Origin of the sequence: Streptococcus sp. HMSC076H09, from assembly GCF_001811765.1 — a bacterium.
Taxonomy (GTDB): Bacteria; Bacillota; Bacilli; order Lactobacillales; family Streptococcaceae; genus Streptococcus; species Streptococcus agalactiae.
Map to the genome: position 1 here is coordinate 1 of NZ_KV806604.1, position 57,671 is coordinate 57,671.

At 34.9% G+C, this 57,671-nt stretch carries 53 protein-coding genes and 2 pseudogenes (1 of these 55 running past the window's edge); 40 read left to right on the plus strand and 15 right to left on the minus strand.

Going from position 1 to position 57,671, the window contains the following annotated elements:
* The first annotated feature begins 454 nt into the window (after nt 1-454).
* The 6 genes from HMPREF2818_RS05135 (at nt 455) to cydC (ending at nt 8,584) form a co-directional block, all read left to right on the plus strand.
* On the plus strand, nt 455-1,354 hold the full coding sequence (locus HMPREF2818_RS05135; protein WP_000174549.1) for a prenyltransferase: 900 nt from the start codon (nt 455-457) through the stop codon (nt 1,352-1,354).
* 12 nt (nt 1,355-1,366) lie between these two features.
* Entirely contained in the window at nt 1,367-2,575 is a 1,209-nt protein-coding gene (locus tag HMPREF2818_RS05140; RefSeq protein ID WP_000659000.1) for an NAD(P)/FAD-dependent oxidoreductase, read from the plus strand.
* A 102-nt stretch (nt 2,576-2,677) separates the two neighbouring features.
* Nucleotides 2,678-4,105 (plus strand): cytochrome ubiquinol oxidase subunit I, encoded by a 1,428-nt coding sequence (locus HMPREF2818_RS05145; protein WP_000151500.1) that lies wholly within the window; start codon nt 2,678-2,680, stop codon nt 4,103-4,105.
* Entirely contained in the window at nt 4,106-5,125 is a 1,020-nt protein-coding gene (gene cydB / locus HMPREF2818_RS05150) for a cytochrome d ubiquinol oxidase subunit II (RefSeq protein WP_001275291.1), read from the plus strand. It begins immediately after the preceding gene.
* Nucleotides 5,125-6,843: a thiol reductant ABC exporter subunit CydD gene (cydD, locus tag HMPREF2818_RS05155; protein ID WP_000884535.1), complete on the plus strand. Its 1,719-nt coding sequence runs from the start codon at nt 5,125-5,127 to the stop codon at nt 6,841-6,843. The genes cydB and cydD overlap by 1 nt, the downstream gene beginning before the upstream one ends.
* Nucleotides 6,836-8,584, plus strand: coding sequence for a thiol reductant ABC exporter subunit CydC (gene cydC, locus HMPREF2818_RS05160; RefSeq protein ID WP_000472835.1), 1,749 nt, complete (start codon nt 6,836-6,838; stop codon nt 8,582-8,584). Before cydD ends, cydC begins: the two co-directional genes overlap by 8 nt.
* An 84-nt stretch (nt 8,585-8,668) precedes the next feature.
* On the opposite strand, the gene HMPREF2818_RS05165 is transcribed toward cydC, so the two are convergent.
* From HMPREF2818_RS05165 to HMPREF2818_RS05180, 4 genes are read right to left on the minus strand one after another with little or no spacing between them, the layout of a single operon-like run.
* Nucleotides 8,669-9,649, minus strand: coding sequence for a polyprenyl synthetase family protein (locus tag HMPREF2818_RS05165; RefSeq protein ID WP_000100668.1), 981 nt, complete (start codon nt 9,647-9,649; stop codon nt 8,669-8,671).
* Nucleotides 9,650-9,694: 45 nt separating this feature from the next.
* Complete coding sequence (locus tag HMPREF2818_RS05170; RefSeq protein ID WP_000771943.1) at nt 9,695-10,054, minus strand: hypothetical protein; 360 nt, start codon at nt 10,052-10,054, stop codon at nt 9,695-9,697.
* 3 nt (nt 10,055-10,057) lie between these two features.
* Nucleotides 10,058-12,343 (minus strand): Xaa-Pro dipeptidyl-peptidase, encoded by a 2,286-nt coding sequence (locus HMPREF2818_RS05175; RefSeq protein ID WP_001270177.1) that lies wholly within the window; start codon nt 12,341-12,343, stop codon nt 10,058-10,060.
* Nucleotides 12,344-12,366: 23 nt separating this feature from the next.
* Nucleotides 12,367-13,026 carry a Crp/Fnr family transcriptional regulator gene (locus HMPREF2818_RS05180; protein WP_001016380.1) on the minus strand — a complete coding sequence of 220 codons (660 nt, stop codon included), beginning with the start codon at nt 13,024-13,026 and terminating at the stop codon, nt 12,367-12,369.
* 155 nt (nt 13,027-13,181) lie between these two features.
* Between HMPREF2818_RS05180 and HMPREF2818_RS05185 the strand changes: the two genes are divergently transcribed.
* The 3 genes from HMPREF2818_RS05185 (at nt 13,182) to gla (ending at nt 15,871) form a co-directional block, all read left to right on the plus strand.
* Nucleotides 13,182-14,384, plus strand: coding sequence for an MFS transporter (locus HMPREF2818_RS05185; protein ID WP_000389617.1), 1,203 nt, complete (start codon nt 13,182-13,184; stop codon nt 14,382-14,384).
* Between the two features lie 17 nt (nt 14,385-14,401).
* On the plus strand, nt 14,402-14,854 hold the full coding sequence (locus HMPREF2818_RS05190; protein ID WP_000192462.1) for a universal stress protein: 453 nt from the start codon (nt 14,402-14,404) through the stop codon (nt 14,852-14,854).
* Nucleotides 14,855-15,022: 168 nt separating this feature from the next.
* Entirely contained in the window at nt 15,023-15,871 is an 849-nt protein-coding gene (gla, locus tag HMPREF2818_RS05195) for an aquaglyceroporin Gla (RefSeq protein ID WP_000570241.1), read from the plus strand.
* A gap of 78 nt (nt 15,872-15,949) precedes the next feature.
* Here gla and HMPREF2818_RS05200 read toward each other — a convergent pair whose 3' ends face one another.
* Nucleotides 15,950-16,846 carry a sulfite exporter TauE/SafE family protein gene (locus HMPREF2818_RS05200; RefSeq protein ID WP_001006192.1) on the minus strand — a complete coding sequence of 299 codons (897 nt, stop codon included), beginning with the start codon at nt 16,844-16,846 and terminating at the stop codon, nt 15,950-15,952.
* A gap of 124 nt (nt 16,847-16,970) precedes the next feature.
* Between HMPREF2818_RS05200 and HMPREF2818_RS05205 the strand changes: the two genes are divergently transcribed.
* The gene (locus HMPREF2818_RS05205) at nt 16,971-17,726 is read left to right on the plus strand and encodes a CppA family protein (RefSeq protein WP_000171847.1); all 756 of its coding nucleotides are present in this window, start codon (nt 16,971-16,973) and stop codon (nt 17,724-17,726) included.
* A complete protein-coding gene (locus HMPREF2818_RS05210; RefSeq protein ID WP_000598176.1) occupies nt 17,723-18,652 on the plus strand; it encodes a serine hydrolase domain-containing protein in 930 nt (309 codons plus the stop codon). The genes HMPREF2818_RS05205 and HMPREF2818_RS05210 overlap by 4 nt, the downstream gene beginning before the upstream one ends.
* A gap of 34 nt (nt 18,653-18,686) precedes the next feature.
* Here the strand turns inward: HMPREF2818_RS05210 and HMPREF2818_RS05215 are convergent, their stop codons facing one another.
* Entirely contained in the window at nt 18,687-19,061 is a 375-nt protein-coding gene (locus HMPREF2818_RS05215; protein ID WP_000931880.1) for a pyridoxamine 5'-phosphate oxidase family protein, read from the minus strand.
* 100 nt (nt 19,062-19,161) lie between these two features.
* On the minus strand, nt 19,162-21,474 hold the full coding sequence (pflB, locus tag HMPREF2818_RS05220; RefSeq protein ID WP_000246712.1) for a formate C-acetyltransferase: 2,313 nt from the start codon (nt 21,472-21,474) through the stop codon (nt 19,162-19,164).
* A gap of 184 nt (nt 21,475-21,658) precedes the next feature.
* Between pflB and dinB the strand changes: the two genes are divergently transcribed.
* Nucleotides 21,659-22,753, plus strand: coding sequence for a DNA polymerase IV (gene dinB / locus HMPREF2818_RS05225; RefSeq protein ID WP_000904560.1), 1,095 nt, complete (start codon nt 21,659-21,661; stop codon nt 22,751-22,753).
* Nucleotides 22,754-22,823: 70 nt separating this feature from the next.
* Here dinB and HMPREF2818_RS05230 read toward each other — a convergent pair whose 3' ends face one another.
* The 4 genes and pseudogenes from HMPREF2818_RS05230 to rnhC form a co-directional block, all read right to left on the minus strand.
* Complete coding sequence (locus HMPREF2818_RS05230) at nt 22,824-23,306, minus strand: hypothetical protein (protein ID WP_000255475.1); 483 nt, start codon at nt 23,304-23,306, stop codon at nt 22,824-22,826.
* Between the two features lie 331 nt (nt 23,307-23,637).
* Nucleotides 23,638-25,840 (minus strand): annotated as a pseudogene (locus HMPREF2818_RS05235) (ATP-dependent RecD-like DNA helicase); the annotation flags it as partial.
* A gap of 128 nt (nt 25,841-25,968) precedes the next feature.
* Complete coding sequence (gene lepB, locus HMPREF2818_RS05240) at nt 25,969-26,562, minus strand: signal peptidase I (RefSeq protein WP_000657514.1); 594 nt, start codon at nt 26,560-26,562, stop codon at nt 25,969-25,971.
* 15 nt (nt 26,563-26,577) lie between these two features.
* Nucleotides 26,578-27,471 (minus strand): ribonuclease HIII, encoded by an 894-nt coding sequence (rnhC, locus tag HMPREF2818_RS05245; RefSeq protein ID WP_001092534.1) that lies wholly within the window; start codon nt 27,469-27,471, stop codon nt 26,578-26,580.
* A 110-nt stretch (nt 27,472-27,581) separates the two neighbouring features.
* On the opposite strand from rnhC, the gene zapA reads away from it, so the two are divergent.
* From zapA to trxA, 5 genes are all read left to right on the plus strand, one after another.
* Complete coding sequence (gene zapA / locus HMPREF2818_RS05250) at nt 27,582-27,893, plus strand: cell division protein ZapA (protein ID WP_000448289.1); 312 nt, start codon at nt 27,582-27,584, stop codon at nt 27,891-27,893.
* A gap of 2 nt (nt 27,894-27,895) precedes the next feature.
* Nucleotides 27,896-28,438, plus strand: a complete 543-nt coding sequence (locus HMPREF2818_RS05255) for a CvpA family protein (protein WP_000949954.1) — start codon at nt 27,896-27,898, stop codon at nt 28,436-28,438.
* Nucleotides 28,439-28,522: 84 nt separating this feature from the next.
* Nucleotides 28,523-30,862: an endonuclease MutS2 gene (locus HMPREF2818_RS05260; RefSeq protein WP_001060328.1), complete on the plus strand. Its 2,340-nt coding sequence runs from the start codon at nt 28,523-28,525 to the stop codon at nt 30,860-30,862.
* Nucleotides 30,863-30,865: 3 nt separating this feature from the next.
* Nucleotides 30,866-31,366, plus strand: coding sequence for a phosphatase PAP2 family protein (locus HMPREF2818_RS05265; protein WP_000446812.1), 501 nt, complete (start codon nt 30,866-30,868; stop codon nt 31,364-31,366).
* A 62-nt stretch (nt 31,367-31,428) separates the two neighbouring features.
* On the plus strand, nt 31,429-31,761 hold the full coding sequence (trxA, locus tag HMPREF2818_RS05270; RefSeq protein ID WP_001932060.1) for a thioredoxin: 333 nt from the start codon (nt 31,429-31,431) through the stop codon (nt 31,759-31,761).
* 45 nt (nt 31,762-31,806) lie between these two features.
* Here the strand turns inward: trxA and HMPREF2818_RS05275 are convergent, their stop codons facing one another.
* Both HMPREF2818_RS05275 and mutY read right to left on the minus strand, forming a co-directional pair.
* Complete coding sequence (locus tag HMPREF2818_RS05275) at nt 31,807-32,400, minus strand: helix-turn-helix domain-containing protein (RefSeq protein WP_000402395.1); 594 nt, start codon at nt 32,398-32,400, stop codon at nt 31,807-31,809.
* A gap of 176 nt (nt 32,401-32,576) precedes the next feature.
* Entirely contained in the window at nt 32,577-33,731 is a 1,155-nt protein-coding gene (gene mutY, locus HMPREF2818_RS05280; protein WP_161512068.1) for an A/G-specific adenine glycosylase, read from the minus strand.
* Between the two features lie 1,062 nt (nt 33,732-34,793).
* On the opposite strand from mutY, the gene rpsF reads away from it, so the two are divergent.
* The 23 genes and pseudogenes from rpsF to nusB all read left to right on the plus strand — a co-directional run bounded on the left by rpsF (nt 34,794) and on the right by nusB (nt 56,258).
* Nucleotides 34,794-35,081, plus strand: coding sequence for a 30S ribosomal protein S6 (gene rpsF / locus HMPREF2818_RS05285; RefSeq protein ID WP_001151773.1), 288 nt, complete (start codon nt 34,794-34,796; stop codon nt 35,079-35,081).
* 11 nt (nt 35,082-35,092) lie between these two features.
* Nucleotides 35,093-35,584 (plus strand): single-stranded DNA-binding protein, encoded by a 492-nt coding sequence (locus tag HMPREF2818_RS05290; RefSeq protein ID WP_000609585.1) that lies wholly within the window; start codon nt 35,093-35,095, stop codon nt 35,582-35,584.
* Nucleotides 35,585-35,628: 44 nt separating this feature from the next.
* Entirely contained in the window at nt 35,629-35,868 is a 240-nt protein-coding gene (gene rpsR, locus HMPREF2818_RS05295) for a 30S ribosomal protein S18 (RefSeq protein ID WP_000068665.1), read from the plus strand.
* Between the two features lie 169 nt (nt 35,869-36,037).
* The gene (locus HMPREF2818_RS05300; protein ID WP_000812121.1) at nt 36,038-36,982 is read left to right on the plus strand and encodes a magnesium transporter CorA family protein; all 945 of its coding nucleotides are present in this window, start codon (nt 36,038-36,040) and stop codon (nt 36,980-36,982) included.
* Between the two features lie 24 nt (nt 36,983-37,006).
* Nucleotides 37,007-37,678 (plus strand): DUF1129 domain-containing protein, encoded by a 672-nt coding sequence (locus tag HMPREF2818_RS05305; RefSeq protein WP_000174846.1) that lies wholly within the window; start codon nt 37,007-37,009, stop codon nt 37,676-37,678.
* Between the two features lie 131 nt (nt 37,679-37,809).
* The gene (gene uvrA, locus HMPREF2818_RS05310) at nt 37,810-40,638 is read left to right on the plus strand and encodes an excinuclease ABC subunit UvrA (protein ID WP_001152948.1); all 2,829 of its coding nucleotides are present in this window, start codon (nt 37,810-37,812) and stop codon (nt 40,636-40,638) included.
* Between the two features lie 335 nt (nt 40,639-40,973).
* Complete coding sequence (locus HMPREF2818_RS05315) at nt 40,974-42,473, plus strand: MDR family MFS transporter (RefSeq protein ID WP_000208365.1); 1,500 nt, start codon at nt 40,974-40,976, stop codon at nt 42,471-42,473.
* A 1-nt stretch (nt 42,474) separates the two neighbouring features.
* A complete protein-coding gene (locus tag HMPREF2818_RS05320) occupies nt 42,475-43,191 on the plus strand; it encodes a DUF4811 domain-containing protein (protein WP_000584723.1) in 717 nt (238 codons plus the stop codon).
* 99 nt (nt 43,192-43,290) lie between these two features.
* Complete coding sequence (locus HMPREF2818_RS05325) at nt 43,291-44,358, plus strand: M24 family metallopeptidase (protein WP_000505339.1); 1,068 nt, start codon at nt 43,291-43,293, stop codon at nt 44,356-44,358.
* Nucleotides 44,359-44,369: 11 nt separating this feature from the next.
* Entirely contained in the window at nt 44,370-44,822 is a 453-nt protein-coding gene (locus tag HMPREF2818_RS05330; protein WP_001081097.1) for a deoxycytidylate deaminase, read from the plus strand.
* Nucleotides 44,823-44,869: 47 nt separating this feature from the next.
* A complete protein-coding gene (locus tag HMPREF2818_RS05335) occupies nt 44,870-45,244 on the plus strand; it encodes a metal-dependent transcriptional regulator (RefSeq protein WP_000555076.1) in 375 nt (124 codons plus the stop codon).
* Between the two features lie 216 nt (nt 45,245-45,460).
* Nucleotides 45,461-46,276: an AMP-binding protein gene (locus HMPREF2818_RS05340; protein WP_000594428.1), complete on the plus strand. Its 816-nt coding sequence runs from the start codon at nt 45,461-45,463 to the stop codon at nt 46,274-46,276.
* Between the two features lie 99 nt (nt 46,277-46,375).
* Complete coding sequence (locus tag HMPREF2818_RS05345) at nt 46,376-46,819, plus strand: AMP-binding enzyme (protein WP_000213532.1); 444 nt, start codon at nt 46,376-46,378, stop codon at nt 46,817-46,819.
* A 13-nt stretch (nt 46,820-46,832) separates the two neighbouring features.
* Nucleotides 46,833-46,988: a hypothetical protein gene (locus HMPREF2818_RS10225; protein ID WP_001867180.1), complete on the plus strand. Its 156-nt coding sequence runs from the start codon at nt 46,833-46,835 to the stop codon at nt 46,986-46,988.
* A 14-nt stretch (nt 46,989-47,002) separates the two neighbouring features.
* Complete coding sequence (locus HMPREF2818_RS05350) at nt 47,003-47,434, plus strand: hypothetical protein (protein WP_000202156.1); 432 nt, start codon at nt 47,003-47,005, stop codon at nt 47,432-47,434.
* Nucleotides 47,435-47,444: 10 nt separating this feature from the next.
* A complete protein-coding gene (locus HMPREF2818_RS05355; RefSeq protein ID WP_001060161.1) occupies nt 47,445-48,041 on the plus strand; it encodes an MptD family putative ECF transporter S component in 597 nt (198 codons plus the stop codon).
* Nucleotides 48,041-48,754: an energy-coupling factor transporter transmembrane component T gene (locus tag HMPREF2818_RS05360; RefSeq protein WP_001233460.1), complete on the plus strand. Its 714-nt coding sequence runs from the start codon at nt 48,041-48,043 to the stop codon at nt 48,752-48,754. The genes HMPREF2818_RS05355 and HMPREF2818_RS05360 overlap by 1 nt, the downstream gene beginning before the upstream one ends.
* Nucleotides 48,747-50,126: an ABC transporter ATP-binding protein gene (locus tag HMPREF2818_RS05365; RefSeq protein ID WP_000571227.1), complete on the plus strand. Its 1,380-nt coding sequence runs from the start codon at nt 48,747-48,749 to the stop codon at nt 50,124-50,126. The genes HMPREF2818_RS05360 and HMPREF2818_RS05365 overlap by 8 nt, the downstream gene beginning before the upstream one ends.
* A 20-nt stretch (nt 50,127-50,146) precedes the next feature.
* Nucleotides 50,147-51,903, plus strand: a pseudogene (locus HMPREF2818_RS10430) (ABC transporter ATP-binding protein).
* On the plus strand, nt 51,893-53,614 hold the full coding sequence (locus HMPREF2818_RS05375; RefSeq protein ID WP_000837541.1) for an ABC transporter ATP-binding protein: 1,722 nt from the start codon (nt 51,893-51,895) through the stop codon (nt 53,612-53,614). Before HMPREF2818_RS10430 ends, HMPREF2818_RS05375 begins: the two are co-directional and overlap by 11 nt.
* Before the next feature lie 1,178 nt (nt 53,615-54,792).
* Nucleotides 54,793-55,353, plus strand: coding sequence for an elongation factor P (efp, locus tag HMPREF2818_RS05380; protein WP_000568636.1), 561 nt, complete (start codon nt 54,793-54,795; stop codon nt 55,351-55,353).
* A gap of 88 nt (nt 55,354-55,441) precedes the next feature.
* Nucleotides 55,442-55,831: an Asp23/Gls24 family envelope stress response protein gene (locus HMPREF2818_RS05385; RefSeq protein ID WP_000206139.1), complete on the plus strand. Its 390-nt coding sequence runs from the start codon at nt 55,442-55,444 to the stop codon at nt 55,829-55,831.
* The gene (gene nusB, locus HMPREF2818_RS05390) at nt 55,824-56,258 is read left to right on the plus strand and encodes a transcription antitermination factor NusB (RefSeq protein ID WP_000204940.1); all 435 of its coding nucleotides are present in this window, start codon (nt 55,824-55,826) and stop codon (nt 56,256-56,258) included. The genes HMPREF2818_RS05385 and nusB overlap by 8 nt, the downstream gene beginning before the upstream one ends.
* A gap of 86 nt (nt 56,259-56,344) precedes the next feature.
* Here nusB and HMPREF2818_RS05395 read toward each other — a convergent pair whose 3' ends face one another.
* Together HMPREF2818_RS05395 and HMPREF2818_RS05400 are read right to left on the minus strand one after the other, a co-directional pair.
* Nucleotides 56,345-57,307, minus strand: a complete 963-nt coding sequence (locus HMPREF2818_RS05395) for a LacI family DNA-binding transcriptional regulator (RefSeq protein ID WP_000225972.1) — start codon at nt 57,305-57,307, stop codon at nt 56,345-56,347.
* A gap of 1 nt (nt 57,308) precedes the next feature.
* Nucleotides 57,309-57,671, minus strand: partial view of a sucrose-6-phosphate hydrolase gene (locus tag HMPREF2818_RS05400; protein WP_001053054.1) — the 3' end only. Its footprint extends 1,077 nt past the window's final position; only the last 363 of its 1,440 coding nucleotides appear in the window; the start codon falls outside the window, past its right edge; its stop codon occupies nt 57,309-57,311.

Here is a 57,671-nt window from a genome sequence, read left to right on the forward strand (position 1 = left end):
GTTCTCTCTCAGGTATCCTTAACCAACATTCAACTTTGAATGCTTAAATATATAAAGTAGATTAATGATTAAATAGTTAAGCTATTTAAAACAAATTGGAGCTAGTGTTACACTTTTCAAAGTGTAACACTAGTTTTTTAGTATGCTGATGGCTCTTAGAGACCATACAGCTGATGAAAATACTAACTAAGCAGTGCAATCAGAGGACTTTCAAAGGCTGGTGCCAACATAAGGAGTAATTGAAGGTTGCAATACTATTTTTCCGAATATTACATGGCATAGTGTGATGAATAGGACTCCTCAAAATAGTATTTAGTGTTCTAAGTGTGATTAACTCATTTTAAGAAAAATTTTTTGTATTTTTAATCAAAAATCAAGCCCTATTGTTTTAAAAATGGTAGAAATTGCATTATAATAGTATTGTTGAAGATTATGTATAGAGAGGACTTTAATAATGACATTACCAATCTTTCTAGAGTTGGTAGAAATGAAAGCCAAAACAGCTAGTGTTTTACCATTTTTGATTGGTTTGTGTTTTAGTGCTTATTACTACAATTCAATAAACCCTGTATATGTCGGTTTATTCTTCGTTGCTATGTTTTTATTCAATATGTTCGTTGACATTTGGAATAATTACAATGATTATCGGAATGCTGTGGATTTGGATTATAAGAATGACACTAACATTATTGGTCGTGAGAACCTATCCCTACGCCAAATAGAAGTTATTATGGCAAGTTTAGTCATTACTTCTAGTGTGATTGGTTTAGTTTTAGTTTCCCAAGTCGGTCTGCCTCTTTTATGGATGGGACTTTTTTGTTTTGGAATTGGTGTTTTATATTCCTTTGGTCCAAGATCTTTATCTAGTCTGCCCTTAGGAGAAGTATTTTCTGGCTTGACAATGGGATTTATGATTAGTTTAATTTGTGTATATCTAAACACTTATCAAAACTTTTCGTGGGATATCCTCAACTTAAGCAAAATTTTCTTGATTTCCTTGCCGAACACCTTATGGATTGCCAACCTAATGTTGGCGAATAATCTGTGCGACAAAGAAGAAGATGAAAAAAATCATCGCTATACTCTTGTACATTATACAGGGATAAGAGGTGGACTCTTGCTGTTTGCTATTTCTAATAGTATAGCTTTATTGGCAATTGTTTTTGAATTTCTTTTTGGACTTGCGCCTGTTACAGTACTCTTGAGTTTGTTATTAATACCATTTATTTATAAGCAGACAAAACTATTGTGGCAAAAACAGGTTAAGAGAGAAACATTTGTTTGTGCGGTACGTATTCTAGCACTGGGATCTGCAACCCAAGTCTTAACGTATCTAATTGGAATCATTTTTTAGAGGAGTTTTATCATGAAAGAAATCCTAGTTTTAGGTGCTGGTTATGCCGGTTTGAAAGCAGTTCGTAATTTACAAAAACAATCAGGTGATTTTCATATTACCCTTGTTGACATGAATGATTATCACTACGAAGCTACAGAATTACATGAAGTAGCTGCAGGCTCTCAGCCAAAAGAAAAAATTACATTCCCAATTAAGGATGTTATCAACACTAATAAGGTTAACTTCATGCAAGATGAGGTGCTTAAAGTCGATGCTGAAAATAAAACAGTAACAGTTAAAAATAACGGTGAACTCCATTATGATTATGTCGTAGTTGCCTTAGGCTTTGTATCTGAAACTTTTGGCATCAAGGGTGCTATGGAGAATGCTTTGCAGATGACCAATATTTCGCAAGCAGAAAACATCCATAATCACATTGTTAATACAATGAAGTTGTATCGTGAGACAAAAGATGAAAATCTTCTCAAACTCTTAGTATGTGGTGCTGGTTTTACAGGTATTGAGTTAGCCGGAGCTATGGTTGATGAGCGACCAAAATATGCTGCTTTAGCGGGTGTAAAACCTGAACAAATTGAAATTATTTGTGTAGAGGCAGCAACTCGCATCCTACCAATGTTTGATGATGAATTAGCGCAATATGGTGTCAACTTAATTAAGGATTTAGGTATTAATTTGATGCTTGGAAGTATGATTAAGGAGATCAAACCGGGTGAAGTTGTTTATGGTACTAGTAAAGAGGATGAAGAACTCAAATCTATTACCGCAGGTACTATCATTTGGACAACAGGTGTTAGTGGAAGTCCGGTTATGGGAGAATCAGGATTTGATCAACGTCGTGGACGTGTAATGGTCAACAGTGATTTGCGTGATCCAAAATATGATAATGTTTATGTTATCGGTGATGTGTCTGCATTTATGGACACTGAGTCTGGTCGCCCATTCCCAACAACAGCTCAAATTGCAACTCGTATGGGAGCTCATGTTGCTAAAAACCTTTTACATCAAATCAAAGGTGAGGCTACAGAAGACTTTTCGTATAGTCCGCAAGGCACAGTTGCTTCAGTAGGAAATACGCATGGACTTGGTGTTGTTGGAAAAACTAAAATTAAAAAATACCCTGCGTCGGTTATGAAGAAGATTATCATGAACAAATCACTTGTTGATATGGGTGGACTTAAAGAACTTCTAGCTAAGGGACGTTTTGATTTATATCATTAAGATATTAAAGTAAGTTATTTACCAATTGTTACGAAGCTAGGAAACTAGCTCTTGCAGATATTTCTATAAAAGAAATGATTAAAACAAAATAAGAGGTTTTGTATGACAATTGAAACTTTAGCTCGTTTTCAATTTGCGATGACTACAGTTTTCCACTTTTTCTTTGTACCATTTACAATTGGTACATGCCTAGTGGTTGCTATTATGGAGACAATGTATGTTATCACAAAAAATGAAGAGTATAAAAAATTGACAAAATTTTGGGGTAATATCATGCTCCTTAGTTTTGCAGTTGGTGTTGTGACAGGTATCATTCAAGAGTTCCAATTTGGAATGAACTGGTCAGACTATTCACGTTTCGTAGGTGATATTTTTGGAGCTCCATTGGCTATTGAAGCTTTATTAGCTTTCTTTATGGAATCTACTTTCCTTGGTTTATGGATGTTTACATGGGATAACAAAAAAATTAGTAAAAAATTACATGTGACATTCATTTGGCTAGTGGTTTTTGGCTCATTAATGTCAGCGATGTGGATTCTTACTGCTAATAGCTTCATGCAACATCCTGTTGGTTATGAAGTTGTAAACGGTAGAGCGCAAATGACTGATTTTCTTGCACTTGTAAAAAATCCACAGTTCTTCTATGAATTTACCCATGTTATTTTTGGTGCCATTACGATGGGTGGTACAGTGGTTGCTGGTATGTCAGCCTTCCGCCTCTTAAAATCAGAACAGCTGAAAGATACAACGGTTGAACTTTATAAGAAATCAGTTCGTATTGGTTTAGTAGTAGCACTTCTTGGTTCAATTTCAGTTATGGGAGTTGGGGATTTACAAATGAAAGCCTTGATTCACGATCAACCAATGAAATTTGCTGCTATGGAAGGTGATTATGAAGATTCGGGTGATCCTGCAGCTTGGAGTGTAGTTGCTTGGGCAAATGAAGCAGAACACAAACAAGTTTTTGGGATCAAGATTCCTTATATGTTGAGTATTTTATCTTACGGGAAACCATCTGGTTCTGTGAAAGGTATGGATACAGCTAATAAAGAATTGGTTGCTAAGTATGGTAAAGATAACTACTATCCAATGGTTAACCTACTTTTCTATGGTTTCCGTACAATGGCGGCGATGGGAACAGCTATTATGGGTGTTTCTGTTTTAGGACTCTTTTTAACTCGTAAGAAAAAACCAATTCTTTATAAACACAAATGGATGCTATGGATTGTTGCTTTAACAACCTTTGCACCATTCTTAGCTAATACATTTGGTTGGATTGTGACAGAACAAGGACGATACCCTTGGACTGTCTATGGTCTTTTCAAGATTAAGGACTCTGTCTCTCCAAACGTTTCAGTTGCATCATTATTTGTTTCCAATACTGTGTACTTCTTATTGTTTGGTGGTTTAGCGGTGATGATGATAAGCCTAACAATAAGAGAATTGAAGAAAGGGCCAGAGTATGAAGATGAACATGGACATCATGGTGCATATACTTCAATTGATCCCTTTGAGAAAGGAGCATACTAAATGAGTGCTTTACAATTCTTTTGGTTTTTCCTAATCGGCCTCCTATTTTCAGGATTCTTCTTCCTTGAAGGATTCGACTTTGGGGTTGGGATGGCTGTTCAAACTTTAACACATAATGAGCATGAAAAAGATCAAGTAGTAGAAACCATTGGTCCAGTTTGGGATGGTAATGAAGTTTGGCTTCTTACCGGTGGTGGAGCAATGTTTGCTTCTTTTCCATACTGGTATGCTTCACTATTTAGTGGTTACTATTTGATTCTCCTTACGATTCTCTTTGGATTAATTATTCGTGGTGTTTCCTTCGAATTTAGACATAAAGTTCCTGCAGAGAAAAAGCAGTTTTGGAACTGGACCTTAACAATTGGTTCCGCTATTGTTCCATTCTTCTTTGGGATTATGTTTATAAGTTTGATTCAAGGTATGCCACTTGATGCCAGTGGTAACTTATCAGCTCAATTCAGTGATTACTTTAATATATTCTCGTTGGTGGGTGGAGTTGCAATGGTATTGCTAGCCTATCTTCATGGTTTAAACTACATTGCATTGAAGACAGAAGGGCCGATTAGAGAGCGTGCCCGTAATTATGCTCAGTTGCTTTACTGGGTACTCTATCTTGGTTTAGCCTTGTTTGCAGTTCTCTTGTATTTCAAGACAGATTTCTTTAGCAATCATCCGATAGTTACGACAATTATGGTTTTGGTTATTGTTGTATTAGCTGTATTAGCGCATGCTTCAACTTTTAAAGGAGCAGAGATGACAGCATTTTTAGCGAGTGGTCTCAGTCTTGTTTCAGTGGTTGTTCTGTTGTTCCAAGGTCTATTCCCACGAGTTATGATTTCATCAATTAGCCCTAAATATGATTTGCTGATTCAAAATGCATCCTCAACGCCATATACTTTAAAAGTAATGTCGATTGTCGCAATTACTCTAGTTCCCTTTGTTCTAGCTTATACAGCATGGGCATATTATATCTTTAGAAAACGTATTACCTTGCCAGTGATTGTGACAGGAGAAAAATAATGCTAGATAAAGCGGTTATGCGCTTGTCAGGTATTCATAAGTTGTTAGGATTGCTTGCGGGACTTGATGTTCTTCAAGCAATCTTTATTATCGGACAAGCTTATTATTTGAGTCTTTCTATAACTGGTTTGTGGGAAGGGCAAAAACTTTCTTCTCAAACGGTTTATATTTTGTTATTTATGGTCTCATATTTAGGCCGTCATGTTATTGATTACATCAAAAATAGAAAGCTTGATGACTTTTCAACAGCACAATCTAGTCTTTTGAGACGTCAATTATTAGATAAGTTATTTGATCTAGGTCCTAAAGTCGTTCAAGAACAAGGAACTGGTAATGTTGTTACAATGGCACTAGATGGTGTTTCTTTAGTTGAAAATTATTTACGTTTAGTCTTGAATAAGATGATTAACATGTCTATTATCCCATGGATTATTCTAGCTTATATTTTCTATTTAGATATTGAATCAGGTGCAATTTTACTTATCGTTTTTCCTTTAATTATCATCTTTATGATTATTTTAGGCTATGCGGCTCAAGCTAAAGCAGATAAACAATATGAATCCTATCAAGTGCTTTCTAATCATTTTTTAGATTCATTACGAGGCATTGATACTCTCAAATATTTTGGTCTTAGTAAACGTTATGGTAAAAGCATTTATCAAACAAGTGAATCTTTTCGTAAAGCAACAATGAGTACTTTGAAAATTGGTATTTTATCAACGTTTGCTTTAGACTTTTTTACAACTTTATCCATTGCTATCGTTGCTGTTTTTCTGGGTTTACGATTATTAAATGAGCAGATTTACCTTTTACCGGCTTTAACAATTTTGATTTTATCCCCTGAATACTTTTTACCCGTAAGAGATTTTTCTAGTGATTATCATGCAACGTTAGACGGGAAAAATGCATTTCAAGCGATTCAAAAGGTTCTAAACAAAACTGGTATTAAAGGTGAGCAATTAGTCATAGATGATTGGTCTAAAGAGAGTCATTTGGATTTAGAAAACATTGCTATTGCGTACGACCAAAAACGTGTTGTTGAGGATGTAACCTTACGATTTAGAGGACATCAAAAGGTTGCTTTAGTAGGAGTTAGTGGTTCAGGTAAGTCTAGCTTAATTAACCTTCTGAGTGGTTTTTTAGGGCCTGATAAAGGTTCTTTAAAAGTGGATGGTAGAGAAGTGGTTAACCTTGATCAAGAAGATTGGCATAAACAGATGATCTATATTCCTCAAACTCCTTATGTTTTTGAAATGTCATTACGTGATAATATTACCTTCTATACTCCCAATGCTAGTGACGAAGAGGTGATAAGAGCGATTCATATGGTAGGTTTAGATAGCTTACTAAGCGAGTTACCCGATGGTTTAGAAACGCGTATTGGTAATGGAGCGCGTCCACTTAGTGGAGGACAAGCCCAGCGTATAGCTCTGGCTCGTGCTTTTCTTGATCAAAATCGTCGTATTATGGTTTTTGATGAACCAACTGCTCATTTAGATATTGAAACAGAGTTAGAATTAAAAGAGAAAATGTTGCCACTGATGTCAGATCGTTTAGTTATCTTTGCAACTCATCGTCTTCACTGGTTGAACCAAATGGACGTTATAGTCGTTATGGAGAAGGGGAGAGTTGTAGAAGTAGGCTCTTATCAGGAATTATTAGCTAAAAAAGGATATCTCTATCAACTGAAGCATGCTATGGGAGGAAATAATGTTTAAAATCCCTTTGTTTAAAGAATTAAAGACAGATCAATGGGTAAAACCATTTTTCAAACAATATAAAGTTTCCTTAGTAATTGCTCTTTTCCTTGGTTTTATGACTTTCTTTTCTGCCAGTGCTCTTATGTTTAATTCGGGCTATCTGATTAGTAAGTCAGCTTCACTACCGAGTAATATTCTTCTAGTATATGTTCCAATTGTACTAACACGTGCTTTTGGTATTGGACGTCCTGTTTTTCGTTATATAGAACGCCTAACGAGTCACAATTGGGTATTACGAATGACTTCACAACTGCGCTTGAAGCTTTACCATTCCTTAGAAAGCAATGCTATCTTTATGAAGCGTGATTTTCGTTTAGGAGATGTTATGGGGCTTTTAGCGGAGGATATTAATTATTTGCAAAATTTGTATCTTAGGACAATATTTCCAACGATTATAGCGTGGTTATTATATAGCTTTATTATTATTGCAACAGGCTTCTTTTCTCTATGGTTTGCTTTAATGATGTTGCTTTATTTAGCTATTATGATTTTTCTTTTTCCACTTTGGTCGATTTTAGCTAATGGTGCTCGTCAGACTCGTGAAAAAGAATTAAAAAATCATCTTTATACTGATTTGACGGATAATGTCTTAGGTATTTCAGACTGGATTTTTAGTCAACGTGGTCAAGAGTACGTCGCCTTGCATGAACGTTCGGAAAGTGAACTAATGGCTGTTCAGAAAAAAATTCGTTCCTTTAATAATCGTAGAGCTCTTATTGTGGAATTAGTTTTTGGCTTTCTAGCTATTTTGGTTATTATTTGGGCTAGTAATCAGTTTATTGGTCACAGAGGTGGCGAAGCTAACTGGATTGCAGCATTTGTTCTAACAGTATTTCCCTTGTCAGAGGCATTTGCTGGTTTGTCTGCTGCTGCTCAAGAAACAAATAAATATTCTGATTCAATTCATCGTCTTAATGAATTATCAGAAACGTATTTTGAAACAACTCAAAATCAATTGCCTAATAAGCCATATGATTTTTCCGTCAAGAATTTAAGTTTCCAGTATAAGCCACAAGAGAAATGGGTTTTGCATCATTTAGATTTGGATATTAAAGAAGGAGAAAAAATTGCTATTTTAGGGCGGAGTGGTTCTGGCAAGAGTACCTTAGCTAGTCTACTTCGTGGCGACTTGAAAGCAAGTCAAGGGAAGATTACCCTAGGCGGTGCTGATGTTTCAATAGTTGGTGATTGCATTTCTAACTATATTGGAGTGATACAACAAGCGCCCTACCTTTTTAATACAACCCTGCTAAATAACATTCGCATTGGAAACCAAGATGCTAGTGAAGAAGATGTATGGAAAGTTCTTGAACGAGTTGGATTGAAAGAGATGGTCACTGATTTATCAGATGGTCTCTATACAATGGTTGATGAAGCTGGACTTAGGTTTTCAGGTGGCGAAAGGCATAGAATTGCTTTGGCTAGAATCTTACTAAAAGATGTCCCAATTGTTATCTTAGATGAGCCAACTGTTGGACTTGATCCTATTACTGAACAAGCCTTACTAAGGGTATTTATGAAAGAATTGGAAGGTAAGACCTTAGTTTGGATTACACATCACTTAAAAGGTATTGAACATGCTGATCGTATCTTATTTATAGAAAATGGGCAATTAGAGTTGGAAGGTTCTCCTCAAGAATTGTCTCAAAGTAGTCAACGTTACCGTCAGCTGAAAGCCGCTGATGATGGTGATCTATGATGATTGATAGGTGCGATAAATAAATGATAATAAAAAAACATTCCCTAACTGCTTTTCTAGCATTGTGGAATGTTTTTTTATTATTTAAATTTTGCGTTTTAAAAGGTAATTAGTTAATTGTAGCAACTGTTTTTTTGCAGAGTTCTGGGGTAGCTTATTTATGTCACTAATAGCTTTCTCAGTAAATTTACGAGCTAGATGGCGAGCTTTGTCAACACCTCTATGGGAAACGACGAGATAAGCAATTTTTTCCATGTCTTCAGTAGCCATATCTGTTTTTTTATCTAAAATAGGTTTGAAAATATCAGGATTTTCTTCAATGGCAAGAAGTAGAGGAAGGCTGTAAACGCCTTGTGTTAAATCCTCTAAGACAGGCTTATTAAATGTTTTTTTATCTGCAGTATAATCCAGGATATCATCCAAAATTTGGAATGTCATACCAATGTTAAAGCCGATATGGCCTGCTAGACGAACAACCTCCTTCTCTGCACCACCAAAGTAAGCTCCTTCTTTGCTAGCTAATTTAAAGAGTTCGGCTGTCTTACCTGAAATCGCACGTAAATAGTGATGGATACCTTGTTGTTGATTGTAACGAAGGTGCATCTGGTCCAATTCTCCCATGAGAATTTTACGCATAGATTTTGCATTAATCCTCATAAATGGTGTATCAGCCATAGATTCTAAAATAAGATCGAAAAAGACTGTGAAAAGTAAATCCCCAGTATAAACTGCGATGTCTTTGCCAAACTTGCTTTGAATGGTCATATTTCCACGTCTTAGTGGTGAGTCATCAATGACATCATCATGGATTAATGTAGCAACGTGAAGGATTTCTAAAGAAGCAGCGATTTTCTTTAGTTGCTGAGTATCTTGATTCTCCTTATTACCAAGTTGAGAAAAAAGGTAAAAGAATGCTGGTCTGAGCTGTTTTCCTCCCGCAGCTGTGAGTTGGCTTAGCGCCGCTTCAATATCTTTATTTCTGACCTGTATTCTTTCTTGAATTAGTTGATTGGTTTCATCAATATTTTTTTTAAGTTCAGGATAGTTATTCCAATAAGATGACATTAATCAGTCTCCCTCGCGTTGCTTTGTCACTCCATTCTACCTTATTTATTGAAATATTGCTAGGGTATCGTTTAGAGCTTCAAGTTGAGTTTGGAGGAGACTCTTCCAATTATTTATAGCTATTAAATTGAGTGCAAAGTCAAAGTCCTTTAAATTAACCTGAATATAGAATTTTCGATTTAAATGAGCAATCATAAGGATGGAAGTATCAGTAGTATTGCCAAAATACCAGAAATGATTCGAACTTCCGGAACCTTGTAAATCATCAACAATAGTTGCAACAACCTGTGGAATGTTTTTATTATCATGGTCAAAAACTGCTCCGAAGTTACTCTCTTGTAATAAATTGATCTGGTACCAAAAGTGTTGAGAATCATCAAACCGTTCTTTAGTAAGAAGTTTCATAAGTTAATTTCCTTGATTAGTTGGGATAGTTAAATAAGATTGACTCAAATCTACTGTTATAGAGTAACTAGCATTATCTCGAATGGTATGTTCAAAATCAGTTGTATAAAGGATAATCCTTAGATTATCACCTTTACTCAATTGATATATACTTGGTTGGAGGCTAAACTCGATATCAAACCATTGTTCTGGCTCGATAGCCTCAATTGTAAGTAAGTCTGTACGATTTTGAAGGTTCAAGACACCTTTACTGATGACACGATAATGATCTTTAGTAAACGGGAGTTCACGTAAAGCTTCTCTGGCAAAATTTTTACCATTATCAAGGCTGTTTAAGAATTTGATGGTTGGTGTATCTTTGAATCGTTTTTTAGGACCATAGTCTAAGATTTGGGCTGATAAAATGGCCTTTTTGTCACTAGTTTTAACACGTAGATGGAGTTTGCACTGTCCATTCAGGAGATAATTTTTCTTTAGAGGAAGATTAATAGTGATTTGATTGGTTTTATTATTTCCCTTGAAAAGATCATTTTTGAACACATTGAAGTCTTTACAATAAGTATCAAAGGCTTCTTTGTCATAATGGTTATCAATAAGTTTTTTACTATCACCTAAACCAATTTGCTCTTGATGGTTTCCTCCGAAAGCATCTAAAACTTGCCAAGTTTGCTCAGTAGTATTATCTTGCCAAATGACCTCTTCTAATTGGAAATGATTGTCAATGCCAAGTAGTTCTTGGCTTAGTAAGGCATTCATGCTTTCACGAAAATCAATCGACTGCCAATTATGCATATACACATGTTGACCTTGATGTAAAAAAAGGTGTTTTTTGATGGTTTGAGGCAATGCATTGAAAACTTTGTAGACATGTCTTGGCTTAACATTCCAATCCTGTAGTCCATGAGTGTAAACTACTCGACTTTTGACATTATTGACGTGAGTTAGGTAATTACGGTCATGCCAGTATTGGTTGTAATCCCCACTTTGACGGTCAATTGCTTTTGATTGTTCATTTAACAATGCTTGATAGCAATCGTTGTTTTTGATGTAATCACCAGCTAAGAGGTTTCGTGAGTATGTTAATTCTGTTAAAACGTCTAAATCTTCACCGGGGTAGCCGCCTGGACTACACACAAGCCCATTTTCTCGATAATAATCATACCATGTGGAGATTGCGGCTTCAGCGATAATGACTTTCAGCCCCTCAACGCCAGTTGTTGCTAAACCAGTTGACATGGTACCGAGATAAGATTTACCTGTGGTTGCTACAAGGCCGTTTGACCAATCAGCCTTGACTTGTTTATCTCGTTTATGACTTGTGAATGCAGTAACCTTACCATTTAACCAATCAATGACTGCTTTAAAGCTTTGTATTTGTTGGTAATCCCCACTGGTCATGAAACCCGTAGAGCCAGCAGTACCCACACCTGAAACGTATATATTAGCAAAACCACGAGAAAGAAAATAGTCATTGAGACTATAACTGTCAATGTGTGTGAAGCTTTCAGTTGCAGGGCTGATGGGTAATTTTGAAGGATGTTTTACTTCTTCTTTAAATGGTTTTGTGTCAACTTGTATGTGTTTAGGCTGTTTAACTGCTAGCGCACCCTCCATTTGGTATGTTTTTTGGTCTGCGGCAGGATCATTGATACCTTGATGATAGGGGCTAGCTGTCATCATCGTGGGGATAGTATGCTCGGTAGTGGGTCTGATAATGTTAACTTTTACTAAATCATGTTCACCACTAGACATAGTATCTAAGGATATTTCAACATAGACAACTTCGCGAATCAATTGGTTAGTATTGAAAGTGGCCAGAGACTTCCCATTGAAAAAATGGTAGTGATTATCTGCATGAAGTAAACCATCAGCAACTAATTGGTCGATTAATGTATTGCCAGATTTTCCACGACAGGCGAGTAAGTGATGTAGACTTTGAAAAATATTGTCATATGAGACTGGGAAGTTAATATCTTGTAAGAAAGCTTTAGGGTCTTTAAAGTCTACAAAGGGGACAAAGCCTAATAACTGTAAATAAATCCATTGTAAATTTTCTAGTGTTAAGTCACTATTTGATTTAAAAAAGGTTAGAGCATCGGTTTTTGCATCAACGATAAGGAGACTAAGAGCGTAATCAGTATCAGTTTGATTTAAAAAAGAATGTCTGAGAAAAGCTTCCAAATTAGCTTTATCAGAATTCTTTTTGTTTAATGGAAAACCTAGTCCTTTGAGCTCTTCAAAAGCTTCGTTAGGTTTAGTTGGAATGTAGCTGAATTGATTATAACGCATAATATATCCTTTCTATTGTTATATTAAAATACAATATGATCTTTTAATTTCTCAACATTTGTAATAATGATATGTTGTTTTTCAATACGAATAATATGATCGTCTTTTAGTTGTTTCAAAATGCGGCTCACGCTACTTCCTGTGGATATACCGCAAAATTTACCAAGTTCTTCGTTCGTGATAACAAAATTAATATAGATATCACCGTTATCTCGTTCTTCACCAAACATCTTACTGAGGTCATATAATTGTGTGGAGATAGCACCAATTCGACCATTAGTGAGCATACATTGCATTTTTTTCATAGATTTTTCAAGGCGGTTATGATAGAAATCTTTCACATATCCTTGCAGTTCAATATCATTATTGATATCTTTTAGGAAGGTAGAGCGACGTACTTTGTAAAAGTGGGCAGTTTCGGATTCGATTCGAACGTTGTAAGGTTCTCCCATGTGTTGGGAGTAGTCTGTATTTAGGATAGAAGTGATTTCTAAGCCTGTCACATAACGCAGATTGAACTCAGTACCATATTTAGAGAGAACACTTTGTTTAACAATACCATCTTTTAGGATATAAGTATAGTCTTCTTCTAAACTTTCAAATGTAAGGTATTTATGGTAGTCTTTTTCGATAATTGGAAGATTATGACTATTAATGTAATTTTGTAAAATTTGATGATTCATGACTTCCTCCAAATGTTTTAGGTTTGATAGACCACCTTAACATTTGTTAATGCAGTCTGATACTAGCACTTATATTATACCATTGAAATATCGTATCTTCTAATATTTTTGTAAAATGTTTATGAAAATGAAATTGAAAAAAGGAGCCATTTGCATTGGAAGACAAATTATTCAACAAACATTTTATAGGCATTACTATTTTAAACTTTATTGTTTATATGGTCTATTATTTGTTTACCGTTATCATAGCTTTTATTGCGACTAAAGAGTTAGGTGTTAGCACTAGTCAAGCGGGATTAGCAACGGGGATTTATATTGTAGGGACTTTGATTGCTCGTCTTATATTTGGTAAGCAATTAGAAGTTCTAGGACGTAAGTTAGTTTTACGTGGAGGGGCTATTTTTTACTTACTAACAACTTTAGCTTATTTTTATATGCCAAGTATCGGAGTAATGTATTTAGTTCGTTTCCTAAATGGTTTTGGTTATGGTGTCGTGTCAACAGCAACTAATACTATTGTAACAGCCTATATACCAGCTGATAAAAGAGGTGAAGGGATTAATTTTTACGGTCTATCAACAAGTTTAGCCGCAGCTATTGGTCCTTTTGTAGGAACATTTATGCTAGACAACCTTCATATTAACTTTAAAATGGTTATTGTATTATGTAGTATTTTAATTGCGATTGTAGTGTTGGGAGCATTTGTTTTCCCAGTCAAAAATATTACTTTAAATCCAGAACAGTTAGCTAAATCAAAATCATGGACTATTGATAGTTTCATTGAGAAAAAAGCAATCTTTATCACAATTATTGCATTTTTGATGGGTATCTCCTATGCTTCCGTGTTAGGTTTCCAAAAATTATATACAACAGAAATTAATTTGATGACAGTAGGAGCTTATTTCTTTATTGTTTATGCACTTGTCATCACTTTAACCAGACCATCTATGGGAAGATTAATGGACGCTAAGGGAGATAAGTGGGTGCTTTATCCAAGTTATCTGTTCTTAACTTTGGGACTTGCTTTATTAGGGAGTGCTATGGGAAGTGTTACCTACCTTCTATCAGGTGCTTTGATTGGTTTTGGTTATGGCACCTTTATGTCTTGTGGCCAAGCAGCATCAATCAAAGGTGTTGAGGAACATCGTTTCAATACAGCCATGTCAACTTACATGATAGGTCTTGATTTAGGGTTAGGTGCTGGACCTTACATTTTGGGACTTGTTAAAGATGGTTTTCTTGGAGCTGGTGTGCAATCCTTTAGGGAATTATTCTGGATAGCAGCGATTATTCCTGTTGTTTGTGGTATTCTATATTTCTTAAAATCATCTCGACAAGTTGAAACTAAAACTATATAAAAGGGAGGAATTAAGCTATGACACAAAAATATGAGCGTATTCTTATTGCTATCGATGGGTCTTACGAGTCAGAATTGGCGGTAGAAAAAGGGATAAATGTTGCTCTTCGTAATGATGCTGAATTACTGCTAACGCATGTTATAGATGCTCACGCTTACCAAAGTGAGGGAGTCTTTAGTGACTATGTTTTTGATAGGCAAGAACAAGAGTCAGCAGATGTGCTAGCCTATTTTGAGAAATTGGCACACTCAAAAGGCCTTACAAAGATCAAAAAAATTACTGAAATCGGAAATCCTAAGACTCTTTTGGCAAAGGATATCCCCATAAGGGAAAAAGCAGATTTAATTATGGTAGGCGCAACAGGATTAAACACTTTTGAAAGACTATTGATCGGCTCAACTTCAGAATACATTTTACGTCATTCGAAAGTTGATATGCTAGTCGTTCGTGATAGTAAGAAAACCTTATAAACTAAATAAAATAGAGTACTAGGTAGTCCGAACCTAGTACTCTATTTTTTTATCAAATATATTTGGTTAAAAATTTTATTAATTTTATTTTGTGATAAGCTTTACAATATTAAGCTTACTTGGTAGAATGGTTAATGTTGTAAATATTTTTTTGGGAGGAAACAAGGATTGATCGAAATCACTTGGACTGTGAAGTATATCACAGAATTTATCGCAACCGCTTTTCTTATCATCTTAGGAAATGGGGCTGTAGCTAACGTTGACTTAAAAGGCACAAAAGGAAATAATTCAGGTTGGATTATTATTGCAATTGGTTATGGTTTAGGTGTTATGATGCCAGCGCTTATGTTTGGTAATGTCTCTGGAAACCATATTAACCCAGCTTTCACACTTGGATTGGCATTTTCAGGTCTTTTCCCTTGGGCACACGTTGGACAATACATTCTTGCACAAATTTTGGGAGCAATGTTTGGACAGTTAGTTGTCGTTATGGTTTATCAACCTTACTTTGTTAAGACAGAAAATCCAAATCATGTTCTTGGATCATTTTCAACTATTTCTGCATTAGATGATGGACAGAAATCAAGTCGTAAAGCGGCTTACATTAATGGTTTCTTAAATGAATTCGTTGGTTCTTTTGTTCTTTTCTTTGGAGCTTTGGCTTTAACGAAGAACTATTTCGGTGTAGAACTTGTTGGTAAACTTGTTCAAGCTGGTTATGACCAAACGACAGCAGCGACAAGGATTTCACCATACGTAACTGGTTCACTTGCTGTAGCTCACTTAGGTATTGGTTTCTTGGTAATGACTCTAGTTGCTTCTTTAGGTGGACCGACTGGACCTGCATTGAACCCTGCGCGTGACCTTGGTCCACGTATTGTTCACCGCTTATTACCAAAACAAATTCTTGGACAAGCTAAAGAAGATTCAAAATGGTGGTATGCATGGGTGCCAGTTTTAGCACCAATCGTAGCAAGTATACTCGCTGTAGCCTTGTTCAAACTATTATATCTTTAATAGTTAAGGAAAGATCGGTTTACCGGTCTTTTTTTGTTTTAAATATAAAAATCAGCCAGTCTTGCTAGCTGATTTTGTTTAATGATGACTTTTGGGCATAGTTTTTTTAAAGGAAGAACGTATTAACATTGCTCCAGTAAATAAAACAATACCTACAACCAGTGTTTTCAAGCTGTTAAGGTCAAGGTTAGTTAAGAAGAGAACAGCGACAATAACGCCTAATATTCCCCCAGTAACCAGACCGGCAAAGCCGTTCCAATTAACACGACCACTCTTGATAAATTGTGTACTAGAAGCTGTCATTATCATAGCTGCATCTAGCATCATGACAGGCATAGCAACTGCAGGACTCAGTCCCATTAGGGAGAAGAAGATAAGTTCAGGAGCATAATTACCTAGTCCCATAGTCATTAATACACCAATAATAAAATTGAAGACGATACCAACAAATAACCAAATGCCGTGTAGACCATGCACTGAATCTGAAATACCAGCGCCAGGGTTAGTGATCATACGATAGAGCATAATAATAGCAGCTGTGATGAGCAGTGTTCCTAGAATACGTTGAACAGTAGGAGCGTGCCAATTTTTAGTCATTTTAGCTCCAACAAAAGCCCCAATAAAAGCTGCACCAGCCATTGTTATTAGTGTTAAAGCCTCTACTTTTACAACAAAAATAAAACAGAGTGACTGCAACAAAACTGGAAGTACGTGTGCAGCTGTCATTGTTGCGGGTATCTTACGATCGTCTTCAACAAGCTTAGTTAGTTTAAAAAATGTGGTCGTTGTTGCAAAAGAGCCGATACCAAGAGTATCGAGAGCATCAGTTACAAAACCGATCCACAAACCAGTGAAAAATCGTTTGAAAGGATTTATTTTTTGAGACCTAATATGTCTAACAATCTGATAAAAAGTGATAATCATGGCGATAATCAGAATAAGCTGAATCCCATGTAATAGTAGTGTTTCATTCATAATATCCAGTCTACAAAAAAATAGTGAAACTGTCAATTTGACTTTATGGTATTGAGAGCACAAAGATTCTTGCTAAATTATCTAAAATTATCTAAAATAGACTAGACTGAACAAGGAGGAATTTATGACGTTATTTCATTCATTGACATTTAAACACCCAGTATTACGTGTTAATAATAGAGACTTGAATATTGCATTTTATCAGGAGTCTCTTGGATTTAAATTGATAAGTGAAGAAAATGCAATCGCAGTTTTCTCAGCATGGCAGAACAAAGAGGCTAGCTTTATTATTGAGGAATCCCCAACTTATCGTACTCGTGCGGTGAATGGTACTAAGAAGTTAGCAAAGATTATTGTTAAGTCTCAAGATGCAAAAGATATTGAAAAGCTTTTGGCAAATGGTGCGCAAACCACTCAAGTATATCAAGGTCAAAATGGTTATGCCTATGAAACAGTTTCGCCCGAGGGAGACCTTTTCTTACTTCATGCTGAAGATGATTTGTCACAATTAGTAGCAATTGAGCGTCCAGAGTTAGAAAAAAATGATGACACTACAGGTCTATCAAACTTTGTTTTCCAATCTATTAGTTTGAATGTACCTGATGCCGTGAAAGCTGAAGCTTTTTACGATAAAGTATTTGCTGGGAAGTTCCCAATTAATTTATCTTTCAAAGAAGCACAAGGACAAGATTTGCAAATTGCTCCAAATGAAACTTGGGATATTGAGATATTAGAATGCTGTGTTAATGAAGATACTAATTTAAACGACTTGAAATCAACTTTTGAATCATTGGGACTTGATGTTTACCTTGATTCTAAAGAAAAGATTTTAGTCATCTCTGACACTAGTAATATTGAGATTTGGATTTCAAAAGAATGATTAAAACTAATACCGTTTTAGAACTCATTAAAGAGCAAATCAAAGATAATCTTTATCATGGTGCAAGCTTAGCTATTTATGAAAATGGAGAGTGGCACGAACATTACTTGGGGACAATTGATGGCAATGAGAAAGTTAAAGCGGGATTGGTCTATGATCTAGCCAGTGTATCAAAAGTTGTCGGCGTGGGAACTTTACTAGCAAAGTTAGTTTATCAAGGGACTATTGATATTGATAAGCCATTAAGGTATTATTACCCTACGTTTCATCATCAGACGTTAACTGTAAGGCAACTAGCTACACATAGCAGTGGGATTGATCCTTTTATTCCAAATCGTGATCAGTTGAATGCTACTCAGCTGAAAGATGCCATTAATCATATCAAGGTTTTGGAAGATAAATCGTTTAAATACACTGATATTAATTTTCTTTTACTTGGTTTTATGTTAGAAGAGGTATTAGGGGATAGTTTGGATAAACTTTTCAAACGTTATATTTTTACTCCTTTTCAGATGAAAGAAACCTCTTTTGGTCCTAGAGTAGAAGCTGTTCCAACTGTAGCTGGTATTAACGATGGTATTGTACATGATCCTAAAGCTAAGGTATTAGGAAAGCATACTGGTTCTGCAGGTTTATTTTCAACTATTGATGATTTACAAAGATTTTCTATTCATTATTTAAAAGATGATTTTGCGAAACCTTTGTGGAATAATTATAGTTTGAGTAAATCAAGATCATTAGCTTGGGATATAGATAAGGATTGGATAAACCATACTGGTTATACTGGTCCTTTTATTGCACTAAATTATCAAAAGCAGGCAGCAGCTATTTTTTTGACAAACAGAACCTTTTCCTATGATGACCGTCCACTTTGGATTAAGAAACGACGACATGTACAAGAGGCGATAACATCGTACTTTGAATAAAAAACTTCTCCTAGAAAATTCTAGGAGAAGTTTTTTATAAAAGTTGGATAACATTTATGGGAGTTACTTCCAATACTTTACGCAGAAAAGGGTATTTTTTTTTAACAATTTCAAAATCGCTTCCTGCTTCTAATAGCTTAGCAGTTCCTTCAATTCTAAAGCCTGTACCTTGATAACCATCACGACCCTCGACTTCACGGCTGCCCAGAGTCATAATAATTTTAGAATTATTATTGAGATCATTTTCAAGATGAGTCATTCCTGCTGCAGGAGCTAAGATACGCTGGTCATCTGTAATAGTCAGGTAACTATTCCAAGTGTTTGTAACGTGAGGAGCTAATTCAGTCCAGCTTGTTATCGAAACGACACCCTCATACTTTAGAACTTGAAGAAATTTGTGATTTAACATTAGTCCCCTCCTTGAGGTTATATAAAGAAGTAATTAGTACTATTGATAATATAGATAAAAGTAGGTTTGATATAATCAAACCTACTTCATCGAATACAAACTAGTTAGTTAATGCATCGTCCATTGAAAGTACTTCATGGAAGACACGTTGTGTTAACTCAGTTTTTTGCTCAGGAGTTAGATATTTAGTATTGACACAGTAACCTGAGATACGAACGATAACATCTTCACCATTCATAATCTTGTCATAGACATCTTTAAGGTCCATGACATTCAAGTTAACGTGTTGACCACCGTTTTCAAAGTAACCATCAAGGACTGTTACCAAGTTATCAACTTGTTCATCAAATGTTTTACCAAGAGCGCGTGGAGAAACTTGAGTTGTCAATGAAATACCATCATTTGCATGAGCGAAATCAAGTTTAGAAAGTGAATTCAAGTTTTGTAACCAGCCACCTTTAGCTTTGTTAGAAGGGTTAGCGCCTGGTGAGAAGAATTCTACTTTAGAAAGGTTTACACTACCATCTTCATTGAGATATACTCCTTTATGTACCGGTGAGTTACCAGTTTGTTTAGAGTAAGCAACGTTTGATGTGATTGTAAGAAGAGAAACAGTTGCTTCAGCATCTTTATAAAGTTTGTGTTTAGCAAGGCGTCCATGGAAGGCTTCAAGTAACCATTCAGCGATTGAGTCAACACGATCATCATCTTCACCATAACGTGGGAAGTCACCAACTGTTTCGTAGTCGTAGATGTAACCATCTTCGTCACGGATTGGTTTAACAGTAGCGTATTTAATCGCAGATAATGAATCGACAGTATTTGCAAAACCACAGATACCAAATCCCATATTAGCACGTACATGTGAAGGTAAGAATGCCATTTGTACAGCTTCATAGTTGTATTTATCAGTCATGTAGTGGATGATATTCATCGCATCAACATAAGTATCAGTCAACCAGTCAAGAGATTTTTCAAAGTTAGCTTTTACAGTGTCAAAGTTGAGTACTTCGTCACGAATTGGGTCGATGTCAAATACTTTGTAATCTTTATGAACATCATCATAACCACCGTTAAGACCAGTAAGAAGTGCTTTCATAACGTTAACACGAGCACCAAAATATTGAAGGTTGTGACGTTTGTCTTCGTTTTCTGGATCAAGTGGAGATACACAACATGAAATACATGACATTTCACCGTAGCCTTCTTTAGCCATTGTTGATACACCTTCATATTGGATTGAAGAGTGTTTATGACTCATTGACATACAGTAGCGACGGAAAGCATATGGTAATTGGTCTGACCAAAGAACAGTTAAGTTTGGTTCTGGTGAGTTACCGATATTGTCAAGTGTATTTAAGAAACGATAGTCCATTTTGGTAACACGATGACGTCCATCAGCTCCCATACCTGCCATTGAAGTTGTGATAAAGGTTGGGTCACCTGAGTAAAGGGCATCATAAGCTTTAGTACGAGCAAATTTTACAGTACGGAGTTTAAGGACAAAATCATCAACAAATTCTTGGATTTCTGATTCTGTGAATGTACCGCGAGCGAGGTCACGTTCTGCAAAGATATCAAGGACAATAGGAACACGTCCAAGTGATGTTGCAGCACCATTGATAACACGACATACAGCCATGAAAGCAATGTTCACCCATTGAATGGCTTCTTTAGTGTTCATGGCTGGTTTACGAACATCTACGCCGTAAAGGTCACCAAGTTTTACAACTTCACCAAGAGCTTGGTATTGAAGGTTGATTTCTTCACGAAGACGAATTGACTCTTCATCAATATCATTCAATGCATTCCAGTCATTAACTTTTTCTTGCATCAAGTAGTCAGCACCGTAAACAGCTAGACGAGCATATACACCAATGATACGTCCGCGTGAATAAGCGTCTGGAAGACCAGTAACAGTGTGTGCATGGCGAGCACGACGAATGTTAGAAGTATAAGCGCGGAAGATACCATCATTTACTGTTGTAGCGTACTTAGTGAAGATTTCGTGAACAGCTGGATCAGGTTCATAACCATTTTCTTTAAGTGTAGTTTCCGCCATACGGATACCACCTTTAGGCATGAAGTTCAATTTGAAAAGCTCGTCGTTTTGAATACCAAAGATGAGTTCGCTATCTTTGTCGATAAAACCAGCTGGTAATTCAGAAATTGAAGCAACACGAGTATCCATTGGGAAGCGAGTTTCTTCATAGTGAGCTTTTGTTTCTTCAATCACTTTTTTGATGTGAAGTGAACGTTCAGTTGCTCCAGCTAAGAAGCTTTCATCTCCATCGTAAGGTGCATAGTTTGCTTGAACGAAGCGAGCAATACTTGCTTTTTCTTTCCAATCAACACCTTTAAAGCCTTCCCAAGCTTGTTCAAAGATATCTGTGTTTGTTTTAACTGTTGCCATAGTTTTCTCCTTAAACATTGTGACAGATTTAATTTTGTTTACATATCCATTTTAGGAAAAAGTAAACGTTTTCGCAAGCATATTTCTTGACAAAATTATGATTCTTTTATAATACAGTTTTTTTAATCTGTATCATTAAGTTGTAATCTGTTATAATGGAGTAGAGAGAATGGGGGAGAGAACAATGTTAATTTTTCCTTTAATAAATGATACGTCGCGTAAAATTATCCACATTGATATGGATGCTTTTTTTGCATCTGTGGAAGAGCGTGACAATCCCTCTCTTAAAGGAAAGCCTGTTATTATTGGTTCTGATCCCAGAAAAACCGGCGGCAGAGGGGTTGTTTCTACTTGTAATTATGAGGCTCGAAAGTTTGGAGTTCATTCAGCTATGTCTTCAAAAGAAGCGTATGAACGATGCCCTCAAGCTATCTTTATTTCGGGAAATTACCAAAAATATCGCCAAGTAGGAATGGAAGTACGAGATATATTTAAAAAGTATACGGATTTGGTTGAACCGATGAGTATAGACGAAGCTTATTTAGATGTAACTGAAAATAAAATGGGAATAAAATCTGCTGTTAAACTTGCTAAAATGATACAATACGATATTTGGAATGATGTCCATTTGACCTGTTCAGCGGGTATTTCCTACAATAAATTTTTGGCAAAATTGGCTTCTGACTTTGAGAAACCAAAAGGACTTACCCTCATCCTACCAGATCAAGCTCAAGATTTCTTGAAGCCCTTACCAATAGAGAAATTTCATGGTGTTGGTAAACGCTCCGTCGAAAAATTACATGCTTTAGGGGTTTATACTGGTGAGGACCTCCTTTCCTTATCTGAAATTTCTTTAATTGATATGTTTGGTCGTTTCGGGTATGACCTTTATCGTAAGGCAAGAGGGATTAATGCTTCCCCGGTAAAACCTGATAGAGTTCGTAAATCAATAGGAAGTGAGAAAACCTATGGGAAATTACTATATAACGAAGCAGATATCAAAGCTGAGATTTCAAAGAACGTTCAGAGAGTTGTTGCTTCTCTGGAGAAAAATAAGAAAGTTGGTAAGACAATCGTTTTAAAAGTTAGATATGCGGATTTTGAAACATTGACGAAACGTATGACATTAGAAGAGTATACTCAAGATTTTCAAATCATTGATCAAGTTGCTAAAGCGATATTTGATACCTTAGAAGAGTCAGTTTTTGGCATACGACTCTTAGGTGTTACAGTAACGACCCTGGAAAATGAACATGAAGCTATCTATTTAGATTTTTAAAAGTTGGGACGATGACTATATTTAACTCTCTTTGAAAAGAAAAAAGCACTAGATTCTAGTGCTTTTACTTTTAGTTAGTCTCTTCAAGATCACGTTCGTTGAGTTTTTGTGCTTTTTGATAAGCATGGAAATAAAGAAGACCGAAAATAGCTTGGAAGACGATATTTATAGCTATTGCCCATGGTGCTTTAGTAGTTAGAAAACCCAAAATAACAAGTCCTACAGTAATGGCGAAGCCAAGATAATAAGGAAGGTAATTAACCATTTGATTTCTTTTAATTGCTCTTAAATTTTTAATACAGAAAATAACAATGGCAATGTTGACTAATACTATTAAAGCAGTGACAAATAGCATAAATGGTGTTGTGGCGCTCAAGACTGCTTCGATATGTTCTTTAGGAAGATTACCTGTGTTCCCTTTATTAATTTCAGTTTTGGCTAGCTGCACTGAAATTCCTGTAAACAATCTGAATACTAAAGACAAACTATTTAATACAATGATAGTGATTGTAGCTGTGCGCAGAGAGCGGCGGACTTTTTCATATGAAACCATAATATCTCCTTTTTCTAAATAAACCTTAATAAAAGTATTAAATTTGAACTACGTTCTTAATACAATGATATTATAACATATTTGGAAGAGTTTTCAAGATTTTATGAAAAAATTTATTTACTATCAAAAATTGCACTTATATCTTGTTGATTAATACCAATCATTGGATCGATTGTTAAATAATTTTCTTCAGTTAGGCGATAAGTTATTTTTGAAAGATTAGTCTGCTCAATTGGTGTTGCTGTTTTTGGAATGGACGTATTAATTATTGTGTTGTCAATCTTTTGATCTATTGAGCTATCTTCAATTTTTTGAGAATTAGCTATTTCTTGCTTGTTTTCAAATCTTTCTATCAGATAAGTATTGCGCTTTGCCCCCTCGTTTTTAACAGCGAAATCAAATGCACCAATTTCTCCTAAAAGTATTAGTTTACTTTTAGATCTCGTAATAGCTGTATAAATAAGGTTTCGCTGTAACATTCGACCACTCTGTCTCGTTATTGGCAGAATAACAACTTGAAATTCAGAACCCTGTGATTTATGAATACTCATAGCATAGGCTAGTGTTATTTTAAGCCATTCTTTGCGTTGGTAGATAACTTCTTGACCATCAAAAGTCATATAAATCTCATCTTGCTTGCTCTCAGTATATTTAGCTGGTATAAGGTCCGTTATGTAACCAATATCCCCATTAAAAACATTAAGCTCTGTATCGTTGACTAAATGTAACACTTTATCTCCTATTCGGAAATTTATATCATTAAAAGTAAATTGGTTATTATCTTTTAATGGATTGAGGAGATTTTGCATGATAAGGTTAAGATTATTAATACCTGCTTGGCCGCGATACATAGGAGCTAAAATTTGAATTTCATGAGCTTCAATACCGCTCTTAAGTGCAGATTGAACAATTTTAGAAATCATATTTGGGATGATATTAGCAGATGCTTCAAAGTATGAGCGATCGGCTTTTTTAGCTGTAAAGTCCTCTGGCAAAAAGCCCTGTCTCATTTGATTAGCTAAAGTCACAATAGTTGATTCTTCTGATTGTCTAAAAATCTTTTCAAGTTTAATGTGTGGAAGTGCATTTATATTTAAAAGATCTGCTAGAACTTGTCCTGGACCTACAGACGGTAATTGATCACTATCTCCGACAATAATAACTTGTGTGTGCGAGTCCAAAGCGTCAAATAATTGATTAGCAAGCCAAGTGTCAACCATTGAAAATTCATCAATGATAATTAAGGAACAATCTAGATAGTCATCTAGACTTTGATAGTCACTATCTCCGTTTAATCCCAAATGCCTATGAATAGTAGCACTCGGTAAACCGGTAAGTTCATTCATGCGTCTAGCAGCACGACCTGTAGGAGCAGCAAGTACAATAGGAATATCATTTTTGTTTAAATCAATATGATGTAACTCGGAATAGGCTTCAATAATACCATTTATAACTGTTGTTTTACCTGTTCCTGGGCCACCAGTCAAGATAAATACCTTACTTAGTAAAGCTTCTCTAATAGCTTTTTCTTGGATATTATCGTAGTGGATATTTAAAGATTTTTGAATATCTCTGATTTCACGGTCAATATCTTTGTGACTTAGTTGTTTATCAAGAGGCTGATTTAGTATTCGTTGTAAGTTTTTTTTGATGCCTTCTTCGGCAAAAAATAGAGTATTACTAAAAATTTTAGTTCCAATATGTTGCACTTTATCTTCTGCAATTAAATTTGTCAATTCCTTAGCAACAATTGAAGGATCTAGTTCGATTTGACGAACTTCTTCAAGGAGAGTAATGGTTTTTTCCAAGAGAGTACGAGCCTCAATATAGGTATCTCCTTGCTCCATAGAAGACTCAACTAAAGTATGAATAATAGCAGCACGAAAGCGTTTAGGAGAATCACTTTCAATACCGACTTGTTCAGCAAGTTGGTCAGCTATTTTAAAACCGATACCTTGGATATCCTCAACAAGTTGATAAGGATTTTCGTTTATCACTTCAAGTGATTCTTCTTTATAGTGATCAAATATTTGAATAGCAGCACGATTGCTTAACCCATATTCAGCGAGTTTAGCTAAAACTTGCTCTGTTCCATAATTGAGTTTCAGTTTAGCGATGAATGCTTCTCTATTAATTTTTGATAGTCCTGAGATTGTACTTAACTGTTCAGGGGATTCAAGGATTTTATCAATGGTATTATCTCCATAGAGTTCTACGATGCGTTGGGCAGTCTTTTTACCAATTCCTTTAAATTGTTCGCTAGAAAAGTATTTCACAAGGCCACCTGAAGTAGGCTTGGCTCTTTCATAGCGTACACTTTGTAGTTGCTCGCCGTATTTTGGATGTTGGGTTAGTGTTCCCCAAAAAGTATATTCTTCTCCCTCTATAACGTCGGCCATAGTACCAGTAATAATTACTTCTACATCATCAAAATCGCTATCCGTATCTTCGATTTCCAGAAGTAATATTTTAAAAAAATTGCTGGCATTTTCAAATATAATGCGTTCAATGGTTCCTGTAAAAAATACTTCCATTGTACCTTCCTTTTTAATAAACAGTTAAAGGGAGTGATTGTAAATCCCTATTTTAAATGGATTTGTCACTCCCTATTTTAAATATAATATGTTATTTCAACTTTTGTCAGGTGGATTTTTAATTTCCTTTAGTTGATAGTTCCAAAACGACGAATTGGCCAGAAGCGGAATTTAACCTCTCCCACAATTGTTGATTTTTTGAAGGGACCGACGGCACGACTATCTTTAGAGACAATTCGGTCATCACCAACAAGATAATAGTGGCCTTTAGGCACGACAGTAGTAAATTCGCTGCTGCCATTGCTGTCAGTAGTGAAAGCGGTAGAGCTTTGTGCTAGGTCTTGGAAAAGTGGGTTATACGAATATTTTTCCTGTAATTTATCCTTTTTAAATAATTTAGTATATTCCTTGAGGTAAGGTTCTTCTGTTTTTTTATTGTTAATAGTTAAGGTGTCATTTTTATATTTGATGACATCACCTGGCATACCAATGACACGTTTAACAATTTTTTTCTTTTGGCCGCCTTCTTCTTCGTTAGCCACTACAATATCGAATCGATTGATTTTTGTTTGTTTGAGAACTACTAGCTGTTCCTTGTCAGCTAAAGTTGGATCCATGGAGTGTCCGTCAACTTTAACGAATTGCCATAAAAAGATACGCGATAGTAAAAAAAGTGAGAGGATGAGGATAAAGACACCCCATTCTTTAATAAATTCTTTCATAATTTTCCCTGCTATTTATTTTAATAATGCTTGTGCTTTTTTGGTGTTGGCAAAATGAAGTTTTGCGCAGTGTTCAAGCGAAGAGATACCATAAGCTTTGAGTAATTGGCTAGCGACCTTATCAGATTGGTGACCAGCTCCACTTGGAAGTTTATATCCTACGTCGTCGCTTAATTTGTTAAGATTTTCTAAGAATAGATTACGTGCAATAATAGAACTGACCGCTACAGCTAGATATTTATTTTCAGCTTTTTCTTCCAGAGTAATCGTTTGTTTAAATTGATTCTTTTCATTTTTCAAATAGTTTTGATAGTTTTTGGAGCTAGTAAAAGCATCAATAACGATTTTTTCTGGTTCAAAACCATCTTGAAGAAGAAGGAAGATAGCTTGGTTGTGCAAAGCAACTTTTACGGAGACAGCATTATGTTTGTTATTTGGACCAACCACTTGATTATATTTTTGAGGCGATAACAATAATGCTTTGTGTGGAATTGCTTTTTCCAAAAGAGGTGCGATTTGCTTAATTTTTTGATCAGTAAGTGTTTTTGAATCACCAACACCTAATTTTTTGAGGTAAGCATGGTCCTTAGGAGTTACAAAACTAGCTACCACTGCCAGTCCACCAAAGTAAGAGCCATTTCCCACTTCATCAGTACCAATTATGGGAATATCTTGAGTCTCAGAGGAACAACTTTCTTTTTGCTCAATATAACCATACTTTTGGGCGATATGTGAAGCGTTAGAACCCTGGAAGACAAGTTTTCCAGAAGTATATAAAAGAACAGTAGTTCCTGATATTTTAGCTGAAAATACCACATAAGGATTATTATTACTTATATGATGTTGAGCTAAATCGGTTCTTATCTTTTCTTGCAATTTTTTATCTGCTTGCATGACGATTGTGTTCATAGACAATATTCTATCATAAAAAAGAGGAATAAGGGAATAGACAAGTAATGATAAGGGGTAGAATTTTACGAAAGCCCTATTTTACGGTATAATGCTAGCAGAGGTATAGTATGGAAACAAAAATAAATAATAGTCAGAAAAATCGTTATAAATTTGTCTTTGGAGATAAGCCTCTCACATTGACGACAGATAAAGACAACCTTTTTATGGAAGAGATTGAGCGTGTAGCTACAGAAAAGTATGAAGCTATTAAAGAAAAATTACCTAATGCTGATAATGAAACGATTGCTATTCTCATGGCAATTAATGCTTTATCAGTGCAACTAAGTCGAGAAATTGACATTGAAAAAATGGAAGATGAGCTCAATAAGTTACGCTCCAAAACGATTTCGGACATTAAAGAAAAAGTGAGTGAGGATTAATCATGCTATCATTGCTTTTGCTGATTATTGTTATTTGGCATTTTTATATTGGCTACAGTAGAGGTATTTTTTTACAAGTCTTTTACGTGTTAATGTCAATGGTATCTTTGATGATTGCTAGTCAATTTTACCAAGAATTAGCTAGTCAGATTACGTTATGGGTACCGTATTCTAATCCTGTACAAGGAGTAGAAGTTTACTTTTTTAAAGATATTAGCAAATTTCAATTGAGTCATGTTTATTATGCAGGTGTTGCCTTTGTTTTTATCTACAGTTTATCTTACTTAGTAGGTCGCTTGCTAGGTGTTTTACTACATTTAGCACCAGTTGAACATTTTGATAGCTTACAAAATAATATTATTAGTGGTTTTTTAGCCGTTCTGGTTTGTCTCTTATTTATGAGTATGTGTTTGACTATTCTGGCAACAGTCCCTATGTCATTTGTTCAAGAAAAGTTATGGAATAGTCTGTTTGTTAGATTTTTAATTAACGACTTACCATTCTTCTCTCAGTTTTTGGTAAGGACTTGGGCGGTAGGTCTTTGAATAGAATGTTTAGTAAGGTTGGAGTAAGAGTTCCAACCTTTTTAACGTTGTCATTTTGTGATAAATTTAGGTATAATGAAGAGTATGAATAACAAGATTTTAGAACAGTTAGAATTTAACAAAGTTAAGGAATTGATATTACCTTATCTCAAGACAGAACAATCACAAGAAGAATTATCAGAGCTGGAGCCGATGACGGAGGCTCCTAAAATAGAAAAAAGTTTTAATGAAATTTCTGACATGGAACAGATTTTTGTTGAACATCACTCATTTGGCATAGTCAGCCTAAGTTCAATCTCTGAGAGTTTAAAACGCTTAGAGCTTTCAGCTGATCTTAATATTCAAGAACTTTTGGTTATCAAAAAAGTTTTACAGAGTTCTTCGGATATGATTCACTTTTATTCTGATTTGGATAATGTTTCTTTCCAATCTTTGGATCGTTTGTTTGAAAATTTGGAACAATTCCCTAATCTGCAAGGGTCTTTTCAAGCTATCAATGATGGTGGTTTTTTAGAACATTTTGCGAGTCCAGAATTAGAGCGTATCCGTCGTCAATTAACAAACAGTGAACGACGGGTTCGTCAGATTTTACAGGATATGCTTAAGGAAAAAGCAGAGCTTTTATCAGAGAATCTAATCGCTAGTCGTAGTGGACGAAGTGTCCTACCAGTAAAAAATACTTATCGGAATCGTATTTCTGGTGTGGTTCATGACATCTCTTCTTCAGGAAGTACTGTTTATATTGAGCCTCGTGCTGTAGTTACACTAAACGAAGAGATAACGCAGCTTAGAGCTGACGAACGTCATGAAGAAAGTCGTATTTTACACGCATTTTCAGACTTGTTAAGACCCCATGTCGCCACTATTAGAAATAATGCATGGATTCTTGGGCATCTTGATTTTGTAAGGGCTAAATATCTTTTTATGTCTGATAATAAGGCGACGATACCTGAGATTTCTAATGACAGCACGTTAGCATTAATCAATGTTCGTCATCCTCTGTTAAGTAACCCTGTGGCTAATGACTTACATTTTGATCAAGATTTAACTGCAATTGTCATCACTGGTCCCAATACTGGTGGTAAGACGATTATGCTAAAAACACTCGGTTTAGCACAATTAATGGGACAGTCTGGTTTGCCAGTATTAGCGGATAAAGGTAGTAAAATTGCAGTATTTAACAATATCTTTGCAGATATTGGCGATGAGCAATCTATTGAACAAAGTCTATCAACCTTTTCTAGTCATATGACGCACATAGTTAGTATTTTAAACGAGGCTGACCACAATAGTTTAGTTCTCTTTGATGAACTGGGAGCAGGAACGGATCCTCAAGAAGGTGCTAGTTTGGCTATGGCTATTTTAGAACACCTTAGGTTAAGTAATATCAAAACGATGGCGACCACGCACTATCCAGAATTAAAAGCTTATGGGATTGAGACAAATTTTGTAGAGAATGCGAGCATGGAATTTGATGCCGAAACGCTTAGCCCTACGTATCGCTTTATGCAAGGAGTTCCTGGACGATCAAATGCATTTGAAATTGCTTCTCGCCTTGGTTTAGCTCCATTTATTGTTAAACAAGCTAAGCAGATGACAGATTCTGACTCAGATGTTAACCGTATTATTGAACAGTTAGAGGCACAGACACTTGAGACACGTAGAAGACTGGATCATATTAAAGAAATTGAACAAGAAAACCTCAAATTCAATCGTGCGGTTAAGAAACTCTATAATGAATTTTCGCATGAGCGCGATAAAGAGTTAGAAAAAATCTATCAAGAAGCTCAAGAAATTGTAGATATGGCTTTGAATGAGAGTGATACTATCTTAAAAAAACTCAATGATAAGAGCCAATTAAAACCTCACGAAATTATAGATGCTAAGGCACAAATAAAAAAATTAGCACCTCAAGTTGATTTATCAAAAAATAAAGTCTTAAATAAGGCTAAAAAAATCAAAGCAGCTCGTGCTCCTAGAATTGGTGATGATATTATAGTGACTAGCTATGGACAGCGAGGTACCTTAACTAGTCAATTAAAAGATGGACGTTGGGAAGCACAAGTGGGAATTATCAAAATGACATTAACACAAGATGAATTTACCCTTGTTAGAGTCCAAGAAGAACAGAAAGTCAAAAGTAAACAGATTAATGTGGTTAAAAAAGCTGATAGTTCTGGACCAAGAGCTCGACTTGATCTTAGAGGTAAAAGATACGAAGAAGCTATGCAAGAGTTAGATAATTTTATTGATCAAGCATTGCTTAACAACATGGGACAAGTTGATATCATTCATGGTATTGGTACAGGCGTTATCCGTGAGGGAGTGACAAAATATCTTCGTCGTAATAAGCACGTTAAGCATTTTGCTTATGCCCCACAAAATGCAGGGGGATCTGGCGCCACAATTGTAACGTTAGGGTAAATTATGGAATCATATGAACAATTTTATGCCAAACTATCTCAACCTTTTAGAAAATCCCCACAGTTAATAATTCTTTTAAATTTTTTACTAAAAATAGTCACAGGAATGATGTACATACTCTATCCATCTTTTCTGATATTTACTCTTTGGCAAGGGATGACATTTCAATTATGGTTAAGGCTATTAATTATCCCTGCTGTTGGCTTTATAGCTTTGTCTTACATTAGGAAACGCCTTGATTTTCCACGACCATATGAAAAATGGAATATTAAACCTTTAATTTATAAGGATACTGAGGGAAGGTCAATGCCTAGCAGACATGTTTTTTCAGCTACGATGATTAGTATGTGTTTGTTACGATATTATGTTTACTTTGGAATAGTTTGTTTAATATTATCGGTTCTATTGGCAATTTGCCGTGTGATAGCAGGTATTCACTATCCTAAGGATGTTATTGTAGGTTACCTTATTGGCTTGATTTTAGGGCTTTGTTTATTTATTTAGCGAGTTCGTAGCAAATAGTTTCAAAAACAACTAAATTCTTGTACAATAGGCTTATCATTAAGATGAAATGGAGAAAAAAGATGGCATTAGAAGTAACAGATGCTACGTTTGTAGAAGAAACTAAAGAAGGTTTAGTACTCATTGATTTTTGGGCAACTTGGTGTGGTCCATGTCGTATGCAAGCACCAATCTTAGAACAGTTATCTCAAGAAATCGATGAAGATGAACTCAAAATTTTGAAAATGGATGTTGATGAAAATCCGGAAACTGCCCGTCAGTTTGGTATTATGTCAATTCCAACATTGATGTTTAAAAAAGACGGAGAAGTGGTTAAACAAGTTGCAGGTGTTCATACTAAAGACCAACTGAAAGCTATTATTGCTGAATTGAGTTAAATAAAATAAAGCCCAGCGTCACGCTGAGCTTTATTTTATTATCTACTAACTTAAATGGAACAACCATGTAAAAATAAAACGACTTGCAAAAAAGGTGGCAACAGTAATGAGGAAAAATACAGTGACAATAAGGGGTTTCTGATAAGGAAGTTTTGCTCTTTCTTCCCGTTTTTCGATTTCGTCTAATAATTTTCCACTTGAAACAGCTAGGATTTCCTTATAAGTTTGCACATCATATTTTTTCTTAAAACGTTCCACACGATTAGCATAAGTCATAGTAATTATCGATAATAAAACAAAAATGCCAAGTCCTAGCCACTCTAAGAAATAGACTAATGGATAACTTGAAATCATTAATAGTATCATCAATGTTACCATTACTTTGGTATCTCGTTCAAAATTCTTTTTATCAACCTGAGTGATGGTATATTTCATTTTCTCAATGTCTCCTTTAATTAGTTGGTCTAAGCTCACTTGAAAAATTTGACTTAGGAGTAAGAGGCTATAGATGTCTGGGTAGGTTTTGTCATTTTCCCAGTTAGATATGCTCTGACGGCTTACATAGACTTTCTCGGCTAATTCTTCTTGAGAGAGCGCTTGTTGTTTACGGTAGCGAATAATTTGCTGACCAATTTCCATAAATATCTCCTTTCATAATATTAGTATAAGAATGATAAGCTAACGGGTCTATCAAATGTATTTGACATTAGGGATAGACCACTATTTATAGGGTATTAAAAGATAATCTGAGGAAAACTTTACAGCGGCGTAAAGGAATTGTAAACAAAAAGTGAACCGTCATAGTTCACTTGCGATTAAGCATTTTTCTGTTTTAAGTAGGTCTCCAGCATTTTCTTTTGTGGCGTTGCAAAGGGATACAGAGAAAAGTCCTCAATTGCTGCCCACTTTAGGTGAGGAGCATTAGGTAAATCTGTTGCTTTGACCACCCCCTCTATGAGTTCTATTGTCCACTTCTGGTGACTAAAAGTGTGCTTAATATTGGGAAAGTGATTATCAGTCCATTGGGGCTTTAATTGATATTCTCTTTGGAAAGTTTCATTTTGGGTTTGCCAGATTATGGGGTTGGATTGATTGTCATCAAATAAATCTAATTGTTGAGAAAGAGGTGACGTTTCGATAATAGGAAATGACCAAAAACCCCCTAGAAGTCTCCCTTTAGTATTTTTCTCCAGTAGATATTGGCCATTTTGGTTACGAATGACAAAAGCCTGAATTCGCATTGGTTTAGGCTTTTTCTTAGGATTTTTTATGGGATATTTACTATAAGTACCATTCAAATAAGCAGCATTAAAGAAACGAATAGGGCTTTCATCAGGTCTAGGTGTCTTAGCGGATTCGATGTCTGTACCCAGATCCATAAGTGCTTGGTTAAAATCACCGGGTCTGTCAGGGTCAATTAGTATTTCCATAATAGCTTGAAAAATTTTACGATTTTTAGGGTCACCGATGTCATAATTAACTTCAAACAAACGAGCCATGACACGCATCACATTGCCATCAACGGCAGGCTCTGGTAAGTTGAATGAGATGCTGGCGATAGCACCTGCAGTATAAGGACCAATCCCTTTTAATGAAGCAATATCATCATAAGTGTGAGGAAATATGCCACCAAAATCAACCATCACTTGCTGTGCAGCCTTTTGCATATTACGCACCCGAGAATAATAACCTAGTCCCTCCCATGCCTTTAGTAATTGTTCTTCAGGAGCGTCTGCCAAATCTTTTATTTGAGGAAACCACTCTAGAAAACGTTTATAATAAGGGATTACTGTATTAACTTGTGTTTGTTGCAACATGATTTCAGAAACCCAAATATAGTATGGATTAGTAGTTCTTCGCCAAGGGAGATCACGTTTTTCTTGGTCATACCACCCTAAAAGTGTGCGACGAAAAGAAGCGATTCTATCTTCAGGCCACATCTCAATTCCATAGTCTTTTAAATCTATCATAGATTAATTGTATCAAAGAAAGAGGATTTAACAAAGAGGTATGTTGACTAGATCGTAATTAATGATGAAGAAAAATGTTGCATCAATATTTTTTTCTTGACTTAAGGAAGCGTTTACACTATAATTAAATTATAAAGATAAAGTTTAAATCAAGGAGGTTATCCATGATCTATTACAATATCTCTAGGTATAAGAATGGAGACTAGTCTCCAAAAGAAAGATTGGTAGGCAAGCTAACTTTAGTTAATGGAGGTAGCGCTTATGTTAATTTTTAATATGGGTCGCTATAAGAATGGCGATACACTAAAATTGTTATCAATGCATTGATGTTGCAAACAGTCACAAGGATTTGAAGTTTTCTTCATTTCCTAGAAATAGTTGGAGGGGCACTTATGTTGGGTTTAGATGTAGGTCGCTACAGTAACGGTGACACATAAGTCCTTATATAATTTAAGGAAGACAGACAATGTGGTAATAGTTCATTACCATTAGCGCATGCTCGCTTGAGGTAATCATGAACAAATATAAACTAGGGTATACCCCTAGATGTGTTAGTAATTTTTGTTAGTCAAGGAGGTATTGCTAATCAAATATCTCAATATGAAAGATGTAAAATGGTAACACATATGAATAAAAGTTCGTGTATGTTTTGGTGTTACCAAAGGTAATAAAAAATAAAGAGGGACTCCCTAAATAGTATTTTAATATTTAAAAATATAAAATCGGAGACACTGAATTTTTCTCCAACGAAAACTTAAACCAATAAAGAATTCTTTAAATAATATGTTGAAGGTGAGGTGTAAACCTCGCCTTTTTATTTTTTAATTGAATTATAGAATGGGGATTGAACATAAGTCAGTAAAAGAAAATGGCTACATAGGTTTGATATAAGGCACATTTCAATAAAGAAAAATAAAAATGTTTTTAAATGATATCAGGGAAATAAAAACATAAAAACCTTGCATTATTAACTTATTTCTACTATAATAATATCTTGTGAGCATAACCTCACTTACTCATGAAAAATTCATGAGTCATTAGACCAAAAGGAGGAACATATCAATGGCTAAATACGAAATTCTTTATATTATTCGTCCAAACATTGAGGAAGAAGCTAAAAACGCTTTGGTAGCACGTTTTGATTCTATCTTATCTGACAACGGTGCAACTGTTGTTGAATCAAAAGATTGGGAAAAACGTCGTCTTGCATACGAAATCCAAGATTTCACTGAAGGACTTTACCATATCGTTAACGTTGAAGCTGAAGATGCAGTAGCTCTTAATGAGTTTGACCGTCTTTCAAAAATCAACGGTGACATTCTTCGTCACATGATCGTTAAAGTAGACTAAGAAGGTAGTTTATGATTAATAATGTAGTACTTGTAGGTCGCATGACCCGTGATGCAGAACTTCGTTATACACCAAGTAATCAAGCGGTAGCCACTTTTTCACTTGCAGTTAATCGTAATTTTAAAAATCAATCTGGCGAACGTGAGGCTGATTTTATTAACTGTGTTATTTGGCGCCAACAAGCTGAAAACTTGGCTAACTGGGCAAAAAAAGGTGCTTTGGTTGGAATTACAGGTCGTATCCAAACACGTAATTATGAAAACCAACAAGGTCAACGTGTCTATGTAACAGAAGTTGTTGCGGAAAGTTTCCAATTATTGGAAAGTCGTGCTACACGAGAAGGTGGTTCACCTAACTCTTATAATAATGGTGGCTATAACAATGCTCCGTCAAATAATAGTTATTCAGCTTCTTCTCAACAAACACCTAATTTTAGTCGTGATGAGAGTCCGTTTGGTAACTCAAATCCAATGGATATTTCAGATGATGATCTACCATTCTAATATAATAGATGGACAGAATTTAAAACTATAAAGGAGAAATAAACATGGCTCAACAACGTCGTGGCGGATTCAAACGCCGTAAAAAAGTTGATTATATCGCAGCTAACAAGATTGAATATGTTGATTACAAAGATACAGAGCTTCTTAGCCGTTTCGTTTCAGAACGTGGAAAAATTTTACCACGTCGTGTAACAGGAACTTCAGCTAAAAACCAACGTAAAGTAACAACAGCAATCAAACGTGCTCGTGTTATGGCTCTTATGCCTTACGTAAATGAAGATTAATATAAAATAGCCCTAGCGGCTATTTTTTTATTCTTTTTACCATTATTATTGGTATTTACGAGTCAAATAATAGAAAAATTTAGGATACCACCGTATTAACCGTGCAAAACAAATGGTTTTCCTGTATAATACTAAGGTATGGATTTTTTATAACAAAGGAGGAATCGCCATGAAGCAAATGTTTCTTTCAACGGCAATTGAATTTAAAGAAATTGAAACATTCGAGCCAGGTGCTTGGATAAATCTGGTTAATCCCTCCCAGGAAGAATCCGAACAAGTAGCTGATCAATTTGGTATTGATATTGATGATTTACGTGCTCCCCTCGATGTGGAAGAAACTTCCCGTATCTCGGTTGAAGATGATTATACTTTAGTTATTGTTGACGTTCCTACCTATGAAGAACGCAATAACAAAAGTTATTATATGACTATTCCTATGGGCATTATCGTTACTGACAACGCTGTTATTACTACTTGCCTAGAACATTTGACGCTGTTTGATCACTTTTATAGACGACGTGTCAAAAATTTTTATACCTTTATGAAGACACGTTTTGTTTTCCAATTGCTTTATCGCAATGCCGAATTATACTTACAGGCTTTGCGTACTATTGATAGGCAGAGCGATAAAATTGAAGCACAACTAGAGAGTGCAACTCGAAATGAGCAATTGATCGACATGATGGAATTGGAAAAATCTATTGTCTATCTAAAGGCCTCTTTAAAATTTAATGAGCGAATCGTCAAAAAATTGACCAGTAGTACCAGTAGTTTAAAAAAATACATTGAAGATGAAGATCTGCTTGAAGATACATTGATCGAAACTCAGCAGGCTATTGAAATGGCAAATATCTATGAAAATGTCTTAAATGCCATGACAGAAACGACTGCTTCAATCATCGGTAATAATCAAAATACCATTATGAAAACCTTAGCCCTAGTAACCATGACATTGGATATTCCAACGGTTATTTTTTCGGCGTATGGGATGAACTTTCAAAATAATTGGATGCCTTTGAATGGTCTCGCACATGGCTTTATCTATGTTGTCCTTTTGGCCTTTTTGATGAGTTCATTTGTTGTATTTTATTTTATTCGTAAAAAATGGTTTTAATAGTATATTAATCAAGGAGTTCACATGACTTTACAAGACTTAACTAAAAAGAATCAAGAGTTTGTTCATATTGCAACTAATCAACTTTTAGCTGATGGAAAATCAGATGCAGAAATCAAAGCTATTTTAGAAGAACATCTCCCAGAGATTATAGATAATCAGAAAAAAGGAATTACCGCACGCTCACTCTTAGGAGCACCAACTACTTGGGCAGCCTCATTCACTGAGCGACCTGAGGATAAAGCTAGAGTATCTGTACAAAAAAATACCAATCCTTGGTTGATGTGGTTAGATACTTCCTTACTATTTCTTGGCTTAGTAACTGCTTTGAATGGTTTAATGTTGCTATTTGGTCAATCTAATGTCAATACAGGGCTTATTTCAATTTTAACTCTTGGTTTTGGTGGTGGTGCGGCCATGTACGTTACTTATTACTATATTTATCGCCATATGGGTAAACCAAAATCTGAAAGACCAGGCTGGCTTAAATCTTTCGCAGTACTGGCACTAGTTATGTTAGTTTGGTTTGCCTTATTTGCAGTAGTACCTCTTCTACCTGCAACTATTAATCCTAAACTTCCTGAGGTTGTTTTGTTTATTATTGCTTTAGCATCGTTTGGTTTGCGCTTTTATTTACAACGTAAATATAATATTCAAAGCTCAATGGCACCAGTGGCACCACAACAAAGAAGATAATAACAAAGAGTATGAACGTATTAGTTCATCTCTTTTTTCTATGAAATTTAAAACTAAAAAAATACTGACTTTATTAAAATTTGATATAATAAGTCAACACTATTCAAAAAGGAGTGCTGAGGCACAACATTATGCAAGATAAATTAATGATAAGAGGAGCAAGAGCTCACAATTTAAAAAATATAAGTGTCGACATCCCACGAGACAAGTTAGTTGTCGTTACGGGACTATCAGGATCAGGTAAGTCTAGTTTGGCCTTTGACACTATCTATGCAGAAGGACAACGTCGTTACGTTGAAAGTCTTTCTGCTTACGCGCGCCAATTTTTGGGAAATATGGAAAAGCCTGATGTAGATTCTATTGATGGCCTTAGTCCAGCTATTTCTATTGATCAGAAAACAACAAGTAAGAATCCTCGCTCTACTGTTGGGACTGTAACAGAAATTAACGATTATTTACGTTTGCTTTATGCTCGTGTTGGAACCCCATATTGTATCAATGGTCACGGAGCCATCACAGCATCTTCTGTAGAGCAAATTGTGGATAAGGTACTAGCGCTTCCAGAGCGAACAAAGATGCAAATTTTAGCCCCAATTATACGTCGAAAAAAAGGACAACACAAATCAACATTTGAGAAAATACAAAAAGATGGTTACGTTCGTGTTCGTATTGATGGTGATATTCACGATGTTACTGAGGTGCCTGAATTATCAAAAAGTAAGATGCACAATATTGATATTGTAGTAGATCGATTAATTAATAAAGAGGGCATTCGTTCCCGCTTATTTGATTCCGTTGAAGCGGCTCTACGTTTGTCGGATGGTTATGTCGTTATTGATACAATGGATGGCAATGAGTTATTGTTTTCAGAGCATTATTCTTGTCCTGAATGTGGTTTTACTGTTCCTGAATTAGAGCCACGCCTTTTTTCTTTTAATGCTCCCTTTGGTTCTTGTACGACCTGTGATGGCTTAGGAATTAAGTTAGAAGTGGATATAGATTTGGTTATTCCAGATAAAAGCAAGACCCTTAGAGAAGGGGCCTTAGTTCCTTGGAATCCAATTTCATCAAATTATTATCCAACGATGCTAGAGCAAGCTATGACTCAATTTGGTGTTGATATGGATACGCCATTTGAAAAATTAAGCAAGGCGGAGCAGGACCTAGCCCTATATGGTTCAGGCGAACGAGAGTTCCATTTCCATTATATTAACGATTTTGGAGGCGAGAGAAATATTGATTTGCCTTTTGAAGGGGTTGTCAATAATATTAATCGTCGTTACCATGAAACTAATAGCGATTACACACGCAATGTTATGCGAGAATATATGAACGAGCTAAAATGTAACACTTGTCATGGCTATCGTCTCAATGATCAAGCACTTTGCGTAAGAGTTGGGGGAGAAGAAGGTCTTAATATTGGGCAAGTCTCAGATTTATCGATAGCAGACCATTTAGAACTTTTAGAAACGTTGCGTTTATCTTCAAATGAACAATTAATTGCTCGACCAATTATCAAAGAAATTCATGACCGCCTAAGTTTCTTAAATAATGTTGGGCTTAATTATTTAAATCTGTCACGTTCTGCAGGAACGCTTTCCGGGGGCGAGAGTCAACGTATTCGTTTGGCTACTCAAATTGGGTCTAATTTATCAGGTGTCCTTTATGTACTTGATGAACCGTCCATTGGACTTCATCAGCGAGACAATGACCGTTTGATTGATAGTCTTAAGAAAATGCGTGATTTGGGTAATACGCTTATTGTTGTTGAACATGATGAAGATACAATGATGGCAGCTGATTGGTTAATCGATGTGGGACCTGGCGCTGGTGCGTTTGGTGGTGAGATTGTGGCCTCTGGCACACCGAAGCAAGTAGCTAAAAATACTAAATCTATTACAGGACAATATTTGTCAGGTAAGAAAGTGATTCCTGTGCCATCTGAACGAAGAGTAGGCAATGGTCGCTTTTTAGAAATCAAAGGTGCGGCAGAAAACAACCTACAAAATTTAGATGTCAAGTTCCCTCTCGGTAAATTTATTGCCGTAACTGGTGTCTCAGGTTCTGGAAAATCAACCTTAATTAATAGTATTTTGAAAAAAGCTGTTGCGCAGAAGCTTAACCGTAACTCAGATAAACCAGGTAAATATGTTTCTTTAGAAGGCATTGAATATGTTGATCGATTGATTGATATTGACCAAAGTCCAATTGGTCGGACCCCACGTTCTAATCCCGCAACCTATACAGGTGTTTTTGATGATATTCGTGATCTTTTTGCTCAAACTAATGAGGCAAAAATTCGAGGTTATAAAAAAGGACGCTTCTCATTTAACGTCAAAGGTGGACGTTGTGAGTCTTGTTCTGGTGATGGTATCATCAAAATTGAGATGCATTTTTTACCAGATGTTTACGTTCCTTGTGAAGTATGCCACGGCACGCGCTATAATAGTGAGACTCTGGAAGTACATTACAAAGAAAAAAATATTGCACAAATTCTTGATATGACAGTGAATGATGCAGTTACATTTTTTGCAGCTATTCCTAAAATTGCTCGTAAGTTACAGACTATTAAGGATGTTGGTTTGGGATATGTCACTTTGGGGCAACCAGCTACAACCTTATCAGGAGGAGAAGCTCAGCGAATGAAGTTGGCAAGTGAATTACATAAGCGTTCGACAGGTAAGAGTCTTTACATATTAGACGAACCAACAACGGGGCTTCATGCAGATGATATTGCTCGCTTACTTAAGGTTTTGGATCGTTTTGTAGATGATGGTAATACAGTGCTTGTTATTGAGCATAACCTTGATGTTATTAAAACTGCTGACCACATTATTGATCTCGGCCCTGAAGGAGGTATTGGTGGCGGACAAATTGTAGCTATCGGAACACCAGAAGAAGTTGCTGAAAATCCTAAATCCTATACAGGATATTATTTAAAAGAGAAGTTAGCAAGATAGTTTATTGGGAGCTGAGTAATATTACTCAGTTCCTTTTTGTAAGCTAACATTGCGTAGAAGTCATTAAATGGAGAACGCTTTATTAGGAAAAATAGTGGGGAGATATTTTAGAAAAAGGAAATAATGATGTTTTGAAAAAAATAGTTTCTATGAGAATCTTTTTCTTGACAATAAAATTTAGCTATTATAAAATAGTTCTCACGATAACTAAAATAATGATTTTTTCAGAAAATAATATTATTTATTGATTAAAAAATCAAAAAATAACCTTATAAGACCTATTTGTTATTCTTAAAAGATATTAGTTAAAATCAGAAATAGAGATTGGAGATAAAATGACTACAAAAGCAAAACATGATATTCATGGCAAACCATATAATCGTACAGCCATGATCACCTTATTGTTGATTGCTACATTTGCAGGGGTGTTAAATCAGACAAGTTTGGGAACGGCTATCCCAACTTTGATGAATAGCTTTAACATTTCGTTGTCAACGGCTCAACAAGCAACAACATGGTTTTTATTAGCGAATGGGATTATGATTCCTGTTTCAGCTTATTTAGCGACACGTTTTTCAACAAAATGGTTGTATGTGACATCCTACGTTGTTTTACTTATTGGACTGTTAATGACGACGTTAGCACCTACATCTAACTGGAACCTTTTTTTAGTAGGACGTATTATTCAAGCGATTTCTGTAGGGATTTCTATGCCTTTGATGCAGGTTGTTATGGTGAATGTTTTTCCTCCAGAGCAGCGTGGTGCCGCTATGGGACTTAATGGTTTGGTGGTTGGTCTTGCCCCAGCTATTGGGCCTACATTAGCAGGGTGGATTTTAAAACAAGAATTTCATTTTGCAGGGCATGATTTGACATGGCGTGCAATTTTCCTTCTTCCTTTACTAATTTTAACGGTCACTACAATTTTATCCCCCTTTGTTCTAAAAGATGTGGTTGATAATAAGTCAGTTAAATTGGAAGTGCCTTCCCTTATTCTTTCAATAATTGGTTTTGGTAGTTTTTTGTGGGGCTTCACAAATGTGGCAACTTATGGATGGGGAGATATTGGATATGTTATTTCTCCTATTATGGTTGGTATTATTTTTATCGCCTTATTCATTCATCGTCAATTAAAACTAGAAACACCGTTCTTAGATATCCGTGTTTTCAAAAATAAACAATTCTCAGTAACAACAGCAGCTATTGCACTTTCAATGATGGCGATGATGGGTGTTGAAATGATGCTACCGCTTTACTTGCAAAATGTTCATGGTCTCTCTGCACTTGATTCTGGTTTAGCTTTATTACCAGGTGCCTTGATGATGGGGATAGTTAGTCCAATTTCTGGAGCTGTATATGATAAAGTTGGTGCAAGACGTATGGCTATGATTGGTTTTACCATACTAGGTGTAGCGACGTTACCTTTTGTTTTCTTAACGACTACAACACCAGATCATTTTATTACCCTCTTATATGCAGTACGTATGTTTGGTATTGCTATGGTTATGATGCCATTGACAGCAAGTGCGATGAGCGCACTTCCACCACATGAGGCAGCACATGGAACAGCAGCTAATAATACTGCTCGTCAAATTGCTTCAGCAGTTGTAGTTGCATTGCTTTCAAGTGTTGCTCAAAATATTATCACCAACAATAAACCATCAAAAGATTTGCTAACAATGAATCCTTTAAAATATGCAAATCAGATGTTGAATGCTAGTCTTGATGGCTTCCATGTTTCTTTTGCCATTGGTTTTGTATTTGCGGTTCTTGGTTTACTGGTATCTCTTTTCCTGAGAAAAGGGAAAATTATTGAGACGGAAAAGGAGGTATAGCATGATTATTTTGATTATTGCACTGGCAACTATTTTGACATTTGTCACATGGATGTTGATTCGTCCAAAAGCTCTACGGTATATTCTAGGTCTTCTCTCATTAGCTTTGTTATTTGCCTCAGTTTGGATGTTAACGGATCACTTTGTTAATCATACAGGTATGACTATTGAAACTAAGACAAAGACACGTGAGATTTATAGTGCGGGTGATAGTAACGCTCCATTTGGTCTCATGATTTATAAAGAGATTGGTACTCATTCGAGTAATAATGTTTTAGTTTATCGAACAGATTTAAATCAAAAAGAAGCAAAAGCTCACTTTGTTCCAAATACAAAAGAAGTGACAAGTGCTGTGAAAAAATCTGCTAGCTACCAATTAGCTGATGTGAAAAAAGCCACAGTAACAACAAAGACTAAACGTTATGTGTGGAAAGATAGTCTTTCGAAACTACTTTATGGCTTTGCAGGTGAAAATGGAGAATTGATTTCTCAGAAATCAGTTGCTAAAATACCACGAAAAACTTGGCTAGTTTTGACTAAAGAGCAGTCCGAACACTTAGAATCAGCTGCGGCTAAACTAAAAGAACAGATGACTTTGCAAGCAAAAGTAAACCCAGTGAAAGCTATGGAGATAAAGACATTAGCTAAGACAAATCCAGAAGCTTATGCTGAGATGCAAGTTAAAGCATTAAAAGAAGCTCTTAATATAAAAGAATAGTAAAGTAAAAGCAACTGAAATGAGTTGCTTTTCTTATAGCTAAATGTCTTAAAAGATGATAAAATTAATCTAATTAAGGTTAGAATAGCGAGGTTTCTTATGGGTTTTGAACAACGTCTAACTAGATGTCAAACAGCAATTTCACAATTATCATGTGACGCACTCTTAATAACGAATTTAACAAATATTTTTTATTTGACTGGTTTTTCAGGAACTAATGCAACGGTACTCATTAGTCCAAAACACCGGATTTTTGTTACAGATTCACGATATGCCTTGATAGCAAAGAATACTGTAAGAGAGTTTGATATTATCATTAGCAGAGAACCACTTGCGGCTATTTTGAAAATTATTCGAGATGACGCCTTGATGGCGATTGGTTTTGAAACTGATATCTCTTATCATATGTACAAACATATGGTGGAAGTTTTTGAAGATTATCGCTTGATAGAAGCTCCATCTGTTGTTGAAAAGTTACGTATGATTAAAGATGCAACAGAACTTGCGATCATCCGTCAAGCCTGTCGTATTTCGGACCAAGCTTTTTTAGATGTGTTGGATTTTATAAAGCCTGATCGAACAACTGAATTGCAAGTTGCTAATTTTTTAGACTTTCGCATGAGAGAATTAGGAGCAACTGGTCCTTCATTTGATTTTATTGTAGCATCTGGATATCGATCAGCGATGCCACATGGGGTTGCGAGTCAGAAGACTATTCAATCGGGAGAAGCTCTGACTTTAGATTTTGGTTGTTACTATCAGCACTATGTTAGTGATATGACACGTACGATTCATATCGGTCATGTCACTGATCAGGAACGCGAGATTTACGATATCGTTTTGAAAAGTAATCAAGCTATTATTGATAATGTAAAATCAGGAATGAAGCGTTGTGATTATGATTACTTGGCGCGACAAGTCATTGAAAATTCTGGATACGGTAATCATTTTACCCACGGTATAGGGCATGGTATGGGGCTTGATGTTCATGAAATTCCTTATTTTGGTAAGTCAGAGGGAGTGATTGCATCTGGGATGGTAGTGACTGACGAGCCAGGAATATATCTCGATAATAAATACGGTGTTCGTATTGAAGATGATTTATTAATAACGGAAACAGGTTGCGAAGTATTGACATCTGCACCTAAAGAATTAATTGTACTTTAAAGGAAAATAGAATGAATAGACTTTCTTGGGAAGATTATTTTATGGCAAATGCAGAGTTGATTTCTAAACGTTCTACCTGTGACCGTGCTTTTGTTGGAGCTGTTTTAGTCAAAAATAATCGCATCATTGCTACAGGTTATAACGGAGGAGTCTCTGAGACAGATAACTGTAACGAAGTGGGACATTATATGGAAGATGGTCACTGTATTAGGACTGTTCATGCTGAGATGAATGCCCTTATTCAGTGTGCTAAAGAAGGTATTTCTACTAATAATACAGAAATTTATGTGACGCATTTTCCTTGTATCAATTGCACCAAGGCGCTCTTGCAAGCCGGGGTTAAGAAAATTACTTATAAAGCTAATTATCGCCCACACCCATTTGCTATTGAACTTATGGAAGCAAAAGGAGTTGCTTATGTTCAACATGATGTTCCAGAGGTAACACTAGGGATGGAAGAGTAAAGAGGAAGATAGAGCATATATAAAATTTATTAAGAGGAAGTGACTTAATGCATAGATCTTTTTTAGAAGAAAATTACTTGGAAGCGATTTATATCTTACAACAAAGAAATGAAAGTGTTAGAAGTATTGATGTAGCCGAATACTTGTCTGTTGCTAAATCTTCGGTGAACTCAGCAGTAAATAAATTACTCACTCAGCAATATATAACCTTTGAAGATGATAAGATTATAAGGATGACCGCTGAGGGAGAAAAAATAGCGGAATTTGTTTATGAAAAACATCTATATTTAAAAAAATTACTATGTAAGATGGGAATTGACGAAACAGAAGCAGATGAAATAGCTTGTCTTCTAGAACACATTTTAAAAGAAGACAGCTTTAAAAAAATAAAAAAATTTGTCCAAGACAAAAAAATTATTTAAGAAAAGTAAAGTTGAAATATCAGGTTAGAAAGTACATCTAAACTACCTTATCTGTGGATAATTTAAAAACAAACAAAGAAAAGTATTGATATTTGTTCTCAGATATGTACAATATAGTTAGATAGAACTAACCGGATATTTTTTTGCCCTTTAGGTTAGATGCACCTAACTAGAAAATTCAAAGAGGAAATTTGATGGAAACATATATTGTTAACTATGATAAAAAATGGTGATAGCATAGCTGTTGTAAACGGAGACATAGAGTTGTCTTACAAGGATATTGATAGGCAGTCAAACTCTTTTGCCAATGGACTTTTAAAAGCTGGCTTCAAATGTGGAGATAAAATAGTTTTACAATTACCGAATTATCACGAGTTTATAATAATTGCTTTCGCCATGTTTAAAGTAGGCATTATCCCGATTATGAGTTTGCCTGCTCATAGAAAAAACGAACTAAAAGGGATAATAGAAAAATCGGAAGCTGTGGCATACATAGCAAAAGATAAGTACCTAGGCTTTTCTTATGTTGATATGATACGAGATATAAAGATAGAGTCAGACAGAGAATTTAAAGTTTATATACTTGGTGAAGGAGATGAATTTAAAAAATTTTCTGAATTGAATGATAATAATTATATCTATCAAAAAACCGAGGTTGATTATAAAAACATAGGACTACTTCTTTTATCCGGAGGAACAACCAGAATACCAAAGCTGATTCCGAGAAGGCACTGTGATTATCTGTATGTAGCAAAGAAAACATCTATTATAAGCGGTATGGATAGAGGCAGTATATACTTAGCAGCCTTGCCGATGGCACATAATTTTCCTTTGTGTTGCCCCGGCATTCTCGGAACTTTTGCTGTAGGTGGGAAAGTTGTTGTATGTGAGGTAACCAGTCCTGATGAAATACTACCTCTGATAGAGGAAGAAAAGGTTACAATAACGGGTTTTGTGCCAGCCATCGCAAATATTTGCATGGATTATTTACAGTATGAAGATTATGATCTTTCATCATTAAAGATATTGTAAATCGGTGGGTCTGTTTTAGAGCCTTGGTTAGCGGAAAAGATTGAAGAAACATTTAATGTAAAGTTACAACAAATATTCGGTATAGCTGAAGGTCTTATTTTGACAACGAGCATAGATGATGACGAAAAAACCGTATGGCAAACACAGGGTAAGCCAATTAGCGAACCTGATGAAATACTCATTGTGGATAAAGCGAGAAAATTAAAAGATGGCAATTATCAAATTGCCGGAAGAATTAAAGAGATAATCAACAGAGCGGGCGAAAAGATTACACCACTCGAATTGGAAGAAATCTTATTAACACATGATTGCATAAATTCCGTTCAAGTTTTAGGAGTGCCTGATAAATTACATGGCGAAGCAATTGCCGTATTCATTTTAAAAAGCGAAAGCAAGAGGCTTACACTTGAAGAAGTAAGGAAATTTTTAATATCAAATAACGTAGCAGACTTCAAACTACCTGATGCGGTTAAGTATATAGATAGTTGGCCGTTAACAGCGTTAGGCAAAATAGATAGAAACAAATTAAAAGAAAATTTTTAGAGGAGAACTTGAAATGGAACTTAACGGTGTAAAAGAAAATGCCAAAATATTAGTAAAAGATTGGCTTAAAGATATATTTGCTGAAGAAGTAATTTCTGAAGATGAAAATTTAATAGAAAAAGGATTAAGCTCTATTAAAATTATGCAAACAATATTCCGATATGCATAAGTGTTCAAAATCAAATGACTTCTAAAAACCCGGACAATTATATGTTCTTAATGCACAAAATTTCCCTTACAACAAATTCAGGAAGTTTAACATTATCCGGGACAAACGGTCCTATAATATGGGAGCCGTGTTTAGATAAACCAACAGATGAAAATAACAGATTTAATTTAGAAAAAAATGAGTTTTCGGAATTAAAAATATTTGAAATAACGGAGGAGGTTGAAGAAACATATAACGATATGATGAAATTAAGTTGGGTAGAGGCCATATCTAAATCCGTGATTGACTTCACCAACAATATCGAGGCAGAAAAAGTTGACTTAAGAGAACAGCAATATTTGATTTCAGCAATAGAGGCATGGAGAGCATTATCTAGGGAGTTGGGTCAAAGTAATACCATTCAACCTTACAAAAAAACTGCAATTAAAATGGAAGATTTAATATAAGGAGGAAATTATGAATAACAAAGAAAACAAATTACAGGTGAAAGATTTAATAATGATTGGTGTATTTTCCGCATTATACTTCTTGTTTAATATGGTAGGAGGAATACCTTTTGCTATGAATCCGGTGCTAACATTTTATCAACCGATGGGAAGTGCATTTTTATCAGGAATAATATTTATGTTTTTGATCGCAAAAGCACCTAAAAAAGGAACAATTTCTATTTTAGCAATCATCATGTGTATTTTAAGGCTGGCAACAGGAATGCATTGGGCTATGGCGGTAGGAACTTTAATAACAGGAATAGTAGCTGAGCTTATTGCAGGAAGTAAGAGTTATAAAAACAAGAAAATGAACATGTTGTCTTTTGGAGTTTTTGCACTTGGAGATATCGGAACATTTTTAGTGTATTTTATGAATCCTAAGTCTTGGTCAGATGCGATGATAAAAAAAGGGACAGATATCACCTACATTGAGTCTATGAATGCTGCAGCTGCTGATTGGATGATTTATGTAATTGTTATTGGAACTTTCTTGGTTGCTTTATTAAGTGCTTGGATTGGAATGAAGCTTTTGAAAAAACAATTTGAAAAGGCCGGCATTGTATAATGAGAAAAGTATCAAATGTTCAATTTAACCCTTGCACAAAAATAGTTTTACTATTTTTGTGCATAATCATTTCAAGTTTATTATCTTCAATAGAATTGGAGCTAATTTTTGTATTTATAATTGCGTTATTTTGCATTATAAACAAAAAGATTAAATTTGCTCTTAATGGGTTTCTGATTTACCTAGGTGTATATTTTGTTAGCATTTTGACTGTGCAGTACGGTAGCAATACCTTAAGAAGCTTATTAATGCCTTTTCTAGGTTTAGTACATAAGCTTTACCCGGTGTGCATGTTTTCTGTGCTAATACTAAGTACTACAAAAGTAGGTGAATTTTTATCTGCTATGGAATTTGCAGGTGTTTCTAAAAAAATCACAATTCCTTTAGCTGTAATGCTTAGATATATTCCAACCGTGCGTGAAGACTGGATATATATAAAGGATTCAATGTATTTAAGAAGTATCTCGCCTTCTTTTTTCGGTTTTATAAAAAATCCGGATCTAACAATAGAGTGTATTTATTCACCTATAATTATTATGGCTTCTAAAGCAGCAGACGAATTAACTATCGCTTCTATTACAAGAGGAATTGAATCTCCTAAAAAACGAAGTTCAATTATTGAAATTCGTTTTGATATTCAAGACGTTTTAGCTTTACTGATTGGAGTGGTAATTACTGTATTTGTGATATATAGGAGGTTTTTCTGTGATTGAATTAAAAGGGGTTAATTTCAAATATAAAAACACCAAAAACAGCTGCTTAGACAATATAGATTTGGAAATAAAAAAGGGAGAATTCGTCTTAATTTCCGGTGCTTCAGGTTCTGGAAAAACATCTATAACGAGAGTTATAAATAAGCTGATTCCTTATTATTACGAAGGTGAATTAGAAGGCACAGTAAAAATAAACAACGATTTAGTATCTAGCTACCAAATGTTTGAGCTTTCAGAAATAGTAGGTAGTGTTTTTCAGAATCCTAGAACACAATTTTTCAATGTGGACACAAATAGTGAAATAGTTTTTGGTTTAGAAAATCAAGGGGTTTCTAGAGACATTTTAAAAAAAAGATTAAAAGAGACTTGTGAGACGTTGGATATAAACAAATTGCAGAATAGGAATATCTTTCATCTGTCAGGAGGGGAAAAGCAGAAGATTGCTTTTGCGTCGGTGTATGCAATGAATCCCGATATTTATTTACTGGATGAACCCTCATCTAATTTGGATATACCAACGATAGAGGTGCTAAAAAGACATTTGTCTGTTTTAAAAAACAGTGGCAAAACGGTTATTATATCTGAACATCGAATCTACTATTTGATGGATTTGGTTGACAAAGTTATATATATGAAAAATGGACAAATTCAAAAAAGTTATTCAAAAGAAGATTTTTTGAATTTGTCTGAAGATGAAATTAAAGCTATGGCTTTAAGATGCAGAAAAAAAACAAAACTGAATATAGAAATGTCTAATAATGAAAAACATCCATATTTACAAGTGAATGATTTTTCTATATACAGGAAAGATAATTGCATTATAAATAACATGAACTTTTCTGCGAACAAAGGCGATATTGTTGCGGTTATAGGTTCGAATGGTGTTGGTAAAACAACATTTTTAAGAACTCTTTGTGGTCTGCATGACAACTATAAAGGTGATGTGTTGTTGAATTCTAAAAAAACAGATGCAAAAAAAAGAAGACAAAAAAACTATATGGTTATGCAAGATGTGAATTATCAATTATTTGCCGAGAGTGTCTTTGCTGAATGTAAATTAGGAATAGAAAATGTGAGCGATGATCTTATAGAAGAAATACTAAATGAATTTGATTTGAGCGACTATAAAAATAATCATCCAAACACCTTATCCGGAGGACAAAAACAAAGATTGGCAATAGCCGTAGGACTAATATGCAAAAAAGAAATTTTTGTGTTAGATGAACCAACTAGTGGACTTGACTATACGAATATGGTAAAGACTGTAGAATTGTTAAAACGTTATTCCAAAGACAAAATTATTTTTATTGCTACGCATGATACCGAATTTGCTAATTTGATTTGTAATCGGGTATTGGACTTAGAAAAATAGATGGAAAGGAGGACTTTAATGTGGACGTTTTAAGAAGATTATATAAGTTCGCACCTGAAAAAAAGGTGTACTCCTATGCGTCGCTAGTTTTATCTGCAATAGCTACTATATTCTCAGTAGTCCCATATTTTTATTTATGGAAGTTTTTGAATGAACTTTTAGTACTTAAAAACCTTGAAAGTGCAAATAAATATGCGTTATGGATTTTTATGTTTTTGGTTTTACAAACATTAGTGTATTTTTTGAGTTTATATTGTAGCCACATGTTTGCTTTTAGAGTCGAAAGAAATTTAAAAATAGAAGGCTTAAACAACCTTTTAGAGGCATCTTTTTCTTTTTTTGATACAAATCCATCAGGAAAAACTAGGCAAATAATAGACGATAATGCGTCGGAAACACATTCCATACTTGCTCACATGCAACCGGACATGGTCAATGCTATGGTTTATCCTGTAATTTTGCTGGTTGTAAGTTTTTTGGTAAGTATAAGTTTTGGGATAGTAATGGTTGTATCATTAGTTTTAGGCGTATTTTTAATCACGAAAATGTTTGGGAATCAAAATTTTCTCCAAAAATATATGGCTTCCAATGAAGATATGAGTTCCGAAATAGTTGAATATATAAGAGGTGTCAAGGTTATCAAAATATTCAATATAGGAATAGAAAAATTTCGTTCTTTGCATAAAACAATCATCACCTCTTCAGAACTAGGTTATGCGTACGCTATCTCGTGTAGAAAATGGAAGGTTTTTTACGATTCATTTTTCATGGGGCTATGCATGGTTACGATACCTTATGGTGTATATTTGCTAAACATTAATACGCATCTAGGAGAAATTATTTCCTACACCGTATTTTCACAGCATTTATTGAATTGTTATACAACGCTTTTAATAAAGTGATGTTTTTGGGACAAAATAAGGCTAAAGCCAAAAACTCTATAGATAAGCTGGAAGAAATTTTTAACAAAATGCAGGTAAAAAAATTAGATAGTGGGCTTTCAGATGAAATACAAAATTTTGATATTGAATTTGAAAAAGTATCGTTTAAATACGAAGGAAATACACCATATGTTTTAAAAGACTTATCGTTTAAGTTGGATTCGGGAAAAAGTTATGCACTTATTGGTTCATCTGGCAGTGGAAAATCCACAATTGCTAAGTTAATTTCCGGGTTTTATGATGTTGATTCCGGAGTAATAAAAATTGGTGGACGAGATATTAAAGAGTATTCAAGGGAAACGATAGCAAGTAGTATCGCTTTTGTTTTCCAGAATGCGAAATTATTTAAAATGAGTATTTATGACAACGTGAGAATTGGAAATCCTGATGCTACTTATGAAGAGATTATGCAAGCTCTTGAAAAGGCTAGGTGCAATGAAATTTTGGATAAGTTTGAGCTGAGGGAAAATACAATGATCGGAGCAGAAGGCGTTTATCTCTCAGGAGGAGAAACTCAAAGAATAGTAATTGCAAGAGCAATTCTAAAAAATTCACCCATTATAATACTTGATGAGGCAAGTGCAGCTGCTGATCCGGAAAATGAATATGAACTCCAGATGGCATTTACGCAATTGATAAAAAATAAAACAGTAATAATGATTGCTCACAGGCTGTCAGCAATTAAAAACATGGACGAAATCATAGTTGTAGAAAATGGACAGATTATAGAAAGAGGAAGTAGCAAACTTTTATTAGAGGATAAAAGCTCTAAATACAGCTATTTTATGAATATGTATATTCGAGCAAATGATTGGATAATGTCTAATGAAGTCTAAATTAATGGATAAATACGGAATAACAGAAGACAGCTCAATAGATCTAATTAAAGCTTCGATAGCGTCGTTCTGGAAAAATGTAGTATACATGTTCCCTATAACGCTTATATTATTTTTTCTCATGAATATAAGCAACTCGAAATATCTACAAGAGTGGTTTTATTTTGTAAGCATATTAATTGTCTTTGTTGTAATGTACTATTTTACAAATAGACAATATATAAAATCGTATTCTACAACATTTAAGGGAAGTAAAAATTTAAGAATAGAACTTGTAGAAATAATAAAAAGACTACCGTTATCATATTTTTCAACACATGATTTGACAGATTTATCGCAAACAGTAATGGCTGATGTGTCAAAAATCGAACAAGCCTTATCTCATGCTATATGTGCGTATTATGGATGGATTGGTTATTTTGTTTTTCTAAGTTTGAGCCTTTTAATTGGATCTTTACAATTAGGACTATGTATTATTGTACCTGTAATAACTGCATTGCTGATATTGTATCTGTCGAAAAATATTCAATATAGAATAAATAGAAAGTATTATAAAAAACTGAGAGAGAATTCTCAGGCATTTCAAGATTCTTTTGAGATGCAACAAGATATAAAATCTTATAACATGCAACATACAGTGAGAAAAGATGTACAAGACAAATTGAAAGACAGTGAAAAAATACAGATAAAAACAGAGCTGTTTACAACGATACCATCAAGCTTATTATCAATTTTGCCACAGTTCTCGATAGCTCTGGTTATTATTTTCGGGTTTCAACTGTATTTGACTGGTCAAATACAGTTAATCTTCTATATAGGATATATAATTTGTGCCACAAAGGTAGCCAGTGGTTTTACGGGCATGTTAGACAGTCTTTTAATGATAATAAACTTTCAAAGCAGTTTTAAACAAGTTACGGCAATAAGAAAGACTCCTTTACAAGAAGGGGTAAATGCAGATATTCAGACATTCAATGTTGAATTTAGGGATGTTAGCTTTGCTTATGAGAAAGGAAGAAATGTTGTAAGTAATTTATCTTTCAATGCAAATCAAGGAGAAGTTACTGCGATAGTAGGGCCCTCCGGTTGTGGAAAGTCAACTATTTTAAAACTACTATCAAGATTATACGACTATAATGCCGGACAAATATTGATAGGCGGGAAAGATATTTCTGAAATATCAACAAATAGTTTATTTGAAAATATTTCAACAGTCTTCCAAGATGTTGAGTTATTTGATGATACTATTTTTGAAAACATTAAATGTGGAAATCCCAAAGCTACTATCGAAGAAGTGTTAGAAGCTGCGAAAATTGCAAATGTAGATGAGATTGCTGATAAATTCGTAGATAAATATGACACAAAAATAGGTGAAAACGGGAGTAAATTATCAGGAGGCGAAAGACAAAGAATTTCTATTGCAAGAGCCATTCTTAAAGATGCACCAATAATACTGCTTGATGAAATCTCTGCCAGTTTAGATATAGAAAATGAAATAAAGATACAAGCCGGTTTAGATAAGCTTATAAAAAATAAAACAGTTATTATCGTTTCTCATAGAATGAAGTCTATAGAAAACGCAAATAAGATTATAGTTATTGAAAACGGAAAGGTAGAGAATTTTGGAACTCATAGCTATTTATTGGAAAATTCGACGAGATACAGAAAATTAGTTGAATGCTCTCAATTGGCAAGTGAATATGAATATTAAAAATAATTTTGCATATGTTTTAGATTAAGAGAAAATGAAGTTATAAAAAGTATATGGAATAGTTTTTATAAAGAGTATTAGTATTGTGTGGACTTAAAGGAGGAGGTGTTAAATGCAGCAAGACATGAAGGAACAATTATTAACTAAAAGACCTATATCTTTCTCTATACTCTAGTAAACAATTAAATACATTTAAAAAAAGAACAACTTATTGATCAGTTGTATAATCATTATGAGAACACCCCTGAGACTACTTTTATTACTAATTCAGACGGGTGGACTTGGGTATTCATCACAATATTTTAAAGAATTAGTCAGTGGGTTTAAACCAATGAACACTATCATTTTTGGGATACGTTTCATATTAATCGGGTTATCAAAGTGAATTTTTCTAACTTACCATCAGAGTTAAAGAATCTAGCCATTAAAGTAATCAAGAAAAGAAGTAAAAAATCGCTTAAAACGGTATTAGATACAGAAGAATCATTAATTGAATCAGAAAGTAAACTGTCTTCTTTTCAGAGATTTAGAAGGCAGCTACTGAAAAATAGAGGAATGTATTGGAGTAGAAATGGTTCGGAAGTTATGAGCTAAACAATCCTTTTAAGTCATGAAGGCAATTTAAGAGATTTATTTTTCGGAAAATGGAGAGCACAATATGAAGCAATCAAAAATGAAGGATTAAGAAACCTAGGAAATCATTTTAAATATACATTAAAAGAATATAATTTACCTTCACTACGGAGAAATGAAAAATCTCCCAAATCTAGAAGATCATTTTATGACTAATTATTATAAAACTTGCTGAAACCTTGAAAAATAAGTGATGTCAGGCAATAAATTTACGATTTTTTCTTTAATAATATTCTATTGTGACATAATCTTATTAAAGAAACACGAAGAAAAGGCGAAAGGTGTGCAAACACCTCTCGCCAACCGATTGAAGCAAATGCTACTTGCTTAATCAGTTTAAAAATATTGTATCGTCAAAAGGCAATATTATCAAAACTGAAGTAAGAGGAAAGTGTCAAGTGCTTCAGTCTTATTTACGCCCTCTTGGTGATTTTATTTATTTATCAAGAAATTAGACACATACCAAATCAATAAACTATTTGAGAAAGCAGGTTATTTGTGATAAAATGAGTTGATAAATAATTTTTACAAAGAGGTATTAATAAATGATTGAAGCAAGTAAGCTTAAAGCAGGCATGACTTTTGAAACGGCTGATGGGAAATTAATCCGTGTTCTTGAAGCTAGCCACCACAAACCAGGTAAAGGTAACACAATCATGCGTATGAAATTGCGTGATGTTCGTACTGGTTCAACTTTTGATACAAGTTACCGTCCTGAAGAAAAATTTGAGCAAGCTATTATTGAAACTGTACCTGCTCAATACCTTTATAAAATGGATGATACAGCTTACTTCATGAATAATGAAACTTACGATCAATATGAAATTCCAACTGTTAACATTGAAAATGAATTACTCTACATTCTTGAAAACTCAGAAGTAAAAATTCAATTCTATGGAACAGAAGTTATTGGTGTTCAAATTCCAACAACTGTTGAATTGACAGTTGCTGAAACTCAACCATCAATCAAAGGTGCTACTGTAACTGGTTCAGGAAAACCTGCAACTATGGAAACAGGACTTGTTGTTAACGTTCCAGACTTTATTGAAGCTGGACAAAAGTTAGTAATCAATACAGCAGAAGGAACTTACGTTTCACGCGCCTAATGACTCTCAAAAAAGTGTTAAGTAGATTCATGATGAATTTACTCTATTAAGGAAAAACCTTAGTAAACACTAAAAGAAAGGATAAGCTATGACAACTGAAAATCTTGGAGAAATTGTCATTTCACCACGTGTACTTGAGGTAATTACAGGTATTGCTGCAACTAAAGTTGATGGTGTTCATTCGTTACGTAACAAAGCGGTAACGGATAGCCTTAGTAAGAAATCTCTAGGTAGAGGTGTCTACCTTAAAAATGAAGAAGATGATACAGTAGCTGCAGATATTTATGTTTACTTGCAGTATGGTGTAAATGTACCAGCAGTTTCAATTGCTATTCAACAAGCTGTCAAAACAGCTGTATATGACATGGCAGAAGTAAAAATTTCTTCGGTCAATATCCATGTTGAAGGTATTGTTCCAGAGAAAACACCAAAACCAGACTTGAAGTCATTGTTTGATGAGGATTTCTTAGATGACTAGTGTATTTAAAGATTCAAGACGTGATTTACGTGAACGTGCTTTTCAAACACTATTTAGCTTAGAAACTGGTGGAGAGTTTATTGATGCGGCTCACTTTGCTTATGGTTATGATAAAACAGTATCTGAAGACAAAGTTTTAGAGGTTCCAATCTTTTTACTTAATCTTGTTAATGGTGTTGTAGATCACAAAGATGAATTAGATACTTTGATTTCTAGTCACTTAAAATCAGGATGGAGCTTAGAACGTCTAACATTGGTTGATAAATCTCTCTTACGCTTAGGCCTCTATGAAATTAAATATTTTGATGAAACGCCTGATCGTGTAGCTCTAAATGAGATTATCGAGATTGCTAAAAAATATTCAGATGAGACGTCAGCAAAATTTGTCAATGGTTTATTAAGTCAATTTATAACAAATGAAAATTAAAAATGTGGAAGAATCTTCTTCCACATTTTTAATTTGCTTTGAAAAATAACTATCGGTACTAAAAATTATTTCATAAATATGATTTCCTAAACGCTACTACCAGGGATGAGACTGACTGGTAAAATATAATCCTTATTTGTCTTTTGCCCCTCAATCTTAGCTAGGAGTATTTCAACCATCAATTGCGCAATTTCTCGAATAGGCTGTTTAATAGTGGTTAGATGTGGGACGTAATCTTGAATGAAACTTGTACCATCATATCCAATCACTTTGATATCTTCTGGAATGGACAACCCTAGTTGGCTGATAAGTTTGATTACTAATAAAGCAGTTAAGTCGTCTGATGTAAAAATACCATCTGGTTTGTGAGTCGAGATAATTGATTTTAATTCCATCTCACGTCTCATATTAGATAGCCCATTTGTGACTGTGATAACTTTGGATTCCTTTGATTCATAGGAAAAACCTAGCCGCCTAAGTCCAGTAGGAGAATCTGAATTATCATTCCCTGTAATCATAATCATCTTTTGACAGCCATGTTTTTTAAGGGTTTGAGCAGCCATTTTTCCTCCAAAGAAATTATCAGATGAGACGATAGGGATGTGTGGAGCTAAATTTCTATCGAATGCTACTATGGGAGCCTCAACTTTCTCGTAATCATCAATTCCTAGGTTGTGACTACTTGAAATGATACCGTCTACTTGATTTGCTCCTAGCATTTCGAGGTATTCTTTTTCTTTGATAGGATCCTTTTCACTATTACATAAGATAGTTTTATAACCATGCTTAAACAACTCAATTTCAAGGTGTTCAATTAATTCAGCGTAAAAAATGTTACGGATGTTGGGGAAAATGAGTCCAATTAATTTAGCGGACTTTCCCTGTAAGCTACGTGCTAAATTATTAGGTTTATAACCAAGGGTTCTCATGGCTTCATTGACTTTGGTGACTGTTTTTTGAGATAAATAGCCTTTTTTGTTAATAACGCGTGATACAGTCGTTGGGCTAACACCGGCAAGTGCAGCAACATCTGTTAATTTTGCAACCATATTAATATTTTAATTCAAAATATTTACCATGAACGTGTCCTTCTTTTAGTTGAATCCCTGATTGTTCTGCATCTGGAAAGACTCGTCCCGTAAATACTTTTTCTCCTTTATTTATAAAGATTTCAAAGATGGACTTATCGATAAAAACATTGACACTAGTAGCATCTTTTGGAATGTTACACTGGCGACTAGTACCAAATTCTGTGGCGTACTGCTGTCCGGCTTGTGAGCGGTCAACGATAACTTTCCCCTTTGCAGTATCAATAGTAATGGATAGTCCTTGTCCTTTCGGATTAGCAAAGAGAACAAATGAAGAAAGATCATTTCTAGGAACCAGTAATTCTAATTCATAGGTGTTGTTAGT

What these genes read in the sequence shown, in the direction of transcription:
- HMPREF2818_RS05210 (WP_000598176.1), top strand. Translation starts at nt 17,723, where the DNA reads ATGATTAAAACTAATACCGTTTTAGAACTCATTAAAGAGCAAATCAAA.
- HMPREF2818_RS05215 (WP_000931880.1), bottom strand. Translation starts at nt 19,061, where the DNA reads ATGTTAAATCACAAATTTCTTCAAGTTCTAAAGTATGAGGGTGTCGTT.
- HMPREF2818_RS05335 (WP_000555076.1), top strand. Translation starts at nt 44,870, where the DNA reads ATGCATAGATCTTTTTTAGAAGAAAATTACTTGGAAGCGATTTATATC.
- cydB (WP_001275291.1), top strand. Translation starts at nt 4,106, where the DNA reads ATGAGTGCTTTACAATTCTTTTGGTTTTTCCTAATCGGCCTCCTATTT.
- HMPREF2818_RS05260 (WP_001060328.1), top strand. Translation starts at nt 28,523, where the DNA reads ATGAATAACAAGATTTTAGAACAGTTAGAATTTAACAAAGTTAAGGAA.
- HMPREF2818_RS05255 (WP_000949954.1), top strand. Translation starts at nt 27,896, where the DNA reads ATGCTATCATTGCTTTTGCTGATTATTGTTATTTGGCATTTTTATATT.
- HMPREF2818_RS05375 (WP_000837541.1), top strand. Translation starts at nt 51,893, where the DNA reads ATGAAGTCTAAATTAATGGATAAATACGGAATAACAGAAGACAGCTCA.
- HMPREF2818_RS05140 (WP_000659000.1), top strand. Translation starts at nt 1,367, where the DNA reads ATGAAAGAAATCCTAGTTTTAGGTGCTGGTTATGCCGGTTTGAAAGCA.
- HMPREF2818_RS05385 (WP_000206139.1), top strand. Translation starts at nt 55,442, where the DNA reads ATGACAACTGAAAATCTTGGAGAAATTGTCATTTCACCACGTGTACTT.
- pflB (WP_000246712.1), bottom strand. Translation starts at nt 21,474, where the DNA reads ATGGCAACAGTTAAAACAAACACAGATATCTTTGAACAAGCTTGGGAA.
- cydD (WP_000884535.1), top strand. Translation starts at nt 5,125, where the DNA reads ATGCTAGATAAAGCGGTTATGCGCTTGTCAGGTATTCATAAGTTGTTA.
- HMPREF2818_RS05290 (WP_000609585.1), top strand. Translation starts at nt 35,093, where the DNA reads ATGATTAATAATGTAGTACTTGTAGGTCGCATGACCCGTGATGCAGAA.
- HMPREF2818_RS05355 (WP_001060161.1), top strand. Translation starts at nt 47,445, where the DNA reads ATGAATAACAAAGAAAACAAATTACAGGTGAAAGATTTAATAATGATT.
- nusB (WP_000204940.1), top strand. Translation starts at nt 55,824, where the DNA reads ATGACTAGTGTATTTAAAGATTCAAGACGTGATTTACGTGAACGTGCT.
- HMPREF2818_RS05190 (WP_000192462.1), top strand. Translation starts at nt 14,402, where the DNA reads ATGACACAAAAATATGAGCGTATTCTTATTGCTATCGATGGGTCTTAC.
- HMPREF2818_RS05265 (WP_000446812.1), top strand. Translation starts at nt 30,866, where the DNA reads ATGGAATCATATGAACAATTTTATGCCAAACTATCTCAACCTTTTAGA.
- HMPREF2818_RS05180 (WP_001016380.1), bottom strand. Translation starts at nt 13,026, where the DNA reads ATGAATCATCAAATTTTACAAAATTACATTAATAGTCATAATCTTCCA.
- HMPREF2818_RS05320 (WP_000584723.1), top strand. Translation starts at nt 42,475, where the DNA reads ATGATTATTTTGATTATTGCACTGGCAACTATTTTGACATTTGTCACA.
- HMPREF2818_RS05200 (WP_001006192.1), bottom strand. Translation starts at nt 16,846, where the DNA reads ATGAATGAAACACTACTATTACATGGGATTCAGCTTATTCTGATTATC.
- mutY (WP_161512068.1), bottom strand. Translation starts at nt 33,731, where the DNA reads ATGATAGATTTAAAAGACTATGGAATTGAGATGTGGCCTGAAGATAGA.
- HMPREF2818_RS05395 (WP_000225972.1), bottom strand. Translation starts at nt 57,307, where the DNA reads ATGGTTGCAAAATTAACAGATGTTGCTGCACTTGCCGGTGTTAGCCCA.
- HMPREF2818_RS05135 (WP_000174549.1), top strand. Translation starts at nt 455, where the DNA reads ATGACATTACCAATCTTTCTAGAGTTGGTAGAAATGAAAGCCAAAACA.
- HMPREF2818_RS05275 (WP_000402395.1), bottom strand. Translation starts at nt 32,400, where the DNA reads ATGGAAATTGGTCAGCAAATTATTCGCTACCGTAAACAACAAGCGCTC.
- efp (WP_000568636.1), top strand. Translation starts at nt 54,793, where the DNA reads ATGATTGAAGCAAGTAAGCTTAAAGCAGGCATGACTTTTGAAACGGCT.
- trxA (WP_001932060.1), top strand. Translation starts at nt 31,429, where the DNA reads ATGAAATGGAGAAAAAAGATGGCATTAGAAGTAACAGATGCTACGTTT.
- HMPREF2818_RS05350 (WP_000202156.1), top strand. Translation starts at nt 47,003, where the DNA reads ATGACTTCTAAAAACCCGGACAATTATATGTTCTTAATGCACAAAATT.
- HMPREF2818_RS05360 (WP_001233460.1), top strand. Translation starts at nt 48,041, where the DNA reads ATGAGAAAAGTATCAAATGTTCAATTTAACCCTTGCACAAAAATAGTT.
- lepB (WP_000657514.1), bottom strand. Translation starts at nt 26,562, where the DNA reads ATGAAAGAATTTATTAAAGAATGGGGTGTCTTTATCCTCATCCTCTCA.
- zapA (WP_000448289.1), top strand. Translation starts at nt 27,582, where the DNA reads ATGGAAACAAAAATAAATAATAGTCAGAAAAATCGTTATAAATTTGTC.
- cydC (WP_000472835.1), top strand. Translation starts at nt 6,836, where the DNA reads ATGTTTAAAATCCCTTTGTTTAAAGAATTAAAGACAGATCAATGGGTA.
- HMPREF2818_RS05305 (WP_000174846.1), top strand. Translation starts at nt 37,007, where the DNA reads ATGACTTTACAAGACTTAACTAAAAAGAATCAAGAGTTTGTTCATATT.
- rpsR (WP_000068665.1), top strand. Translation starts at nt 35,629, where the DNA reads ATGGCTCAACAACGTCGTGGCGGATTCAAACGCCGTAAAAAAGTTGAT.
- HMPREF2818_RS05330 (WP_001081097.1), top strand. Translation starts at nt 44,370, where the DNA reads ATGAATAGACTTTCTTGGGAAGATTATTTTATGGCAAATGCAGAGTTG.
- HMPREF2818_RS05325 (WP_000505339.1), top strand. Translation starts at nt 43,291, where the DNA reads ATGGGTTTTGAACAACGTCTAACTAGATGTCAAACAGCAATTTCACAA.
- HMPREF2818_RS05165 (WP_000100668.1), bottom strand. Translation starts at nt 9,649, where the DNA reads ATGTCATCTTATTGGAATAACTATCCTGAACTTAAAAAAAATATTGAT.
- uvrA (WP_001152948.1), top strand. Translation starts at nt 37,810, where the DNA reads ATGCAAGATAAATTAATGATAAGAGGAGCAAGAGCTCACAATTTAAAA.
- HMPREF2818_RS05230 (WP_000255475.1), bottom strand. Translation starts at nt 23,306, where the DNA reads ATGGTTTCATATGAAAAAGTCCGCCGCTCTCTGCGCACAGCTACAATC.
- HMPREF2818_RS05170 (WP_000771943.1), bottom strand. Translation starts at nt 10,054, where the DNA reads ATGAAACTTCTTACTAAAGAACGGTTTGATGATTCTCAACACTTTTGG.
- HMPREF2818_RS05145 (WP_000151500.1), top strand. Translation starts at nt 2,678, where the DNA reads ATGACAATTGAAACTTTAGCTCGTTTTCAATTTGCGATGACTACAGTT.
- rpsF (WP_001151773.1), top strand. Translation starts at nt 34,794, where the DNA reads ATGGCTAAATACGAAATTCTTTATATTATTCGTCCAAACATTGAGGAA.
- HMPREF2818_RS05205 (WP_000171847.1), top strand. Translation starts at nt 16,971, where the DNA reads ATGACGTTATTTCATTCATTGACATTTAAACACCCAGTATTACGTGTT.
- HMPREF2818_RS05175 (WP_001270177.1), bottom strand. Translation starts at nt 12,343, where the DNA reads ATGCGTTATAATCAATTCAGCTACATTCCAACTAAACCTAACGAAGCT.
- HMPREF2818_RS05300 (WP_000812121.1), top strand. Translation starts at nt 36,038, where the DNA reads ATGAAGCAAATGTTTCTTTCAACGGCAATTGAATTTAAAGAAATTGAA.
- HMPREF2818_RS05340 (WP_000594428.1), top strand. Translation starts at nt 45,461, where the DNA reads ATGATAAAAAATGGTGATAGCATAGCTGTTGTAAACGGAGACATAGAG.
- HMPREF2818_RS05315 (WP_000208365.1), top strand. Translation starts at nt 40,974, where the DNA reads ATGACTACAAAAGCAAAACATGATATTCATGGCAAACCATATAATCGT.
- rnhC (WP_001092534.1), bottom strand. Translation starts at nt 27,471, where the DNA reads ATGAACACAATCGTCATGCAAGCAGATAAAAAATTGCAAGAAAAGATA.
- HMPREF2818_RS10225 (WP_001867180.1), top strand. Translation starts at nt 46,833, where the DNA reads ATGGAACTTAACGGTGTAAAAGAAAATGCCAAAATATTAGTAAAAGAT.
- dinB (WP_000904560.1), top strand. Translation starts at nt 21,659, where the DNA reads ATGTTAATTTTTCCTTTAATAAATGATACGTCGCGTAAAATTATCCAC.